Here is a 57065-nt window from a genome sequence, read left to right on the forward strand (position 1 = left end):
GACTCGAAATTAGTGTAATAATCATAGAATTCGGCTTCGCTCATTTTTAATTTTTTCATAAAAATGAACACTGAAGGAGGTTCGGCCCCGTTGGCGAGCACGTGGTCTCGGTAGGCCTGCTGTATTTTTTCTATCTTTTCCATAGGATACTTAAACGGGTGTTTATTCAAATAGTTTAGGGTACTTTCGGGAAAAAGTACCACCCAAAGGTACCTGGGCCAATTCCAGTCGAAATGACGCAATCGGAAGCCCGGCTGTGGGAATGGATACGTGGTGGTTGGCAAACTAACTGGAAAACATTACCAGCTCGTTTACAACTACTTAACTACTTTACCTTCATTTCACTCACCAAGTACTTTAACGAAGAACCAAGGCCCCTTCGGTGGTCGGGTCGTAGTAGCGATAGCCCTGTTGGGCCAGGATCTCTTTCCAGCGCTCTCGGGTACGTACGCCCATTTGTCCGCCCAAAATGTATAACGTTCTGGAGGGCTCTGACCATTCATTCGGCTGGGAAGATTGGACGGAGAATGGGTTCTCACGGGGATAGGTACGGGAAGTCAGCAAGACGTAGTCCACCGCCGCCGCCGAAGGTACCCCCTCGCCCGCGTACAAAGTACCTCCCGGCCAGGCCACCAAAGTACCCCCCGAAACCTGCCGCACTACTACCCGCGAGGAGGTACCTTGCCCGCCGGGCGCAAGAAAAACGGTGTCCTGGATCAGTTGCTGGATCTGGTAGTTTTCCAACCGGAAACGGTAGGCGTTGGTATCTTGACGGAAAGCTTCGTCCGCAAGAAGATACAAGGTACTTTGGTCCTTGATACTCAGTACGCTGTGGCGTGGCACGGCATGCACCACCAGCTGTTGCCGGTGGTAGGTACGTAGGCTATGGGTAGTGGCATACAAGAAAAAAACGAGCGCCACGCCCGCCAGGTACTTGAGCGTGGTCCACTCCCGACGGCGATAGGTGTAGTATGCTCCCAAAATGAGAACCAGCAGCAGGACGACCTCCACCCGGTCAAGATACAGGCCCTGAGCGCTATAGCCGGGAAGGCGGCTGGGAAAGGTAACCAGCCAGTTGGTAGCCAGCGCCGCCATATATACCACCACATGCACTACCGTAAAAAGGGCCTTGAACGGTAACAGACTCACGATCACCAGGGCCAGTGCCCCCGGCATGAGCACAAACGCCAGCGCCACCACCAGCGGATTCACGAGCCAGAAGTACACCGGAAATTGATGAAAATAGTAGACGCTCACCGGAAAGGTCAACAGCTGCGCCGACACCGACACGGCCGTAGCACGCCACAGGTACCTAAGCAGAAAATGCTCCGTACTGATAAGGCGCTCGATGGGCCGGTAAAAAAGCAATATGCCCAACACAGCCAGGTACGAGAGCTGGAAACCCACCGCGTAGAGCGCAAAAGGATCAAAGAGCAAAATCAGAAACGCCGAAAAGGCCAGGGTGTTGACGGGCTCCGCCCGGCGATTAAAGACCTCGGCCACTACCCACACCAGGCACATGCAGGTAGCCCGCAGTACCGAGGGCGACAGGCCGGTGAGGAGGGCGTAAAAAAGCAGCAAGGCCGTCAGAATCACCAAGTAAAGGTACTTACCCAAGGGGTACTTTTTGAGCCAACCGAGCCCCAGGCTCAGCAACAAAAAGAAAATGCCCACGTGCAGCCCCGACACCGACAGTACGTGTACGGCCCCGGACGTGGAGTAGCTCCCAATCAGGTCGTTACGGAGGTCGTCGCGGCGCCCGAGTAGCATGGCTTTCAGTAGCCCGTAGGCGTCGTCATGCTGTAAGGATTGGCGTAGGCTGCGGTCAGCCCAGTCGGACACGCGGCTGCTCCAGTAGCGCGGGCCCCGGGCGGGAAAAGGTACCACCCGGTACTTTTCCGGCGCGAGGTAGTCGGTCCAGGCAACTCCTTTGAAGCGCAAAAAGCGGCGGTAATCGAATTCTGCGGGATTGAGCGGCTCGGGCGGACGCTTCAGTTGCTGTTGTACCAGCAGGGCCTCTCCCGGCTTAGGGAGCAAGGCGGCCTCCTGGGGTAGCGACAAGTACGCCCGCGCCGGAGCAGGTACCCAGCCCGTTTCGGTTCGGATTTTGGTTACCTCTGCCTCCACCCGAAACGTAGACTGCCTTTTTTCGGGCAAAGATTTGACTACCGCCAGGTAGGCCGTGTAGGGAGTTTTTTCCAGGGCCGCTACCTGCTCAAGGTACTTGTCATGATGAAGACTGGCCGCCAGGTACCCCAGCAGGGGTATTGTTACGCCCAAAATAAGGCCTGAATAGATTATGCCTCTATTCCAAAAGCCAGCGATGACCAAATACACGAGGCCCGCCGAGAGCAGTGGTAGCGAAAGGGCATTCGGTATAAAGTACCCCCGATCGGCTAAGAAAGGATGAATAACAATGCCTGTTATCAATAACAGGGTTAATCGGAGAAAGGGTATACGATACCACATCGAAGGCTATTTAACCACCACAAACCGCTTGGTGACGGTTTCGAGCCGGGTGCGGGCCCGAACAAAGTACATGCCCGGAGGATAGGTACTTACATCCAGCGGAATCCGGCGACTATACAAGCTTTGAAAATCAAGAGTTTGTAACAAGACACCTCTGGCATCATACACCAGAAGCGTTAAATCCTGAAAATCAGCAAAACGCACGTCGAGTTTGAGTTCGGTAAGCTCGTTGGTGATGGGGTTAGGAAAAATTTCTACCGTCAGGTTGTCGGTAGGCTCTAGGCGCCCCTCTCGGGCAAACTCCACCAACCTCGCCCTGCGCGGACTCAGCGCCAGTACCGCCTGCATCCGTTCGGCCTGGCACTTGGTAAAAATATTCATGCAGGAATCGGGCGAGTAATCGAGGTAGTTTTCGATCATGTTTCGGGTTGTTGGTCCCAGGCAATTCGAAAATTTATCGGTACAGACCGTGGTACGGTTAGCATCCAAGGTAGGTGGGGTGTCGTCACAATAATCGGTACCGCAGTCAACATCGCCCCAGGTATGGATCAGCCCCAGCCAGTGCCCTACCTCGTGGGTAGTGGTGCGGCCCAGGTTGTAGATCCGGCTGGTGATGGCGCCCGTCTGGCGACCAAAGAACCGGAAATCGATGATGACGCCGTCGGTACGTTCAAAGGATTCGTTGGCGTTGTCCAGGCCTCCTACGCCCTCTACCGAAGGAAACTGCGCAATGCCCAGGTAGGTACCAGACAGCCTACATACCCAAATGTTTAGGTACTTATCCGACGGCCAGTAGGCAATGTTGGACAAAAGCTGATCGTCCGTAAAGGGATTAAAACTGGTCCGTTGGGTGTACTGCGTGCGGGTAATGCCGCTAGTCGAACGCCCTTCTGGGTCAAGGTCAGCCAGGTAAAATTCAATGCGGGTATCGGCCCCGACGGGGTTGGTATTGAAGCCACGGGTACCTGGCTCCCGGCGGTAATCTTCGTTAAGTACCTCAATCTGACTACTGATCTGCTCATCCGAAATATTCGGATTATTAATACCACCGATTGACCCAGGCTCCTGGTCGTGGATCACGTGCACCACTACCGGAATCCGGATGATCTCGTCGGTCTGGCGAAGCCGCGCCCGGTTGGTCTGCATGTATTCCTGAATGCGTTGCTCCGTGCGCTGCCGGTTGAGCCGCCATTGCGGCTCCCGAATCGACCGCTCGATGTCCCGCTCCACGCTTACGCAGCGAATCAGAGCCGAATCTGGTAGTTGTTGGGCCGAAGACGTCCCTACAACTACCAGATATAATCCTGCAAGTACCCCCAGCCAGTGGCCAACTCTATTTTTCGGATTTTTCATACGCGGCCAGTATATCTTTCACCAGTCGATGACGAACCACGTCGCTTCCGTCGAGTTCCACAAAACTTATTCCTTTAATTCCCTTCAAAACGGCAATCGAATCAATCAGGCCCGATTTTTGGTTTTTGGGCAAGTCAACCTGGGACATATCACCCGTGATGATGGCCTTGGAGCTGGGGCCCATGCGGGTAAGAAACATTTTCATCTGCATGGGGGTGGTATTCTGGGCCTCATCGAGCAGGATAAAAGCATTGTTCAGCGTTCTACCGCGCATGTAAGCCAGGGGCGCAATCTCCACGATGCGGTTTTCAAGGTAGTACTTTAGCTTTTCGGGCGCAATCATGTCGTCCAGGGCGTCGTAGATAGGGCGCAGGTACGGGTCGATCTTCTCTTTGAGATCCCCCGGCAGAAAACCCAGGTTTTCGCCCGCTTCTACCGCCGGACGGGTGATGATAATTTTCTTCACCTCCTTGTTTTTCAAGGCTTTGACGGCAATCGCCACGGCCGTATAAGTTTTACCGGTACCCGCCGGGCCCACCGCAAACACCAGGTCAAACTGGGCGGCGGCTTCCACGAGTCGCTTTTGGTTAGGTGTCTTGGCCTTGACAACGATCCCTTTATTTCCGTAAATAATGACGTCGGCATCTTCTACGGTACCCGCCTCCGCATCTTTAACGTACCCGCTCAGGTACCTTTTCACGTTATCGTTGGTCACTTTGCCGTACTTCTGATAGTGAATCAGCAACGACTCCATCACATCCGTGATACGAACGATCTCGGGGGCCGTGCCCTGAATCCGGATCTCGTTCCCGCGGGAAATAATTTTGCTTTCGGGAAAAGCGGCAGCTACTTCTCTGATATTATTGTTGTGTACTCCCAGAAAGTCCACCAGAGATACATCTTCGAGTGTGATTATTTTTTCTACCAAATGCTGAAAACAGGTTAGTGAGTATGGCTTAAATGTGAATAAAATTTAGTAATAATAGAAACGATTTTGCCGACGAGACGTTCTTTTTTTATTAAAATCTCGACAATTAACAACGATAGAATTTCTGCAATTGTTCAATCGTCTCAGTATCAAACCAGGAAAAATTTGAGGCCTTCGCATCTAAAAATTAGTTTACCGCCGTCCTTTGGTCTCTGCCGGGCAATGCGTAATATTGTGTTTACATATGGAAAACGAAAAGACATTCAACTTTCTGAAAAAATCAGGCTCCAACGCTCCCAATTCGGGCCGGGCCACGGGCAGCAACCGCTGGCTGGGCAACGACGGCAGTATGGGAAAGCTTCCGCCCCAGGCCGTGGATCTGGAGGAAGCGGTGCTGGGTGCCCTGATGATCGAAAAGGATGCTCTTTCTACGGTGGCGGACATTCTGAAGCCCGATAGCTTTTATAAAGAATCGCACCAGCGTATTTACGGTGCCATCATCAACTTATTTGCCAACTCCGAGCCCATTGACCTGCTGACGGTCACGGCCAAGCTGCGCAGCACGGGTGAGTTAGAGCTCGTGGGCGGGGCCCCCTACATTACTGAGCTCACTTCCAAGGTCAATTCGGCCGCGAACATCGAGTACCACGCCCGCATCATTTCGCAGGCCTCCATCAAGCGGGAGCTCATCAAAATATCGTCCGAGATCCAACGGGAGTCTTTTGAGGATACTACCGACGTGTTCCATTTGCTGGACAAAATGGAGCAGGCGCTCTTTACCATTTCCGAATCGAACATTCGCAAGAATTTCTCGGACATGGGCGCGCTCATGCGCCAGGCGCTGGACGAGCTCGACAAGAAAAAGAACAACACCGACGGCCTCACGGGGGTACCTTCGGGTTTTAGTGCGCTGGACCGCCTCACGTCGGGCTGGCAACGTACCGAGCTCATCATCCTGGCTGCTAGGCCCGGGATGGGGAAAACGGCTTTTGTTGTGTCTTCGCTGCGCAATGCCGCCGTGGAGTTCAACATGCCGGTAGCCATCTTCTCGCTGGAGATGTCCTCGGTACAGCTGGTGAATCGTTTGATCTCCGCGGAAGCCGAAATAGAAGGTGAAAAACTACGCAAGGGTAGTTTAGCCCCCCACGAATGGGCCCAAATGCACCACCGGATCAACCGCCTGACCAACGCGCCTATTTTCATTGACGACACCCCCGCCCTCTCCATTCTGGAACTACGGGCGAAGTGTCGCCGCTTGAAAGCCCAGCACGACATTCAGATGATCGTCATTGACTACCTGCAATTAATGACGGGCGATACCGGCGGGAAGTTTGGTGGTAACCGCGAACAGGAAATTGCCTCGATTTCCCGCGCCTTGAAAAACCTGGCCAAAGAGCTGGATGTACCCGTCATTGCCCTATCGCAGCTGAGCCGGGCCGTAGAAACGCGCGGGGGCGAAAAAAGACCCCAGCTTTCTGACCTTCGGGAATCGGGTTCCATTGAGCAGGATGCCGACATGGTTATCTTCCTGTACCGGCCCGAGTACTACGGCATCACGCAAGACGAAACCGGAAATTCCGTAGCGGGAATTGGGGAAGTCATTTTGGCCAAAAACCGCAGTGGTTCCCTGGATACGGTGCAGCTCCGGTTTGTGGGCAAGTACACCAAATTCAGCGACCTGGATTCCTACTACTCTCCTTCTACGGCACCGGTTGATCGCCCATTGCCGCCGGTCGCCAACCCTATTTCTTCGTTTGAAGGACAAAACCCGGCAGGTACTCCCGGAAACACCACCTTCCGCAGCAAAGCCAACGACCTGAGTAATTTTGATTATACGGGCCCGACGGAAGAACCGCCTTTTTAAGGTACTTGGTTAGGTACTTTTGTGAGCCCTTTTATAACTACCTTCTAAACTTCGCCTTTTTAAGGTACTTGGTTAGGTACTTGGGGTACTTCTTACTTCTTTACCAGCAGCGCCACATTCTCAACGTGGTGCGTGTGCGGAAACATATCAACCGGCTGTACTTTCGTCACCTCATACGCATCGGCCATCCAGGCCAGATCACGCGCCTGGGTGGCCGAATTGCAACTAACGTACACGATCCGATCGGGCGCGGCCTGGAGGATGGTGGCTACGACTTCGGGGTCCATGCCAGCTCGGGGCGGATCGGTAATCAGGACCTCAGGCCGACCGTGTCGGGCCACAAAGGCAGTATCCAGCAGCCTTTTCATATCCCCGGCGTAGAATTCCGTGTTGGTAATTCCGTTAAGTAACGAATTTTGTCGGGCGTCCTGCACGGCGGCCTCCACGTACTCCACGCCAATGACCTTACGAGCCTGGCGCGCCACGAAGTTAGCTATGGTACCCGTACCCGTATAAAGATCGTACACCAGCTCCTTTCCCGTGAGCCCGGCAAAGTCACGCGTTACTTTAAATAGCGTGTAGGCTTGCTCGGGGTTGGTCTGGTAAAAAGACTTGGGCCCTACTCTGAAGGTGAGATCCTCCATGGTTTCCCGAATGTAAGTCTCACCGGCAAAGTGCATGACCTCCTGATCCTGGTAGGAATCATTTCCTTTAGTATTAACGATGTATTGCAAGGAGGTGATTTCCGGGAAGGTACTTTGCAGGAACTGGAGGGTACTTTGGATCGCCTCCTCATCGTTTTCCGCAAATTGTACAATGACCATCAGGTCGCCCGTATTGGCCGTACGTATGATCAGGTTTCGGACAAGCCCTACATTTTGCCGGATATCATAGTAGTTTAGGCCTGCCGACTCGGTGTACTGGTTTAGCGCATTCCGAATGGCGTTGGAAGGGTCGGGTTGTAGGTGGCAAGTCTCTACGTTAAAGATTTTATCAAAGCGCTTCGGAACGTGAAAACCCAGGGCATTCCGACTGAAGGTACTTCCGGATTGGATTTCATCGGTAGTGAGCCAGCGGTTATTAGAAAAGGTAAATTCCAGCTTATTGCGGTAAAAATGGGTACTTGGAGCCGGAATAATGGCATTAATCAGCACGTTTTTGATGCGTCCGATGCGCTCGAAGTGATCAACGACTTGTTGGCGTTTAAATTGAAGCTGATGCTCGTAGCCAATGTGTTGCCAGCGGCAGCCACCGCACACCCCTTGGTGGCGGCAGTGGGGCTCGGCCCGCAGGGAGGAGTAGCTATGGATTTTTCTGACGACCGCCTCCTGCATTTTCTTTTTTCGGCGCACTACCTCCAAGTCCACGACGTCCCCCGGTGCTACGTTTCCTTCCACAAAAACGACCCCATCTTCCGACTTGTATATACACTTTCCTTCCGCTGCGAAATCCGTAATGGTTACCTTTTCGTATTTTTTCTGTACTGGCATACTGAATTTTTAACTTTCAAAAAAATATCTCCGGGGCCTTGAGAGCCCCGTTTCTAAAACCCAACTTATAGAAACGCGTTCTTTCAACCCACAAAATTAGGATGAAAAAATTTCTCCTTCCCTGCGGATGGAAAATATTCTGGCGGTAGGTCGTTGTGCAAAGCAAAGAAAAATGAGAAAGTACCTGAGGCGAACGAGGGAAAGTACCTAAGTCGGGTACTTGGCCAGATAGTGTGGGCAAAATAAACCGCAGGCGAAGTTTAGATACCCCACCTGCGGCTAAAAGCGATACATGATTTGACTACGTCAGTTTAATTTTCGGCGTCCAGCACGATTTGGCCCCGAATTTCACCGTAGATGTTCGCCGCTGAATAGATGTTGATGTACATCCGGCCAAACATCAGAGCATTCTCTTGGCGTTGGTTCAACGTAACAGAACCCGTAATGGGTGATGAGGCATAATTTGTAAAGGTAAACTCTACAGGGCCCGTTTCCCAGGCTGGCTCCGCCGAATGTATCCGGGCGGCGGTAGGCGTAATGCCTTGATATGAAATATTATAAGTAAGTACTCTGTTGCTTTTGTTGTATTCCAGCACGGCCGCCCCTTGAGCAGAGGAGGTGGTTCTAGGAATGGTGTACTGACTATTAATGGTCGATCTAAATCTCACTATTTCGTCGTTGTGTGGCCCTTCGTCTTTGCAGGCGCTCACGAAGCCTAACATGGCAACTCCCAGTAAGAGGAGCGAGTAGCGTATCAGTATTCTTTTCATAAGGTTATAGATATTGGTTTTGACCGGTTAAATATACGTATAATCATTTCTATAACGATTATTGGGGTATAAGTTGTTTTGAATGTATGGTTTCCCCAGGGTTTCGTTAAAGACTATTTTATGGGTATTTCGAAGTGTTTTTATTCTCCGTTTCAGGAAGTTACACCATCCATAAATCACTGTCTTTTACGTAAACAATTTCGTTGTTCCAGATGGCCATTCGCCAGTGGTCGCGGGAGCCAATGATGGTCAAACGGTGCCCTTTGCTTACTTGTTCGACGATAGGAGCCGCCGCCGATGGATAAGCTCTAAAAAAAGTGTGCTTGTTTTTAACAATTCCGGTGTGGTAGTTATCCGGTATGTTCAGTAGCCCCAGCATCGCTCCTAGATACAATACCAGCGCCCATTTGTGCCGCTTGGGTACATACTCGCAGTTGCGGAGCTTAATGACCATGACCACAAAAACGTACACGCCCAGACTTAGCAGCACGATCGGCACAAATTCACCGTAGCGGCGGTAAAAAATGATGAAGTAGCTATAGTCGTCAAATTCGTAACCTTGCAAGCCATGTTCGCTGGCCATGGTGCTCATTTTTTCCAGCAACAATATACTGGGCTCTTGAAGGGCCAATTGGCTCAATGAATGGAGTGATTGGGTATAGTCTCCGGACTTCTCGGCGAGGTAGGCAAGCTTTAAAAGCAGGTGAGGACTATTTTTTTTTTCGTATTGACTATTTTTTTGGTACAGCGTCCAGGCCTCGGAATAGCGGCCGATAGTGAACAGAGAATCAGCCCTTTTTAGGTCTTCACCCTGTGCCTGCACCGGGTTACTATTGGTCAGCCAAAGTACCCCAGTTAGCCAAATTATTACGTATTTGTTAAGGGAGGCTTGCATAATACTATCAAGTAGTCTAATTTTGCATCGCAATTACGGAAAAGGTCAGGCCTAATCCAAAAGCAAAAACACGATTCTGTAGCTCAGCTGGTAGAGCAATACACTTTTAATGTATGGGTCCTGGGTTCGAATCCCAGCGGAATCACTAAGGAATTTGATTGCCAAATATAGGGTTCCATAGCTCAGCTGGTAGAGCAATGCATTTTTAATGTATGAGTCCTGGGCGGCCGCCGCTGCGGTTCGAATCCCGACTAAATCACTGAGTCAATAAGAGCCTTTATCTTTTGACATATAGTTTTGAAGATCATTTTTTTGTTAAATTGCCAATAATAGGATTCTGTAGCTCAGCTGGTAGAGCAATACACTTTTAATGTATGGGTCCTGGGTTCGAATCCCAGCGGAATCACAAGGAACTTGATTGCCAAATATAGGATTCTGTAGCTCAGCTAGTATAGCAATGCATTTTTAATGTATGAGTCCTGGGCGGCCGCCGCTGCGGTTCGAATCCCAGCGGAATCACAAGGAATTTGATTGCCAAATAAAGGATTCTGTGACTCAGCTAGTATAGCAATGCATTTTTAATGTATGAGTCCTGGGCGGCCGCCGCTGCGGTTCGAATCCCAGCGGAATCACCTACTTGTCCAGGTGGTGGAATTGGTAGACACGCTACTTTGAGGGGGTAGTGCCCGTTCGGGTGTAGGAGTTCGACTCTCCTTCTGGACACTTTTGCTAAACCGCGTTTTTCATAAAAACGCGGTTTTTTTATGTCTTATTGTAAGGCTTGCAAGTATTTTTCAGCCAAATTCATGCCCTTGCTAAGCAATGAATAGCTCCTTGTTAAGCATTCCTACAATCGTATTAAAATCGTCGGGGTTATTGGCAAAATCCATGTCATTGACATCAATGACGATCATCCGCCCGTGGTCGTAGGTATCTGCAAATTGGTCATAGTACCGGTTGAGGTCTTTCAGGTACTCTTCCGAGATAGATGCTTCGAAGTCTCGCCCCCTTTTTTTGATTTGACGCACCAACTTAGGTATGTCCGCCTGTAGGTAGATCATGAGGTCGGGGGGCTGCACAGCCTTGATGATGGTATCAAACAGCATGAGGTAGCTTTGATAGTCACGTTCGGTCATCTTGCCGGAGTCGTAAAGATTGCGGGCGAAGATGAAGGCGTCCTCGTAGATGGTGCGGTCCTGGATGATGGTCTTGTAGGTTTGAGAGCGAATGCGCTGGACTTGGGCAAAGCGACTATTCAGAAAATAAATCTGCAAATTGAAAGACCAACGCTCCATATCTTGGTAAAAATCAGCCAGGTATGGGTTTCCTTCTACGGCTTCGAACAAGACATCCCAGCCGTAATGGGCGCCCAGCATTTGGGTGAGGGTCGTTTTTCCGGCCCCAATGTTTCCTGTAATGGCAATATGCATATTTTAGGTTTTAAGTAATTTCCGAAGGGGCAAAAATAGGAAGCTTATACGTCTGATGAAAATCAGAAGGGGCATCGTCTGGGCGAATAAGCCGTTCTTTGTATCTTTGCGGTATCAAAAAATGAATGATCTGTCATGAAGCCTTACCGCGTTCTGCTGTATTACAAATACGTTCCGATCGAAGACGTAGATTCCTACCGCGATGAACACCACCTTTTTTGCCTGGAGTACAACCTGCTGGGTCGGGTAATTGTCGCACCCGAAGGCCTTAATGGTACTGTTTCGGGCTTGGTGGCCGACTGTGAAGCTTACATAAAGTACCTCCAGGCCGACGAGCGGTTTGCCGATACCCAATTTAAAATTGAAGAACACGATCTCCCGGCTTTTCAAAAACTACACGTCCGCGTTAAAAAGGAAATTGTACATTCGGACCTACCCGTCGATCCGCTCAAAAAAACGGGCAAGCACCTGGAGCCGTCAGAGCTCAAGGAAATGCTCCATGATCCCGATGTAGTACTGGTGGATATGCGCTCGAACTACGAACATGCCGTGGGGAAATTCAAGGGAGCCATTACCTTCGACATGGAAAACCTCCGAGAGCTACCCCAGCATGTCCACGAGATTGAGTCGTTAAAAAATAAAAAAATAGTTACCTACTGCACGGGAGGCATCAAATGTGAGAAAGCGAGTGCTTATCTACTAGAGCAGGGCTTTACCGACGTATACCAGCTGCATGGGGGTATTATTCGCTACGGATTGGAAGAGGGAGGAGAAAATTTTGACGGTAAATGCTACGTATTCGATAACCGCGTGGTTGTGGACGTTAATACAGTCAACCCTACCGTCGTATCTACCTGCTACGTTTGTGGTACTTCCTGCGACCGCATGGTGAATTGTGCCAACTGCGAATGCAACCGGCACGTACCTATCTGCGAAAAGTGCGGAGAAGCGCTGGAAGGGGCTTGTTCACCTACCTGCCAGGCTCACCCCCAAAAGCGCCCCTACGACGGAACCGGCTATTACCCCAGTGCCAGCAACCATTACAATCCCAAACAGGGGTACATCAGTTTGCGTAAAGCCCCGAAAGGTACCCAAGAATCGAAATCCAGAACCGTTTGAGCACACAAAGCCCCAGAGAAGTTTTTTTAATCAAAGAATATTTAGGAAGTAGTTATAGCAACCAAACCCCTGAGGGAGTTATTCTTCTTTTCAGAACAAAGTACCCTTGAGCAGAGGGATCGCAACTCCTAAGCGGTAGTCGATGAGCGGCAGCCTCAGGCCAAAAAAGGATATAAACGACAAATGCCTTACCTTGCGGCCCCGTAACATTTACTCATACAACCCATGACAGTACAACCTTCGCCCACGGCCCACACCCAAAAACCCCTCATTCTGGTCACCAATGACGATGGTATAACATCGCTCGGAATCCGAACACTGGTAGAACTCATGCAAAATCTCGGAGATGTGGTGGTGGTAGCCCCCAATCGCCCCCAGTCGGGGATGGGCCATGCCATCACGATCGGAGAGCCGCTGCGCTTGTATTCGACCGAAATTTTCGAGAATGTCGATGAGTATGAATGCTCAGGTACCCCCGCCGACTGCGTGAAGTTAGCCAAGCATTACGTATTACAAAAGCGCGCCCCGGACCTGGTGGTGAGCGGGATCAACCACGGCAGCAATAGCTCCATCAGCGTATTGTACTCGGGTACGATGTCAGCGGCCATCGAGGCGGCTATCGAAGGAATTCCCGCCATTGGCTTTTCCTTATGTGACTACCGCGAAGAGGCCGATTTCAGTCATGTGCACGAATGGGTACTAGCGATCACCAGAATGGCCATGGAAAAGGGTATACCTAAAGGGGTCGCTTTGAACGTTAATATACCAGCCCGCAGTGAGGAGCCCATCCGGGGCATCAAGGTATGTAAGCAGGCGCACGCCAAATGGCAGGAAAAATTTGACTACCGGAAAGATCCTTACGGGCGCGGGTACTTCTGGATGGCGGGTGAATTCATCAACTATGACCACGACAAGGAAGATACCGACGAGTGGGCGCTTAAAAATAACTACGTGTCGGTAGTACCCTGCCAGTATGACCTTACCAGCTACGCAGAGCTGCAAAACATTGGCAGCTGGCCGCTATAGGGTAAAAAACCAGGTACTTAGACTTGTTTCTAAGCCCGTAAGCAAATTGCCTACGGGTAGTTTACATTATTAAGCACAAAAAGTATGGCAATCATAGGTAGTTTGCTGAAAAGGGGAATCCGGTTTGGCAGCCTGGTAGCTGACCGCAAAAAGATAAATCCTTTCAGGCAACAAAAGAAGACATTGTCCAAGCTGCTGGCCAAAGCCCGTTACACGGAGTTTGGGGAGACGTATAATTTTGAGGCCATCCTGAGCAGTTCTCTTTTTGGTCAACCCCGGGATTTCTACGAACGCTACCAACAGTCGGTACCCGTGCACGACTACAACAAAATGTATAAGCAATGGTGGGTACGTAACGTAGAAGGCGAAAAGAATATCTGCTGGCCGGGACGTATCAAGTACTTTGCCCTAAGCTCAGGTACCTCCGAAGCCGCCTCCAAGTACATTCCGGTGACGAAGGCCATGTCGAAAGCCATGCAAAAAACCAGCATTCGGCAGATCCTCTCCCTGGGTAAGTACAAGGAGCTTCCCGACAAGCTGTATGAAAAAGGCTTTCTGATGCTCGGCGGAAGTACCAACCTGAGTGCCCGTGACAACCACTTCGAGGGCGACCTGAGCGGCATCAACGCCAGCCAGATTCCGTTTTGGTTTAAACCCTACTACAAACCAGGTGAAAAAATAGCCGCCGAACGAGATTGGGCTCTCAAGCTGGAGGAAATTACCCTGCAGGCCAAGGATTGGGACATTGGCTTTGTGGTGGGCGTACCCGCCTGGATTCAGCTCCTGATGGAAAAGATCATCGCCCATTATAACCTGAAAACCATTCATGACATCTGGCCTAATTTGCTGGTATTTGGCCACGGCGGGGTATCCTTTGAGCCGTACAAAAAAGGCTTTGAAAAGCTGCTGGGTAAGCCGCTGATCTACATCGATACCTACCTGGCGTCGGAGGGTTTCATTGCTTACCAAACCCGGCCCGGCGCTCCTGGCATGCAGCTGGTACTCGACAACGGCATCTTTTTCGAATTTGTCCCTTTTAACGAAAAAAACTTCGATGCCGACGGCGGCATGGTCGATAATCCCGAAACGTATATGGTCGACGAAGTGGAGGAAGGCAAAGAATACGCGCTCCTGATTTCGACTTGCTCCGGGGCCTGGAGGTACCTGATCGGCGATACGGTGAAGTTTGTGGACAAAGCCAAGGCCGAAATTGTGATCACGGGCCGCACGAAGCACTACCTCAGCCTGTGCGGCGAACACCTCTCGGTCGATAACATGAACAAGGCCATCGACCTGGTTTCGGAAGAACTGGGTATTACGGTGAAGGAATTTACCGTAGCTGGTATAAGCCACGACTCGCTGTTTGCACACCATTGGTACGTAGGTACCGAAGACGCGGTGGAGGCCGAGGTACTTAAAGCCAAGCTCGACGAAAAGTTGATGCTCCTCAACGACGACTACGCCGTGGAGCGTCGCCACGCCCTCAAAGAGGTGTTTGTAACGGTACTTCCGAACAAAACCTTTTACGGCTGGATGGAATCCAAAGGCAAGCTGGGGGGGCAGCACAAATTTCCGAGGGTACTTAAGAAAAACCTGATCAACGATTGGCAAGAGTACCTTGAGCAGACGCAGAGCTAGCTTTTCAGGAAATGCGTGTACGCGATCTGGCAGGCGATGAGAATAAAGACGGCCCCCGTCACTTTATTGATCAGCGTAACGGTTCGTGGCGTAAAAAGCCGCTTAAGGCGGTGCGCAAACACCGCAATGGCCGACTCAGTAGCGAATACCGCCAGCAAACTGGCCGCAAAAAAGAGCAGTACCTGAGCAAAATCGTACTGAAGCGTAGAGCGCAGGTAGGTGGCGATGGTAACCCAGCTGATGAAGTTGACCGGATTGAGGCCGTTCAGTAGAAAACCCGTGCTAAAGTAATAGAGAAAATCGCCAAAGCGGGTTTTGGGGTAGGCCAGCTTGGGCTGCTCACGAAACAGGTTGGTAACGCCCAGAGCCAGCAGGAAAAGTACCCCCACGCCCGCCATCCACTTTTCAAAGCCCTGGATGCTCGGCAGCAAGGTAGTTCCGAAAATGGCAAAGAACACAAAGATGGCGTCGCACACCAGTACTCCGAACGCGATCTTGACGCCACTGCGGTAGCCATTGTCTACACTATTTTGGACCAGAGAAAAGAAGACGGTCCCAAACGTAAAGCACAAAAGTACCCCGGTAATGAGGCCGTAAAAAAGGGCTGCTAACATGCTTAGAGGCCTTTAAGTCGAGCTACCATCAGGATGCCGCACACCGAGAGCGCATCGGTTATTTCTGAACGCATCACCATGTCCACGGCTTCGCGCAGGGGTACTTTACGAACCTGAAGCTCTTCGGTATCTTCCGGCTCCTGCTCAAATTGCCGCAGCTCTTCGGCCAGGTACAGAAAGCCTTCCTCATCGGTAGCGGAGTTGGAGGTGTGGATGCGGGCAATGCGCGTCCAGCGCTGGGCCACCAGGCCGGTTTCTTCTTTCAGCTCACGCTGGGCCGCCCGGAGCGGGTCCTCACCCATGGGGCCACCACCTTCCGGAATCTCCCAGGAGTATTCCTCTAGCGTATAGCGGTATTGCCCTACCAGGTACAAGTACCCTTCTTCGTCGAGTGGAATGACACCGATGGCTTTATTCTTGAATCTGACGACGCCGTAGATCCCCGGATTTCCGGCCGGGTTGATTACCTCGTGGTGCTGGATTTCCATCCACGGATTTTCGTAGATGGTTTCAGTCGTCAACGTCTTCCAGTTGTTTTCAGTCGTCATTTCTCCGGTTATTCTTAGTAATTTTAGCGCCTCATTCACCCTTGCGAAATGCAAATAAACCAAAATAAGCGTAAACAACGGCTGATCCTGCTATCTTTTGTAGCCAGTTTTGTACTGACTGGCCTTAAATTCTTTGCCTATTTCCTGACCGACTCCAACGCCATTCTGAGTGATGCCATCGAATCCATCATTAACGTAATCGCCAGCGGCTTTGCTTTTTACAGCATCCGGCTCTCGGCCCTACCCAAAGACAAAAACCATCCCTACGGACACGGTAAGGTTGAATTTTTTTCGGCCGGTTTCGAGGGGGCGCTCATCATTATTGCTTCTTTTTTTATTGCTTTCGAAGCCATCCAGCGGCTGCTAAACCCTAGTCCGCTTCAGAACCTCTCCAGCGGAATGCTGATCATTCTCGTTACGCTGGTGATCAACGGGGTCATCGGCATGCTGCTGGTGCAGAAAGGCAAGAAGTATAACTCCCTGGCACTTACCGCCGACGGCCGCCATCTCTTGTCCGATAGCCTCAGCAGCGTATTGTTGTTGATTAGCGTGCTGCTGGTCATTTTTACCGGCCAGGTCTGGATCGATAGTGCCGCCTCGCTCCTCTTTGGGGGGATCATTGCGTACAGTGGCTTTAAGCTCGTCCGCAAGTCCGTCTCGGGCCTCATGGATGAAACCGACGACGAGCTGATGCAAAAAGTAGTCAATACCATTCGGTCTAATAAAAAATTGTACTGGGTGGACGTCCATAACCTGCGGGTACAACAGTACGGTTCAGACCTCCACATCGACTGCCACCTGACACTCCCCTACTACTGGACCCTCCAGGAAACCCACGAGGCCATCCACGAATTTGAAAACGTACTGAAAGCCAGCCACGAAGGCGAAACCGAAATCTTCGTCCATGCCGATCCGTGCGTGCCCGAGTGCTGCCATTTTTGTCGGGTAGCCCACTGCCCCGTCCGCAGCCACCCCTTCCAGCATGACCTGGACTGGGACGTGGTGAACCTGGCTAAAAATCAGAAATTATTCATGGAGGCCCAACTAAAAAGACCGGACTAACCTCACAATTTCCGTATCTCTGCTTACTTTTGGCGGTATCAACCTACATCAACCCTTTTATCTCAGAACCCATCATGACCCAATCAAGGCGCGATTTTTTCAAAACCATGGGCCTCACGGCGCTGGCCGCAACTTCCCTGACCGATCTGCTGGCCGAGTCGGCGGCCAAAAAACTATTCTTCGAGATTTCGCTGGCCGAATGGTCGCTGCACAAAGCACTTTTTGCCAAGAAAATTACCAACCTGGATTTCCCCGAACTAGCCAAGAAAGAATTTGGGATCAGTACCGTTGAGTACGTCAACCAGTTCTTTAAAGACAAAGCCAAAGACACGACTTACCTCAACGACCTGCTAAAGCGCTGCAAAGACAACGGCGTGAAGAACCACCTCATCATGATCGACGGCGAGGGTGGCCTGGGTGAGCTCGATGACGCCGTCCGGACCAAAGCCGTAGAGAACCACTACAAGTGGGTCGAAGCCGCCAAGTACCTGGGTTGCAAAACGATCCGGGTCAACGCCTACGGCAAAGGTACCTCCGAGGAAGTGGCCAAGGCCGCCGTGGACGGACTGAGTCGACTGGGCGAATTTGCTGATACCATGAAGATTAACGTTATCGTGGAAAATCACGGTGGGTACTCGTCTGACGGGCAGTGGCTCTCGGGCGTGATGAAGCAGGTGAACCGCAAAAATGTAGGTACCCTACCCGACCTGGGCAACTTCTGCCTCGAGCGCAAGCCCGGTAGCTACGAGTGCCTCAAAGAGTACGATCGCTACCAGGGTACCCGTGAGCTGATGCCTTTTGCCAAGGGCGTGAGTGCCAAGTCGTATGACTTCGACGAGCAGGGCAACGTGATCGAAACCGACTACTCCAAAATGATGAAAATCATCAAGGACAGCGGCTTCAAAGGCATCATCGGGATCGAGTACGAAGGAAGTAAGCTGGACGAGTACGCCGGTATTAAGGCTACCAAGGCCATTCTGGAGCGCACCGGCGCGCTGGTTTAGTTCCAAAGTACCTTTCACAAAAAAAGAGCCCGCTTCGTACGGGCTCTTTTTTTATAACAAGGGCGCGTGAAAGTACCCGCCTAACTAGTCAAACTCAGGTAGCTTAAAAATTCCTTTTTGGTCGCTTCCTGCTCAAATTTTCCGCCGTAGTAGGCCGTCACGGTAGAGCTGCCCGTATCCTCGATGCCCCGCGACTGCACGCACATGTGCTTGGCGTCGATCACGATGGCCACATCTTCCGTTTGCAGAGCCTCTTTCAGTTCGTTGGCGATCTGGACCGTAAGCCGCTCCTGTACCTGCGGCCGCTTGGAGTAGTACTGCACAATGCGGTTGAGCTTGGAAAGACCAATGACTTTACCACTCGAAATATAGGCTACGTGCGCCTTACCGTAGATGGGCACAAAGTGGTGCTCGCAGTTGGAAAAAACCGTGATGTCCTTTTCCACCAACATCTGGTTGTACTGGTACTTATTCTCGAAGAGCGTCACGCTGGGCTTATTCTCCGGATTCAGTCCGCTAAAAATCTCCTTCACGTACATCTTCGCCACGCGTCCGGGAGTACCTTTCAGGCTGTCGTCGGTCAGGTCCAGGCCCAGAATTTCCATGATATGCCGAAAATGCTTTTCAATCAACTCTACCTTCAGGTCGTCATCCATTTCAAAAGCATCTACCCGCACGGGCGTATCGTACGAAGTCATGATATGGTCGTGGCCCAGCTCTTCATCAGCAGGTACTTTATCCAACGGGATATTCAACAAAGTTTCGTTCTGTTTCATACAGGGTAATTTTCAAATCAAGTGTTGGGTCAATTTGGGTGCGCAGGATGTCATGAATCACGATGGCGATGTTTTCGGCGGATGGATTCAAATCCCGAAATTCATCCGTATCCTGGTTCAGGTTTCGGTGGTCGAACTTATCCAGCACGTGCTCCTTTATCACATCGCTCAGTACCTTCATATCCAGCACGTAGCCCGTTTCGGGATCTACCTCGCCCGCTACCCGCACAATGAGCTCGTAGTTGTGGCCGTGGTAGTTGGGGTTGTTGCATTTTCCGTAGACACGCTCGTTTTTTTCGTCCGACCAGTTCGGATTGTGCAAGCGGTGCGCGGCGTTAAAGTGTTCTTTTCGAAACACCGCAACTCGTTTTTTTGTCATTAGGTACTTGTTTGTATGACTAGCTAACCGCTTTAAATGTCGTTACAGAGTTTGTGTACAACACACTTAAAGCTTCGGAACGAAATTGGTTCGTCCTGGGGAAGTCAATTAAGGTAACAGTCTAACCCGGCCCGTTCAGATTTTGTTTAATATTATTTCAAAAATACTAAACAAAGAAAGCGAATGATCCGGGTACTTACATTAGTTGGTTTAAAGTACCCTGGATTTCCCAGAAAGCAAGGGCGCTGATAATTAATAAAAAAAATTAATATTCACGTAAAATGGCCTTAATTTGCGAGGTCAGCGTCTATTTCTCCGAACAAAGCACTTTTAAGAAATGTACTTTCCGACAATTCTTTTCCTGCCAGCGTACACTTTCCGGGCTATAAGGTACTTTCACCACCTCCCTAAAAACCCGACTGCCCGGTACAAAGTTCGTTATTCCGATTCAAATAATCGTTTGCCACTGAAGTACCTTACCAACCGCCCGACCGCACGGGTTGGGAGAAATACCTTTTCGGGTACCTGACAGGCCGATCATTACTAAAAAATACCCCTTATATTCGCTTTCCCAACCTTACTACCTCTATACCTACTTTTCCCTCGCAACCCTCATGAATAAACCGAACAACTACCTGGGGCCACTCAGCATCATTGCCGTTCTCTTTTTTATCCTGGGCTTCGTGACCTGGGTCAATGGTACCCTGATCACGTTCTTTCAAAAAGCCTTCAATCTAGACAATACCAGCTCGTACCTGGTTACGTTTGCATTTTTTATCTCCTACACCCTCATGGCCGTACCGGCTTCGGAGGTACTTAAGAAAGTCGGCTTTAAAAATGGCATGTCCTTAGGCCTGCTGGTTATGGCGGTAGGTACGGTGGCCTTCGTACCGGCGGCCAAAATGGGTTCCTATACCTTTTTTCTAGTGGGTTTGTTCGCCATCGGGATCGGGCTCACGATCCTGCAAACGGCCATCAATCCTTACGTGACCATCCTGGGGCCCCGCGAGAGCGCCGCCCAACGCATCAGTTTCATGGGCCTGGCCAACAAGGGTGCCGGGATTATCAGTCAGGTGGTTTTTGGCGGGCTGTTGCTCTCCGGCTCCACCGTCACTACCCAGGCCGAAGAATTGGATAAAGTAGTGGGGCCGTACCTGACGCTCACCGCAGTACTGGTAGGATTGGCCTTGCTGATCCGCCTTTCGAAAGGACTGCCCGAAGTAAACGAGGAAGACGATGCGCCCGTAAATCCCAGCGCCGTCGCCCCTACCAAAAAAACCAGCATATTTCAATTCCCTAACCTGATTCTCGGCGTGGTGGCGTTGTTTTGCTACGTAGGCGTGGAGGTCATTGCGGGTGACACCATCATCAGCTACGGGGTTTCGTTGGGCATTCCGGAAGAAGAAGCGCGGCTCTTTGGTACCTACACGCTGGGGGCCATGATGTTTGGGTACGTGCTGGGGATTGTCCTCATTCCCAAGTTCGTCACGCAGCAGCTGTGGCTGCGGGTGTCGGCCATTCTGGGGGTAGTGGTCACCATCCTGGCCGTATATACTACCGGTTTCACCTCGGTGGTTTGCATTGCCATTCTGGGCTTGGCGCACGCCATCATGTGGGGAGCCGTATGGCCGTTGGCTATCAATGGGTTGGGTAGTTTTATCAAAACGGGCGCGGCGCTGCTTATCATGGGTATTTCGGGCGGAGCCATACTGCCGCTGGTGTACGGTGCCATCGCCGACGCCATCGGAAGTACCCAGCAGGCCTACTGGATGCTGGTGCCCTTGTACCTGTATATTTTGTATTACGCCATGGCCGGTCATAAAAAAACCAGCTGGTAATTAGTTCGTATGAAGATTTCAACGCCCGGGCGCATTTGCCTGTTTGGGGAGCACCAGGACTACCTGGGGCTTCCCGTCATTGCCGCCGCCATTTCCCGGCGGATCGGCATCGAAGGTACCCACCGCGCCGACGACCAGATCCGGCTGCACCTGCCGGACCTCGACCAGGAGGTATCTTTTTCGCTGCAAAGTACCTTTCCCTACCAGGAAGCCCGCGACTATTTCCGAAGTACCCTCAACGTGCTGAAGCGGCGCGGGCTCCGCTTCAGCCGCGGCCTGGAAGGTACCATCCGGGGCAACATCCCCATCAACTCGGGTACCTCCAGTTCGTCGGCGCTCATTGTGAGCTGGGCGCATTTCCTGGACCAGATGAGCGACGCCCCCGCGCATTTTTCTCCGGCCCAGCTGGGCGAAATCGCCTACGAAGCCGAGGTACTTGAGTTTGGCGAGCCGGGCGGCATGATGGACCACTACTCCACGGCCCTCGGGCGGGTGATCTACCTGGAGTCGGTGCCGCAGGTACGCGTGGAGCCGCTCACGCCCACGCTGGGTACCTTTGTGCTGGGCGATTCGCTGGAGCCCAAAGACACGCTGGGCATCCTGGCCCGCTGCCGCTACGGCATGGAGGCGATCCTGGCCAAAGTACAGCAGCATGATCCTGCTTTCTCTATTCATCAAAGCCCGCCAGCGCAAGCGGACAAGTACCAGGCCTTCCTGACGGACGACGAACTGGCCCTGCTACGCGCCAACCTGGACGACCGGGATATTTTGCGGACGGGGAAACTCTTGTTGGAACAAGGTACTTTCGGGCCCGAATTCGACGCCCAGTTTGGCCAGCTACTTTACCGGCACTACCTCAATCTCCGCGACCACAAACGTACCTCCACGCCCAAGATCGACCGCATGATCGAGGCCGCGATGGACGCGGGCGCGCTGGGTGGAAAAATCAACGGCTCAGGCGGGGGCGGCTGCATGTTTGCGTACGCGCCCCAAAACACCGAGGCCGTGGCGGAGGCCATCGAGCGCGTGGGAGGCCGGAGCTACATCATCGAGGTAGGTGAAGGTACCCGGCGGGAAAGCTAGGCCTGCTTTTGATACCGGAAGTAAGGTACTTCGTGAACATTTAATTTGTACGCTCGGTTGTAGGGAAAGGAAGCGGAATGACGTATTTTTGTACGATTCATCCCCGCATTACTTTCTTTTCTTGACGATCCAATGACCAACCCAGCAGTTCATTCGGAGGTAGTTGCCCCCCTGTATTGCCCTTCCCTGACCGCGTACCAGCGCCGGAAAACCATCACCGTCGACATCGGCGGGGTACCTATGGGCTCCGACTACCCCATTCGGGTACAATCCATGACCACCGTTGATACCATGGACACCCAGGGCTCCATCGAGCAGGTGATCCGGATGGTGGAGGCGGGTTGTGAGTACGTCCGGATTACGGCCCCCAGCGTCAAAGAAGCCCAAAACCTGGAAAACATTCGCAACGGCCTGCGCCAGCTGGGTATCCAGGTACCTTTAGTGGCCGATATTCACTTCACGCCCAACGCCGCCGAGCTGGCCGCCCGGATCGTGGAGAAGGTCCGGATCAATCCCGGCAACTACGCCGACCGCAAGCGCTTCGAGACCATCGACTACACCGACGCCTCCTACGCCGCCGAGCTGGAGCGCATCCGGGAAAAATTTATTCCCCTGGTCAACATCTGTAAAGAATACGGTACCGCCATGCGGATCGGCACCAACCACGGCTCCCTCTCCGACCGCATCCTGAGCCGCTACGGCGACACGCCCCTGGGTATGGTAGAGTCGGCGCTGGAGTTTTTGCGTATTTGCGAAGAAATGAAGTACTTCAATATCGTACTTTCCATGAAGTCCAGCAATACGCAGGTGATGGTGCAGGCCTACCGTCTGCTGGTACAACGGCTCGATGAAGAAGGCCTGCAGCCCTACCCGCTGCACCTGGGTGTCACCGAAGCCGGCGAGGCCGAAGATGGCCGGATCAAGTCGGCGGTGGGCATAGGTACCTTGCTGGAAGACGGCCTGGGTGATACCGTGCGGGTGTCGCTCACCGAGGAGCCCGAAAAGGAAGCCCCCGTGGCGCGGGCGCTCATCGACCGCTACACGCAGCGAGTACCCCACGCGCCCATGGAGGAAGTTCGCAAAGTACCTATCAACCCGTTTCAGTACAGCCGCCGCGAGAGCCGCGAGGTAGGTACCTTGGGGGGCAGCAACGTACCGAGGGTCATTGCCGACTACTCCCGGCTCCGCGTCGAGCAGCACGAAGACCTGCGCAGTATCGGGCATTTCTTCCTGCCTGTGCCCGACAAGTGGGCCATGAACGACCAGGGCGCCGATTTTATTTATTCCGGCAAAAAGCCTATTCCGTTCATGCTACCCAACGGCCTGAAGGAAATCCTGGACTACGAAGCCTGGCTGCAGGTACCTGACCACCAGAACAAATTTCCGCTGCTAACCGTAGCCGAGTGGCAAAGTACCCCTCAGCGCCCGGAGGTACTTACCTTTATTCAAGGTGACATTCATACGCTGAGCGAGGAAGTACTCGTTTCGTTACGGGAAAAACCTCAGGTAGTATTGCTAATTAATACGCAAAATCAGCACGCGCTGCCCGAGCTGCGGCGGCTGCTTTTCCGCCTCCTCGACCTGAACGTCAAAGTACCCGTGGTGGTACAACGCACCTACCCCGCCGACCGCGACGACCGCCTGACGCTCTACGCCGCTACCGACCTGGGCGGGCTGCTCATCGACGGCCTGGGCGACGGTGTGCTGCTAACGCCCGACTGGTCCGGAGAGGTACCCAAAGCGCAGCAACTAGAGACGCTGGGTACTTTCAATGCCATCGCCTTTGGGATTTTGCAGGCGGCCCGTACCCGCATGACCAAAACGGAATATATTTCCTGCCCTTCCTGCGGACGTACCTTGTTCGACTTGCAGGAAACCACCGCTCTGATCCGGAAGCATACCGAGCACCTCAAGGGCGTCAAGATCGGGATCATGGGCTGCATCGTGAACGGCCCCGGCGAAATGGCCGACGCCGACTACGGCTACGTGGGCATGGGCAAGGACAAAATAGCGCTCTACCGGGGTCAGGAGGTGGTGAAGCGCTCGGTGAAGGCGGCCCAGGCCGTGGAGGAGCTCATCGAGCTCATCAAGGAAGACAACCGCTGGATCGAGCCGCAGGGCGTGGAGGAGCAAGTACCCGTTAGTATTTAAAAATCAATTAATTATACGCATGAGTAATGTAAAAGAATATTTTCAACTAGGGGATGTATTCAGGTACTTTATTCGGGTTTTCAAAAAGCCCGATCCCAACGCGCCGACCTCCTTCAACCTCCGGATGATGCACGGGATCAACCGCATCTCCATCATCATGTTTTTGTTTTGTGTTACTGTCATGATCGTCAGAGCCATTTTACGATGAACATCGAAACCCTCCGCGACTACTGCCTATCGCTTACGGCGGTGGAAGAGTACGTACCCTTTGGCAACGACACGTTGGCCTTCCGGGTAAAGGACAAAATTTTTCTGCTCACGACGCTGAACCTGGAGGTACTTCGGTTCAATGTGAAGTGCGAGCCCGAAAAGGCCGAGGAACTGCGCGAGCAGTACCCCAGCGTGAAGCCCGGCTACCACATGAACAAAAAACACTGGAACACCGTCATCGTGGATGGCTCCGTGCCCGATACGCTCCTGCACGAATGGATTCGTGATTCGTACGAGCTCATCGTGGCGGCGCTTCCCAAAAAAGACCGGGAAGCGCTCACCTCATAATTGTAATTATAGTAAGTAGCCAGGATTCTCAAAACCGGATTGCCCGTGGAAATCTCCCTGCTGGTTCTGCTCTTCATTCCGTACCTGATCATCAAGTACCTGGTCACCGATCACGACACGCCCGCCGAAAAAGACACCAAGCGTTTTCGGGAAGGGATCGAACTAGTTGCCCAGCAGCAGTACGAGGAGGCCTTTAGGTACTTTGACGAGCAAGTCAAAAAGTACCCCAAGTCGGCGGTGGCCTACGCCTGGCGGGGCAAGTGCAACCTCCGCGACGAAAACTACTTTTCGGCCCTGTATGACCTGGCCCAGGCCCTAAGCTACGACAACACCCTGGCCGCCGCCTACCTGGACAAGGGCCAGGCACACCTGGCGCTGCGGGAATACCAAGATGCCTTTCGGGAATTTGACAAAGCCGTGTGGTTTTACCGCGACAACAACGCCGACGCCCTGCGGCTCCGCGGGCTGGCACGGCTCCGTATGAAGCAGCTCAGCCAGTCGGAGCGGGACTTGCGCCGGGCGGTGGAGCTGGGAGACGAAAACGCCCGGCATGTACTCAGCCAGGCGCCTTTTTATATTCATGATTTAGCCAAAAAGTAAGGGTACTTCGTGGTTGATAAAAGTACCTACCCCCCAATGCTCTTCAGCAGCGCTTCCGCCTTGGCGCTATCCACCTTACCGGCCTTGGCCAGCGCCACCGCCTGCCGGGCCGTCTGGGCGGCTTCGGCTTTTTTACCCGCTTTCTGGTAGGCTACGGCCATTTCGTAATGCAGTTCGGCGCTTTCTTTGGGAGTTGGATTGGTTTTGAGCGCACTGGCAAACCACTTCTGAGCTGAGGGCACGTAGGCCGCGTCGGTACTTTTGCCGTTGAAGTACCTGAGCAGGTAATTATAATCCGGCGCTTTGAGGGGTACTTGGGTGCTGTGTGTATTCACCAGTGCCACGGCTTCTCCGGCTTTCTTCTCCCGAAAATAAGCATTCAGCAAAGGCAACAGTACGCGGTTGCGCGCCATCTGGGTACTTACGCCGGCTTTGATGAGGTACTCCCGCATCTTCACCACCTTAGCGCTGGAGTAGGCGTTGCCCCGGCTGCTGTAAAGCGAGTACATCACGATGTTTTCGGCCGTGGAGTTTACCAGCTTGGGATCGTACTTCTTGGCGTAGTCGGGCAGGTGGACCAGAAAGTACCCCGCCAGCGGGTTGTCCACGTCCATGATGAGCTTTTGCAGAGCCAGGAAGTTGGTCTCGCTGAGGTAGTTGGAGGGGCTCTGCTGCTTGGCGTAAGCGTCCATGGCCCGGATGTTCATAACGGTGTCGGACGTTACGCGGCTGTACATGCCGTAGTCGATCAGAAACTGCGCCGAGCGCTCCCCGGCCACAAACCGCTGCTTCATCGAAGCCGACCGCTGCTTGGGGTCCAGGGCCAGCTGCCCCTGCCGGATCACGTCCTGCGCCGTGGGGTTGGTAATGGCCAGGTGCTGGAGGTTCTGGTTGGCATCGTAGTACAAAAACAGCGGCAACGACGGCACGAACAGTTTCCGGCCCAGAATAAACTGCTGAAAATCCGGTGAGCTGACCTCGATGCGGTAGTTGATGAATTGCTGGTTGTAAAAATCACTGACCTGCTTGTCGTTAAAGACCGGAATGAAGCTCTGGCATACGTGGCAGGACGACGAATACACCTCCACAAACACCGGCTTGCGCTGCGCTCGGGCCTCGGTAAAGGCTTTCTGGAGATTATTTTCGGAAAACTGAATACCGTGCTGCGCCTCGGCAACCAAGGTACCTAGCAGTACCAGCAGCCCTACCAGACAGAAACGAGTGTGCATAGAGAAAGGATTTTTTAACCAAGTACCTTTATTGATTTTCCACAAAAACTACGCGCTCGCTACTGAGCCGCTTTCATTTCTTCATCCAGGTTTTTGCTCAGCGTTTGGCAAAGCGCCTCAATGTGGTCGGCCATTTTTTTGTCGTTGGTGGCCGTTAGCAGGGTATCCGCAATGCCGCTCATGATTTCGATGTAGAAGCGCTTCATCTCAAAAACCTCCATGTCCTTGGTCCAGAGGTCAATCTTCAAAGTACCCCGGTGGTAGTGGTCCCACACGGCAATGGCAATGGCCCGCGTATCGCTTATGCCTTCGTTAGGGTTTTCGGTGGCGTCCCAGTAAATTTTGTCGGGTACGTTTTGGTTATCGAGCTCGACGGTAAAGTTAATTTCAGATTTTTTCATGCGAAGAATTGGGTATTGTTTTGGCAAAAGTACGTACTGTGCGTGACTTTAGCATAAAGTACCCCGTGAAGGCCGCGCCCAAAAGGTACTTTTGCTTCGCTGCGGGGGCCAACCAAGTACCTTATAAAAAAAGGACTACCCCGAGGGCAGCCCTTGAATAAGCCGTGACTAGCGGGCAGGTACTTTACTTGGCCTGCCCGAAAACCTTTCGTAAAAGGTCATTGACCCGCGCGGCGGGGTTTTCCCGGATTTTCTTTTCTTCAATGGCAATGAGCGAATACAGTCCGTTAATGGCCTGCTGCGTGGCGTAGCCCTTCAGGTCAGGGTTGACCTTCTGCACCAGCGGAATTTTATTATAGGTGTTCACCAGGTCGGCGTAGTAGCGCGTGGCGTTGTTGAGGTTCAGGGTACTATCCACTACCGGAAAAAAGGTATTGTACAGCTCGTCGTTGGTAGTGCGGCGCAGGTAGGCCGTGGCCGACGTATCGGCTCCGCGCAAGATCCCCACGGCGTCGGTGATGGTCATGGACGTAATGGCCTTCACGAAGATCGGTTTGGATTTCTTGGCGGCGTCTTCGGCGGCCCGGTTGAGCGAGAGCACAAAACGATCCACCTCACTGCCCAGGCCCAGCTGCCGGAGCCGCTCCTCTACCCGGCGGGCCTCGGGCGGCATCAGGATCTTGATCAGCTCGTTTTTGAAGTACCCATCGGTGCGGGAGGCCTGGTCGGCTCCGTTGTTGATGCCCACGCGCAACGCCTCTTTAAGTCCTTCGGCAATTTCATTTTGGGAAAGTCCACCGCTGCCGCCCTGAATATTTTCGAGTGCCTTTCCCAATTTCGTTTTGTTAAACTGAGCCTGGGAAGTACAGCTGGAAAGCAGAAGGAACGAGGCGGCAAATAGTATTTTGTAGGCCATGTTGAAGTTCATTTTGGAATAAGTGGTATAGCACTCAAACGTAATCATTAATAACAAATATTGCGTATTTTTGGAAAATTAAAGCCTAATCATCTATTCTGATGACCCACCTAAGTTCTACGATCCGGGCCGAAGTACTGACCATTGGGGACGAAATTCTGTTTGGCCAGATTACGGACACCAACACCCAATGGATCGGCACCGAGCTCACCAACCTGGGGATTCGCCCCGTCCGGAAAACCTCCGTGGGCGATAACGCCGCCGACATTCTCAGTGCGCTACACGAAGCCTCCCTCCGGGCCGAGTTGATCATCATTACCGGCGGCCTGGGCCCCACCAAAGACGACATTACGAAGCAAACGCTTTGTCGCTTTTTTGATACCGTATTAGAACTTAACCAGGAAGCGCTGGAAATGGTTAGTTCTTTTTTTATAAAACGCGGCCGGGAAATGACCGAGCTCAACCGCCAGCAAGCCGCCCTACCCGCCAACTGCACCTACCTGGCCAACGACTGGGGTACCGCGCCCGGCATGTGGTTCGAGCGCGACGGCCGGGTATTTGTTTCGCTGCCGGGGGTACCTTTCGAGATGAAAAACCTCATGCAGCAGCGGGTACTTCCGCGGCTGCGCGCGTACTTCCAGACGCCCGTCATCACGCACCGGATCATCCGCACCATCGGGATCGGGGAGTCGTTTCTGGCCGAAAAGATTGAGGCCTGGGAAGATAGCCTGCCCGCGCACATCCGCCTGGCCTACCTGCCCAGCTTTGGGGGCGTGCGCCTGCGGCTCACCGGCACCGGCGCACTAGCCGAGCCGCTCCTGGCCGAGCTCAACGCGGAAGTGGCGCGGGTACTTCCGCTCATCAACGACTACGTGTACGGCTACGACGACGATGAAATAGAAACCGTGGTAGGACGGATGCTCGTGGAACAAAACGCCACCTTAAGTACGGCGGAGAGCTGCACGGGCGGCCTGGTAGCGCACCGAATCACCAGCGTGCCGGGCTCGTCGAGGTACTTTGAGGGCGCCGTGGTGAGTTACAGCAATGCCATCAAAACAGGTACTTTGGGCGTTTCGCCTTCGTCGCTGGAGCAGTTTGGCGCGGTAAGCGAGCAAGTAGTAAAAGAAATGGCCGAAGGCGCTCGCGCACTATTGGGCACTACCTACGCCCTGGCTACCAGTGGCATTGCCGGTCCTGACGGCGGTACCGAAGAGAAGCCCGTGGGGACGGTCTGGATTGCCTGCGCCACACCCCACGAAACCGTAACGCGCCTTTTGCGGTTAGGAAAGTACCGCGACCAAAACGTACAGCTCACCACGACCTACGTCTTGGATTTGCTACGAAAAACCCTACGGCAACCCGTATTCAATGCCTAACCCGTGGCCACCGTGCCTTTGTCCATCTTAACTTGACCTGAATGAAACTAGTAGAAATGGTAATGCCCCAAATGGGAGAAAGTATCATGGAATGCACCGTCCTGACCTGGCTCAAAAAGCCCGGCGAGGCCGTCCAGGCCGATGACTCCCTGCTGGAAGTAGCCACCGATAAAGTAGATACCGAAGTACCGGCTCCCCACACGGGTACCCTGGTGGAATGCCTGGTGCAGGAGGGAGACGTCGTGGCCATCGGAAGTACCATTGCCCTTCTGGAAGTAGCCGACCACGAACCCTTGAATGAAACGACTTCTCTTCCCACCGATGCGGCCGAAAAAGCCGCCGAGGAACTGGAGAATGAGCTAAGCCAGGCGATTCAGCGGCCCGGCACCACCGCGGCGGAACTACCGGCCCCTACGGCGCAGGAAGGCGAGACGAACGACCAAAACAACGGCTTTTATTCTCCCCTGGTATTGAGCATCGCCAAGGAAGAGGGCATCAGCCGCGAGGAGCTGGCTACGATTACGGGTACCGGCGCGGAGGGACGTGTGACGAAGAACGACATCATCCAATACACGCAGAGCCGTGAGCAACCCGGCCCAACTCCGGCGGCGGCTACACCCAAGGTACCTGCTCCCGCCAGCGCCGTGGCTAAAATATCCGCGGGTGCTCAGGAGATCGTTGCCATGGATCGCATGCGGAAGATGATTGCCCAGCGGATGCTGGACTCCAAGCGCATTTCGGCCCACGTGACGTCCTTCATCGAAACCGACATGACGACCATCGTGCAGTGGCGGGAGCGGGTGAAAAGTGATTTTCGGAAACAAAACGGCGACTCGATTACCTTCACGCCCCTGCTGGTGGAAGCCGTAGTAAAAGCCATCAAAGACTACCCTCGCATCAACGTATCGGTGGAAGGGGATAACATTATTCTGAAGCGAGACATCAACATCGGCATGGCCGTAGCCCTCGAAGACGGCAACCTCATCGTACCGGTGATCCACCAGGCCGACCAATACAACCTCGTAGGCCTGGCCAAAAAAGTGAACGACCTGGCCCGCCGCGCCCGCGAGCACAAGCTAACGGCCGACGATCTGACGGGAGGTACCTATACCATTTCTAACATCGGTACCTTCGGCAACCTCATGGGTACGCCCATCATCGTACAACCGCAGGTAGCCATCATGGCCTTCGGGGCCATTGAAAAAAAACCGGCCGTGATTGAAACGCCACAGGGAGACCTGCTGGGCATTCGCCACAAGATGTTCATTTCGCATTCCTACGACCACCGCGTGGTGGACGGCTCGCTGGGTGGCATGTTCCTGAAGCGGGTCTCTGACTACTTACAACAATTTGATCCGCAAAGACCTACCGCATAATGCTCCGACTGACGCTCGACATGGACGATGTAATGGCCAATACCCACGAAAAACTCGTGGATATTGTCCTGAATGAATTTGATACCATTTACAGCGAACCCGATTTTGCCACCCGCCCGCTTCGTGAGCTCCTGCACCCCAAGCAGCTCAACAAACTCAACAAGTACCTTCATAAGCCCGGCTTTTTCAAAGACATTGCCGTAAAAGAAGGAGCCATCGAAACCGTAAGCCAGCTGGCGCGCTACTACGAAATTTACGTAGCCACGGCCGCCATGGAGTTTCCCAATTCATTCCGCGAGAAATACGACTGGCTCCATCAACACTTCCCTTTCATTCCCTGGCACAACATTGTATTCTGCGGTGATAAGAGCATCATTGCCTCCGACTACCTCATCGACGACCACGTACGCAATATCCTGGCCTTTCGGGGGCAGGGCATTTTGTTCTCGGCCCCGCATAACTTGAACGAAACCGCCTACAAGCGGGTGTCCAACTGGAAAGAAATTTCCGAACTTTTCCTGCCCCTGGTATGAAGCTACTCCTCGTAGAAGATGAGCCCAAGACGGTCCAGTCGCTCAAACAGGGCCTGGAAGAAAACGGCTACGAAGTAGATGTAGCCTACGACGGGCTTATTGGCAAACAACTGGCCCGCCGCGGGTCCTATCAGCTTATCATTTCGGACATCATCATTCCTGGCATTAACGGCCTGGAGCTCTGCCGCGAGTTGCGGGCCAGCGGCGACCAAACCCCCATCCTGATGCTCACGGCCCTGGGTACCACCGACGACCTCGTGACGGGCTTTGACGCCGGGGCCGACGACTACCTGGCCAAACCTTTTGAGTTTAAGGAGCTGCTGGCGCGGGTACGGGCGCTGACCAAGCGCGGCCGCAGCGTGGCCCAAACCGCCCAGACCATCCGCTTCGCCGACCTGGAAATTAACCTGGACGCCAAAACGGTACATCGAGCAGGTACCAAGATCAACCTCACCGCCCGCGAATTTAACCTGCTGCTGTACCTGATCCGGAACCAGGGACGGGTTGTCTCCAAAGCCGAAATTGCCGAGCAGGTGTGGGAAATCGACTTTGATTCGGGTACCAACGTGATTGAAGTGTACGTGAACTACCTCCGGAAGAAGATCGACAAAGACTTTCCCGTCAAGCTCATCCATACGCAATTTGGGATGGGGTACGTCCTCAAAATCGAGTAGCCATGCAAATCCGCACCCGACTTACGGTTCAGTTTACCCTGTTGGTGAGCGGCATCTTGCTCGTTTCCTTTCTGGCCATTTACTACCTTTCTTTTATCAATATCAACGAAGACTTTTACGTTCGGTTACGGCAGAAAGCCATCTCCACGGCCGAGCTGCTGCTCCGGGTAAGGCAGGTAGATACCGAGCTGATGAAGATCCTGGACAAATCCAGCCGCGACCTTATTTATAATGAAAACATTCTGATTTTTGACGAAAAAAACCGTCTCATTTACGCAAATACCAATACTCCGGCCATCCTGGTCTCCAATTTCTGGCTCGATGAGGTTCGGAAAGCCGGACAAATCAGCTACACCGACGGCGATTATAAGGTAGTTGGGATCACGTATAAGTACTCCTTTAACCGGGTGGTGGTGTTGCTGGGCGCGCAGGATTTGTACGGACAGATTAATCTCGACAACCTCCGTGCGCTGCTGGCGTCTCTGTATGTGGTGGTCACGGCCATCGTAGCCTTGGCAGGATGGTTTTTCTCCAAACGCGCCCTCCTGCCCATTTCTAAAGTCATGAACGAAGTAGAGGGTATCTTGCCCCAGAAGCTGGATACACGCCTGGAGGTACCCAACCAAAAGGATGAGATCGGTCGGCTCACCACGACCTTTAACAACTTGCTCGACCGCATCGAGAATGCTTTCCGGATGCAGAAAACCTTCGTGGCCAACGTGTCGCACGAGTTGAAAAACCCCCTCACCAAAATGAGCTCGCAGCTGGAGGTAAGCCTCCTTAAGGAGCGGTCGGCCCAGGAATACCAAAGTACCCTGAGCTCGGTGCTGGAAGACATTAAGGAGCTGTCCCAGCTCTCCAACTCGCTGCTCGAGCTGGCCAAGGTGAGCGAAGACCGCCGCGACGCACTGACCGAAATCGTACGGGTAGACGAGCTGCTTTGGGACGCCCGTACGACGCTCGTCCAGGCCAACCAGCAGTACCGCATTCAGCTCAACCTCGACGACTTGCCCGAAGACGACACCTGGCTCGAAGTACTGGCCAACCCTACCCTACTCAAGACGGCTTTTCTGAACCTCATGGAAAACGCCTGCAAGTTTTCGGACGATGCTTCGGTGCAGGTCAATTTAAATGCGACGAAGGAAAAGGTGGAGCTTCGGTTTTCGGACAACGGCAAGGGAATACCCGAGCAAGACCAAACGCTCATTTTCCAACCCTTCTACCGCGGGGTCAATACCGCCAACGACAAAGGGTACGGCATTGGCCTGTCCCTGGTTGAGCGCATCGTGAAGCTACACCAAGGTACCGTGAAGATTGACCCGCGGTCTGGGATAGGAACTACCTTCGTGCTTACTTTTTTTCAAAACTAAGCAACTTTTAACGCTATTTTAACGCCATTCTAAGGACTAGGAAGGTACTTTGTACCTAGTAGAAGGTACTTCCGATAAAACCCAGTTTTACGCTGGGCACGAGCCATGCTACTTCCCGATCCGATTTTCAATTTTTGTGGTGTTAATAAGCAAACTTGGCAGATGTCATCCACATCTGCCAAAGTTTTTTGGTAGGTACCTAAGGTATTCACTCAGCCCAAAACCCTAAAATAAAGAACGCCCCCGGCAGATGTCGGGGGCGTTCTTTAAGGAAGGTACTTTATTAAAGGTACCTTTTATTCCTTTTTCCGAACCTCGATGATTTTCAGTTTGCTCAGGAGCTTAATCACGGGGTAGGTAGGATCAAACTCAAACCACTGGGAGCCGAAGTTCAGGGAGTTGGGCCGCTTGTGGTGGTTGTTCTGGAAAAGCTCGCCCATCATCAGGAAATCGACAATCAGGGAATTTTTGGACTTATCGTTGTTGTCAAAGTTCTGGTACCCGTACTTGTGGCCGCTCCAGTTCACGATGGCACCGTGGATGGGTCCCATCAGGAAATGAATGGGTAGCAGCAGGAAAAACACCCAGTGCATATCCAGGTAAACGTAAGCCAGGACGTAAAAAACGGCGTACAGGATGCCCCATCCTAACCTCGACACCCACGAATCACCCAGCTTTTCGATCAGACGCCACTCGGGGTAGTTGCGGTCAAACTGGGTTTCTACGGCCCGTTTCCGGTTCAGTACTGCATTATAAATATCTTTAGTTTCCCACATCATCGTAAACACATTTTTGGTGTGGTGCGGGGAATGGGGATCGCGCTCGGTGTCGCTAAAGGCGTGGTGCATCCGGTGAAGAATGGCGTAGGCGCGCGGGCTGAGATAGGAAGATCCCTGAGAGATGTAGGTCAACAGGTAGAAAAATCGCTCCCAGAACTTGTTCATCCTGAACATTTTGTGGGCTGAGTAACGATGCAAAAAGAATGTTTGGCAAAAAAGGGACAGGTACCAGTGACCTACAAAAGCGGCAATAACGGCGTACATGGGCGTTTCTTAAAATTAACTTAAACTATATAATATCCTACAAAAATAGCAGTAATGTATTACTAAACAAGCCTGGCCTACAAGGTAGTCATGGCGTAGTCCAATAAATTGGCTCCCATGCGCAGGGCCTGCTGGCGCAGCTCCTCGGGGTTATTATAAACACTCTGGTCTTCCCAGCCGTTGCCCAGATCGCACTCGTACGAATAGAAACATACCAACCTACCCTGCCAAATTAGCCCAAAGCCCTGGGGCGTTTGGCCCTCGTGCTCGTGCACTTTCGGTAGTCCGTTCGGAAACTTAAATTTCTGGTGGTAGATGGGATGGCTGTAGGGAAGCTCCACGAACGAGAGCTCCGGGAAAACCTTTTTCATTTCCCGACGAATAAAAGGGTCCAGGCCGTAGTTGTCATCGACGTGCAGAAATCCGCCGGATAGCAGGTAGTTGCGCAGGTTTTTGGCTTCCGCCTCGGTAAAGACTACATTGCCGTGCCCCGTCATGTGCACAAACGGGTAGGAAAACAATTCGGGGCTTCCTACTTCCACGATGTCCTCCACCGGGGAAATATTCATCCGGAGCTGTGCATTCGCAAACCGGATCAGGTTGGGCAGGGAGGTTTTGTTGGCGTACCAATCGCCGCCGCCGCCGTATTTCAGCTTGGCAATCTTAAACGAGGACTGCCCGTACGTCAGGCTGGTGACGCCCAAAAAAAGGAGCAGGTATAAATAGGATGTTCTTCTCATGCTAATAGGCATACAAGCCAGGCAGGGAAATTGTTTTAACTATATAAAGTATTAGGTCAAATTGGCCAAATGAACCGCGTGGCAAGCCAGTACGGCCGCCGTTTCGGTGCGGAGCCGACTCTCGCCCAAGGATACGGACTTAAAGCCGTTCCCCAGCGCCAGGGCTATTTCCTCCGGTGAGAAATCACCTTCGGGGCCAATCAATACCGCGGAAGTACCCCCGGCTTGTACCTGCCGGAGCAAATGGTCGGGTTTTTCCGTATCGGTAACGTACGCAATGAACTGATTATTTTCCGAGCCTCTCAGCGAGCCACTCTCCGAGAGGTTCCTCACAAAATCCGCGTAGCGTTGGTGCAACAAAATCCGCGGCTTAAAAACCTGCTGCGACTGTTTCATGGCCGACACCGCGATTCGCTCCAGGCGGCTGAGGTTCACTACCCGGTTGAAGCTCTCCAGGTGCGTGTGCTCCGACACAAAGAAGTGGATCTCGTCGACGCCCTGCTCCGTCATTTTCTCGACCATCCACTCGTTTCGTTCGAGCTTACGGGTTGGGGCAATGGCCATGACGATCCGGTAGGGCCTTGGCGTGGTGGCTAGCTGCTTCTCTACTACATATATCACTTTCTTGTCGGTGACGGTAGTTAGCCTACATTCGGCCTGCGCTCCTTTTCCGTCCGTAACCCGGATGGTAGTTCCGGGTGCCAACCGAAGTACCCTGGCGCAGTGGTGTGCTTCGTCGCCGGTTAGTACGGACTGAGCATTATCGGGTTGGTAAAAAAGATGCATACAAAAAAAATCAATCGGGGCTGCTCATCATGAAACGGAAGGTACCTTGAGAGCATGTTGCCAAGGTACCTTCCGTTAGCCGCCTCCAAATTACAAAAACAATCCATTCCTGCAAGTCCGGGCGCACCCGCTTCACACCCGTATGGTACGAATAGCATTTGAAACGTATTTTTTTGAATTTTTTACTTTTTTGGTCAAAGGATGGTAAAAAGTAACTATAATAATTATTAGTTAGTAGAATATTACTTCGAATACTCCAAAAAACGAAACCTGTTCCAGTTTGATAAAAATATCACAGATAAAACACAAAATAGTACTATAAGCCCAACTTTATAGAACTATTTTTTATTTTTTGTTCGATAATATTTTATAAAATTAACTAGATGCACTATTATTGTATTGCAATACGTAACAAGTCATTTAACACCTTCTTTTTTTAGTACCATTATGGCAAAAGCTAAACTTGAGTACATATGGCTGGATGGATATAAGCCAACTCAGAGCCTTCGGAGTAAAACTAAAATTGAAAATGATTTCAGTGGAAAACTGGAAGACTGCGGCATGTGGTCGTTCGATGGTTCTTCCACCGAGCAGGCTCCCGGCGGGTCGTCTGACTGTCTTCTGAAGCCTGTCTACATCTGTTCGGATCCCCAAAGAAAGAACGGGTACTTGGTGATGTGTGAAGTATTGAATGCGGATGGCACGCCCCACGAGTCAAACGGACGGGCTACCATCGAAGATGATGACAATGATTTTTGGTTTGGCTTTGAGCAGGAATATTTCCTGTGGGATCCCGAAACGAACCGCCCTATGGGCTTCCCGGCCAACGGCTACCCCGCTCCGCAAGGCCCGTACTATTGCTCGGTGGGTGCCAATAATGCCTTCGGACGCGAAATTGTAGAAGAGCACCTGGACGTTTGTCTGGACGCTGGCCTGAACGTGGAAGGGATCAACGCCGAAGTAGCCGCCGGACAGTGGGAATTCCAGATTTTTGCTAAAGGTGCCGCCGAAGCCGGCGACCAGATCTGGATTGCCCGTTACCTGCTCGAACGCATCGGTGAGAAGTACGGAGTTGCTATCAATTGGCACTGCAAGCCACTGGGCGCTACCGATTGGAACGGCTCGGGTATGCACGCTAACTTCTCGAATACCACCTTGAGAACAGCTGGTAACAAAGAAACCTACGACATCATTTGCCAGTCGTTTGCTCCTTACGTGGCCGAGCACATCGCCGTCTACGGTGCTGACAACCACCTGCGCCTCACGGGCAAGCACGAAACGCAGTCGATCGATCAGTTTAGCTACGGTATTTCGGACCGCGGTGCTTCCATCCGCATCCCCATCGCTACCGTAGACCGCGGCTGGAAAGGCTGGCTGGAAGATCGTCGTCCTAACTCGGCCGCCGACCCCTACAAAGTAGCTGCCCGGATTATCAAAACCGTAAAAACGGCCCAAGTTTAGGCTGAACGAACCAATCATACAATACCAAAAAGGCCTTCGGAAATTTCCGAAGGCCTTTTTGATGGGTATTTGGTACTTTTACAAAGTACCTGGCTAGGTACCTGTGAGCAACTAGTCGTCCTCCTCTTCGCTGGAAAAAGAATAGACGCCCGGATCCAGCTGCAGCCGATCGGCGTTGAAGAGCGCGATGAAATCATCAATGACTTTCTCCGTAATTTCGGTTTTATTCAAGCCAACCTCGAGCCCCACGCCGTATTCAAACGTTTTGTCAATCTCCACGTGCTCACTCACCTTCACTTCTTCATTTTCCTCAATCTCTTCGATGTACTCCGTCAGCAAGGTTTCTACCTCTTCGTCCATGTCCGGGTCTTCCACGTAGTCAATGGTTCGTTCGTCGGGCGATACGTATTTAGGGTAAAGCTTCTGAGCCCGCTCCAGGGCCAGGTCATACACCAGGGTGGCGTGGTGGAGCCGCAACGTATACAACAAGGCGTCGTAAATCACTTCCCTGGTCTGGAAGTACCCTACGAACTGAACATGCGCGTGCTCATTATTTCCCTCCTCGTCTTCAAACTCGTCTTCCACGTAAATAAAGTTTCGGCTTTCGGCCTTGCACTCCCGTTTTAGCTGGGCGATTTCTTCTGGATCAAATCCGGGATTCATAGTTGGACTAGTTTCTGAATGGATGTTAGATAATTTGTTCGTTACGGACACATTTCACAAAAGTAATAGCAATTTTTGGTCCTCCAATAGCTTCGGCGGCAAGGCTTCGTCTGAACGAAACACCACTTCGACTTGAAAATAAGTGTTCTGCCGGAATATACCTACATCTTTTGATTTAAATCACAACAAGGTACCTCCGTAAGTACCTCGGCGGTGCGCTGTAAACCTGGACTTCGCAGCTCGTAAAAGAGCAAAACCCACATCGAGGTGCGGGTTTTGGGGGGTACTTATTTGATAAATAGCATTTCCCGGTACTTCACCAAAGGCCAATCTTCGTCGTCGATCAGGAGCTCCAGCTTATCGACGTGGTACCTGATCTTGTCAAAGTAATCTTTGACTTCTTCCGTATACAGCCGGGCGCGCTCGGTGGAGTCAGGAATATTGTTGGCCCGCTTGCGGCTTTCTACCATTTCGTACACCAATCGCTTGATCACCACCACGTGATCCGAAATATCCTTGATGATTTCCTTGATCGGTGCGGCTTCGTCTACCATCTCCAGGTCGGTGAGCGAACGGGCCGTTTGGGCCAGCTTAAACTGGTACTTGACGCAGGTCGAAACCACGTGGTTGAGCGCCAGGTCACCAATCACCCGCGATTCGATCTGAATGCGCTTGATGTAATTTTCCAACTCAATCTCGTAGCGGGCGTGCAATTCGCGCCGGGTAAGTACCTCAATGCTCTCGAACGTCTCAATGGCCGCGGGGCTTACGTACTCGCGGAGTGCTTCGTAGGTGGTCGCGATGTTGGAAAGTCCGCGGCTGGCGGCTTCCTGCACCCACTCTTCCGAGTAGCCATTGCCTTCAAAAAGAATCTTTTTAGAATCGAGGTAGTACTGCTTCAAAATTTCTACCACCGCAATTTTCTTCTCTTCACCCCGGCTCAGGCGCTCATCCAGCTCCTTTTTGAAGGCCAGTAGTTGCTTGGCCACGATGGAGTTCAGCACGATCATGGGTGAGGCGCTGTTGGCGCTGCCGCCCACGGCCCGGTACTCAAACTTATTGCCCGTAAAGGCAAAAGGAGACGTCCGGTTGCGGTCGGTGTTGTCCCGAAGCAGGTTGGGTATACGATTGATTCCCAGTTTATAATAGAAATTCTCTCCTTTCTCGACGGTAATTTCACCCCGGCTTACCAGCTCTTCGAGCATCTTGGTGAGGTCGGCCCCCAGGAAAACCGATACTATGGCCGGTGGCGCTTCGTTGGCGCCCAGGCGGTGCTCGTTGCCGGCCGAGGCAATCGAAGCCCGCAGCAGATCCGCGTGGTCATGCACGGCCTTGATGACATTGACCAGGAACGTCAAAAAGCGCAGGTTTTCCTTTGGCTTGGTCGTGGGGGCCAGTAGGTTGATGCCCGTATCGGTCGACATCGACCAGTTGTTGTGCTTGCCGCTGCCGTTGATGCCCGCAAAGGGTTTCTCGTGAAAAAGTACCTTGAAATTATGCTTCTCGGCAATCTTTTGCATCAGGTCCATGAGCAGGGCGTTGTGATCCACGGCCAGGTTGATTTCCTCAAAGGTAGGGGCACACTCAAACTGTCCCGGTGCTACCTCGTTGTGCCGGGTCCGGACGGGAATGCCTAGTTTCAGGGCTTCAAACTCAAAATCAACCATGAAGGCGTTGACCCGCGGTGAGATAGAACCGAAGTAGTGGTCTTCCAGCTGCTGGCCGCGCGCGGGGCTGTGCCCAAAAACCGTCCGGCTGGACATCACCAGGTCAGGGCGGGCGTAGTACAGAGCTTTGTCTACCAGAAAATACTCCTGCTCCACCCCGAGCGTGGCCGTCACCTTAGACACATCCCGGTTGAAGTACTGGCACACCGCGGTGGCCGCTTTGTCGAGCATGTTGATGGCGCGCAGCAGCGGTGCTTTATAATCTAGCGCCTCGCCGGTGTAGGAAATAAAAACCGAAGGAATGCAGAGGGTTTTTCCACCCGCGCCGTTGTCCATCAAAAAGGCCGGTGAGCTCGGGTCCCAGCCGGTATAGCCACGGGCTTCGAAGGTAGCCCGCAGGCCACCGCTCGGAAAGGAAGAGGCGTCGGGCTCTTGCTGCACCAGAGCACTTCCTTTGAATTTTTCAAGCGCCTTGCCGTTGCTGCTGAGGTCAAAAAAAGCGTCGTGCTTCTCGGCGGTGGTACCCGTCAAAGGTTGAAACCAGTGCGTGTAGTGCGTGGCTCCTTTCGAAATGGCCCACGACTTCATGGCGGTGGCTACCTCTTCGGCTACCTCCCGGTCAATGTTCGAGCCGGAACGAATGGCATTGGAAATTTTTATGTAGGCTTCCGGCGACAGCAGCCCCCGCATGACCTCCTCGTTGAAGGTGTTGATGCCGTACAACTCAGTGATTTTTTCGGGAGGGGGGGCCAGGTGCAGGGCCAGGCGGCTCTGTGCTACTTCAATGGCTTTGGAACGAAACGTCATGGTTTAAATAAAATAAGATATAAATGAATCGGAGAAACGTAATTAGACCCAAAAGTGGGATTAACCCGCGGCCTACTTATAGTCAATACTAACTATCGCGCTGCAAGTACTGAAAAATATAGAATACTTATGAGCTACTCCTAAACGATTTTTCAGCAACCTCACTCTTTTGCAAGGTACATGATTATATCTATTCCCACCTCTGCGCACTACACCCAGCCAATCCGCCAGGGTACTTGGGCCTTTGGCGCGAACAGGCACGAAACCCGGAAAGGTACCTGCTACGGCTATTGTTACTGAAAACCCCCATAGAACCAAAGGCGGCATGTGTTGTAATCCTGACGTGATTATTCGTAAATTTGCGGGATATTTTTACTTGGAAATGAAGAAAGTAGCATTTTATACCCTAGGCTGTAAGCTGAATTATTCCGAAACTTCTTCGCTGTCCCGTCTCTTTGAAGAGAAAGGGTACCGAAAGGTAGAATTTCACGAGCAACCAGATATTTTTATTATTAATACCTGCTCCGTCACCGAAAACGCCGACAAAAAGTGCAGGAAGATTGTGCGGGAAGCGCAGCAGATCAACCCCGACGGCTACGTGGCCATCGTAGGCTGCTACGCCCAGTTGAAGCCCCGCGAGATTGCCGAAATACCGGGCGTAGACGCCGTACTGGGTGCCGCCGAGAAATTCAGGCTGGTGGAGCTGCTGGGTACTTTCGAGAAAGTACCTTCCGCGGCCAGGGCCCGCGTGCTGGCCTCGCCCATTGAGGAAGCACTCGAATACCACGTATCCTACTCCCTCAACGACCGCACGCGTACCTTCCTGAAAGTGCAAGACGGCTGCGATTATCCCTGCGTATACTGTACCATTCCGCTGGCGCGCGGCAAAAGCCGCTCGGGTACCATTGCCAGCGTGGTGCAGTCGGCGCGGGACATTGCGGAGCGGGGTGTGAAAGAGATTGTGCTCACGGGCGTTAACATCGGCGATTTTGGCATACAGGCGGGCGAACGAAAAGAGCATTTTCTGGACTTGATCAAAGCGCTGGACCAGGTGGAAGGCATCGCCCGCTTTCGGATTTCTTCCATCGAGCCTAATTTGCTCACCAACGAAATCATCGCCTTTGTGGCGCAGTCGCAGCGTTTTGTGCCGCATTTTCACATACCTCTGCAGTCGGGTTCCAACCGCATCCTGGGGCTGATGCGCCGCCGGTACCGCCGCGAACTCTACACCGACCGGGTGCAGCAGATCAAAGCCCTGATGCCGCACGCCTGCATTGGCGTGGACGTGATCGTGGGCCATCCCGGCGAAACGCCCGACGATTTTTTGGATACCTACCACTTCCTCAACGACCTGGACGTGTCGTACCTGCACGTATTTACCTACTCTGAGCGGGCCAATACCGCCGCGCTGGACATTCGTCCCGTGGTACCCAAAGCCGAACGGGCCGAGCGTTCGCGGATGCTTCACAGCCTCTCGGAAAAGAAGAAAAGGTACTTCTATGAGCAGCAGCAGGGTACCTCAGCCCTTGTGCTTTTTGAAGACTACGTACAGGATGGCCTCATGCAGGGCTTTACCGAAAACTACGTGCGGGTGGTGGCCAAGTACGATCCCCTGCTGGTCAATGAAACCAAGGCGTTATACCTAACCCACCTCAACGAGCACGGGCTCATGGAAGTATCCGAGCCGGAAGAAGTACTTGCGCATTGATTTAAAGGTACTTTCCAAGGGTACTTTCTTTCAGGAGAATTAAGACGCAAAAGTACCTCCAATAAAAAAACGCCCGTTTGCAACCCGCCAGCGGGCGTTTGGTGTTCTGAAAGGAACTACCTACTTACCGTCCATGAAATTATCCATTGTCGATTTATCCACCGTGCTACCCGGAGAAACCCGGCACGATGCCTTTTTGCACAGCATTGAAGTAGCGCAGCTGGCCGAGCAGCTGGGCTTCGAGCGCGTATGGGTGGCCGAGCACCACGGCAGTGCCTCCATTGCGGGCCGCGCACCGGAGGTACTGATCGCTACCCTGGCCGCCCACACCTCCACGATACGCCTTGGCTCCGGCTCGGTATTGCTCAATCATTACAGTCCTTTCAAAGTAGCCGAGGTGTTCTGCACGTTGAACGAACTCTATCCGGGCCGCATCGACCTGGGAGCCGGACGAGCCACCACGGGGCCGGTACTTGACTTCGCCCTCCAGCAAGACCGTGAAAAACAATTTCGGAGCGACTCGAACCAGCAGCTAGCCGAGCTGGTGGCCTGGCTCGAAAACAGCTTTCCCGAAGACCACCCCTTTGCCCGTAGCCCGTTGCATACCATGCGCCCCCTCCCCCAGCTTCACCTGCTGGGATCAAGTACCTGGAGCGCTTCGGCCGCGGCACAGCTGGGGCTGCGCTACGTATTCGCCGGTTTTATCAACCAGCAGGCTACGCCCGAAATCATACAGCAGTACCGGGATCATTTCCGACCCGCCGACGGTGAAGCGGGCATTCAACAACCCGAAGTACGACTGGCGGTACACGTGGTGTGCGCCGATTCGGAAGCGGAAGCGCGTCGGCAGATTGCCCCCGTGCACGTGATGTACCGCAACCTGTCGCGGGGAAATATCAATGCCCCCATCCTGGACCCGGATAGCGCCGTGGATGCTTTGGGGGGCCTGCCTCCCCTGGAAAGGTACCTGCCCGGTTCGGGTATTCCGCCCAAATTCCTGGCCGGTACTCCGGAGCAAGTGCATGATCAGCTGGAAGCGCTGACGCGCGATGTGGATGCCCGTGAGCTCATCATCCAGGATCTGATGACCGAGCACCCGGCTCGTCTGCACTCCTATCAATTATTGGCTCAAATGCTTTAAGCTTCTGGCCAGGGTGCTTACTTTATGAAAGTACCTGGCAAAAAAAGACGTTGCCCGCAAAAGCAGGCAACGTCTCGAAGTACAACAAAACCACAGATGTACTGTGGTTTTGCTGGCAAGCAGCAGAGGTTCGTACTAGGCCTCTACCATGAATTCGTCGTGTTGGCTGATATCCAGCCCTACTTTTTCGTCCTCCTCCGATACGCGCATCGGCAGGATCATATCGGTCACTTTGAGCAGAATCCAAGAACCCCCGAAGGCAAACACGGACACACCCACCAGGGCAATCATGTGGTTGAAGAACAGGGTCGTTTCGCCGTAGGCCAGGCCTTGGTCGGTCACGGCGGCGTTGATGCCACTGGTGGCGAAAACACCCGTCATGACCATCCCTACCATACCGCCTACACCGTGGCAAGGGAATACGTCCAGGGTATCGTCCAGGGTAGATTTTGTGCGCAGATGGGCAATGTAGTTGCTGGTAATGGACGCAATGGCTCCGATGAAGATAGACACGGGCACGGTCACGAAGCCAGCGGCGGGCGTAATGGCCACCAAGCCCACTACTGCTCCGATACAGAAGCCCAGCGCGGATACTTTTTTGCCTTTGGCTACGTCAAACAGAATCCAGGCCAAACCTGCGGCTCCAGCGGCGGTGTTGGTAGTGGCAAAAGCCGAAACGGCCAGGGCATTTGCTCCCAAGGCGGAACCGGCGTTGAATCCAAACCAGCCAAACCACAGCAAGCCGGTGCCAAGTAGTACAAAGGGAATGTTGGCCGGAGGCAGTACACTGGCCTCCACGTGCGACTTCCGGCGTTTCAGGTACAGGGCACCCGCCAGGGCCGCCCAACCCGCCGACATGTGTACCACGGTACCGCCCGCGAAGTCAAGTACCCCCATTTTGAACAGGATACCCTCGGGATGCCAGGTCCAGTGGGCCAGCGGCGAGTAGATGAATACGCTGAACAGGATCATGAAGAGCACGTACGAGCGGAAGTTGACGCGCTCGGCCATAGAACCCGTAACGAGGGCGGGCGTAATCACAGCAAATTTGAGTTGAAAGAAAGCAAACAAACCCAACGGAATCGTCCCCATCAAAGGGCCATCCAGGACGCCCCGGAACATAAAGTGAGTCATGGGATTTCCGAATACCCCTCCGATGTCATCGCCGAAGGCCAGGCTAAAACCTACTACTACCCAGGCTACGCTAATGACGCCCATGGCGATGAAACTCTGTAGCATGGTTGAAATAACGTTCTTCGTATTCACCATTCCGCCGTAAAAATACGCCAGACCGGGGGTCATCAACAATACGAAAGCAGAAGCGACTATCATCCAGGCGGTATCGCCCGTGTCAAGCCCTTCGGTGACGATCTGACTGGGGACCGAAGGAATGAACACCCCCAGAAGGCTCACTGCCAACAGAATCAGAAGAGGAATGTAGTTAGGTTTTTGCATAATTTCAGGATGGTTTTGGTTGTACTTACTTTGTATTACTTAATTAAATAGAGGGTGGTTAAGAAGATGGATGGGTGCTACACTGTAGCTTTAGAACTTGTAAATGAACGCCATGCCTAATGTGGTTTGGCTATTCTTGGTGAAGCGGCCGTCGGCGTCTTCGAATTGCTGGAATTCACCACCACCGCCAATTTTAGGATAGCTGTCGAGACGAATCTCCGGCTTCAACAGGATGTGTCCGTCGGCCAGGGTAAAATTGCCCGTCAGGGTGTAGGAGTTTACGTAAGTACCATCACCCCGGCCGTCTACTAAACCACGTACGCCGCTTGAGTTGTTAAAATGCTCGTAGCGAGCTCCGATTCCGAAAATATCCGTCAGGGCCAGGTTGGCGTAAACGGCAGCACCACCCCAGGTTTTGCTCGTAGAAGGACCGCCACCACCTTGGAAATCGCCTTTTTGCGCCCCGTAAGCGGCGTTCAAACCCAACAAGAATTTCTCAGTAATTTGGTAGCTGGTCGTCAAGTCAAGTACCCGGTAGAAAGCTTTGTCGGCGGGTACGGAAGGTACGGCTTCGCTGGCTTCGTTGCTATTGATAAAGTTCAGGTACACGCTCCAGTCTTCTACGGGAGCAAAGAAAAGCTGGCTGATAAACCCTTTTTGACGGTTGTTATCACCGAGGCCATCCACGTTGTTCACCACACCCAGCATCAACGAGGCGCGATCCGAGAAAGCGTAGGTGGCTTTCAGACCCGTGTGGTAGAAAGGACCGTTGTTGAAGAGGTTCGAAAGTGAGTAGTTAAAGTTGACGGGAGCGTCAATCACCTCGTAGCCAATGTGGGTACCAAACTGACCGGCCGTCATCGAGAACTTATCGGTGAAGTTGTAGGTAAAATAAGCTTGCTTGATGATTAGAGAGCTGCTGGAACCACCAAAGAGCTCGGCGTTTCCGTAGTTGCCCAAATCGGCGTTGGGTCCAAACGTCAGATCCACTACGGCCTCTGACTTGGCGTTGGTGTAGGCCACCCGCGCCTGGGCCAGTCCCAGCTGGAATTGTCCCGAAACCTGATCAAACACGCGGGCGTTGGCTACGCCCATGTTGGAGCGGGAAGCGGGCCGGTTAAAATTGCCGATGTAGTAGGAGTCCAGGTAACCCGAGAAAGAAAACGCGCCTTTTTGCTCGTCTTCCTCTTTAGTGTCCTCGGCTTTTTTTACTTCTTCTACACCTTCTTTCTTGTCGTTCTTCTTGTCTTCCTCCTTAGCAAAACCCAAAAAAGGCACAAGCATAGATAATACTGTAAAATAAATTTTCTTCATAATATTATTTTGTTAAGATGGATAGATGGGTTACTATATTTTCTTTGGCAAAGATTAACTATTTATGGTTATTATCAAATACTCTGCTACTTGAAATGGTTAGAATTCACTAATATTCATGGAAAATTTAAATTTTATGTTTTAAATTTAAAACGAAATGACAGATTTTAAATAAATTTACTAATAAATAATATTCTGCAATACGATAGAAAGTCAGAATATTTATTCAAAGATTTGATCTTCTACAACCGGAGGGTTTATCATTATAGTTATAGAGCCGCGCTACCAGATGCGGAGTATAGGGCACAAAAAAAGCCCGCTGTTTCAGCGGGCTGGCAAAGTCTAATAAGCTACAGATCCATTATTCGGCGTGCAGCCAGGATTTTTTCGCTAGTAAAGTTTCTTCCTCTTCTTCGTGATCCGGGTCCGGTACGCAGCAGTCCACCGGGCATACCGCCGCGCACTGTGGCTCTTCGTGAAAACCCATACACTCGGTACATTTATCGGAAACAATATAGTAGAATTCGTCGGATACAGGTACTTGTTTAGCTTTTCCACTCACGATAGTCCCGTCGCCGAAGTCCACTTCGTCGAGGCTCGTGCCATCTCCCCAGGTCCATTCTACCCCACCTTCGTAAATTGCGGTATTAGGGCATTCCGGCTCACAAGCACCACAATTGATGCATTCGTCGGTTATCATTATAGCCATGGTCGTCGGATTGTTTATATTTGTTCGACATTCACTAGTATTAATCAACAAATATAACTATTTATAGTTTCAAGGCAATCAGAAAATTGCTAAGAAGTTTTCTGTATAATTTTTCCATAAATTAGTAGTATGATACCCAGAACCCAACGATATAAAGCTTTTGCCCAGCTCGGAGAACTCCTTTTGTCGCCCGACTTTGAACCCGAACTCGACTATTTGGCCCAACGCACCCACCACACCAACACCTGGTTTACGACCGAAAACGTGCTGCATTCCCTGCGCGCCCTTGCCCGCGAGTACCTCGACGCCGACAAACTAGCCGCCTGGGCCGATACGTACCCCGAGCCCGCGCAAAACCGAAAGATTGGCGTGGTGATGGCGGGCAACGTACCGGCGGTGGGTTTTCACGATGCCCTGTCGGTGCTGATCAGCGGGCACGTGCTGCTGGCCAAGCTCAGCCAGGACGACCGGATACTTATACCAGCTCTGCTCGCGGAACTGGTCCGGATCGAGCCCGCCTTCCAGCCGTACGTGCAATTTGTGGAGCGGCTCAACGACGCCGACGCGTTCATTGCCACCGGCAGCGACAACAGCGCGAGGTACTTTGAGTACTATTTTTCCAAGAAGCCAAACATCATCCGTAAAAACCGGGTTTCCGTGGGGGTACTTACAGGGCACGAAAGCCAGGAAGAGCTCCTGGCGCTGGGACACGATGTTTTGCAGTACTACGGCCTGGGCTGCCGCAACATAGCCAAGCTGTACCTACCGGTTGGGTACGATTTTTCAACTTTTTACGAGGCCATCGAGCCCCTCCGCGACTACTGCTTGAACCACCACAAGTACTTTAATAACTACGAGTACAATAAGTCGATCCTGCTCGTGAACGGCACGCCCCACCTGGACAACGGCTTCCTGCTCCTGACCGAAAACCCCAGCCCGGTGTCGCCGCTGGCGGTACTTTACTACGAAACCTACAAATCCTTGGGGGACGTGCAGCAGCTACTGGAACAAAACGCCGAAAAAACGCAGTGCGTGGTAAGTACCTCGCCGGAGCTCTCCCAGGCGCTACCACCCGGCACCGCCCAGCAGCCCGGCCTTTTCAACTACGCCGACGGAGTGGACACGATGGCTTTTTTGAGTAGTTTGTAATAAAAAAGCCACAATGGAATTGCCACAATGGAATTGCCACAATGGAATTGCCTCTATCCCAGGCCCTTTCTCCGGCGCAGGAAAGGAATTTATAAGGTACTTTTGAAAAAGTACTCCAAAACCCTATGCCCTTAGCCCCTACCTACTACTCGAGCGCGTAGCGGATTTTTGGGCTTTTAAGTCTGGCTTGCAGGACTAAGGCCAGGTAGTTCAGGTAAGCAAAAGAACGGGCTGATCCCGTCAGTACCGAGTTGCAGGAAGTACCCAAAGAAGTACCTGCCTGATCAAATGAATTTCCGCGGAGGCTGACTTCTCCGTCCTTGAGCTGTACGCTTAATTGCATGTCGTAATTGGGCGTAAGCGTGAAGATTTCGGTAGTCAGGACGTAGCTGCTACTATCTGTTTTTGCCAGCGGTTTTCCTTCGGCAGCCAGAATTTGCTGTACCACGCGGTAGGTTTCGAGGTCCGACAAGGGCGTATCAACCAAAATAACGTTAGCCCCGGTAAACGCCTTTTCTGATTTCCGAGGGTGACCTTGTCCGTGGGAAAGGGTAGTCCAAAAACACATGAAAATCAAAAGCATTCGCATGAGCACGCTTGGCTACTTGTTGAAAAAAAATAAATGTGGGGGTACTTTTTTATAGATAAAGTAAATATATAATTAATTTATATATATTAATAAAACTGTAAGAAGAAAGTAATAGTCATCGGGGCAAAGCGGGGCTTGGAGGTACTTATCTAACAATAAAAGTAAACCGAACATCGTAAGAAAGCCTCGTTCTGCGGCGGAGAATGGGAGTTTCAAGGTACTTTTAGATAAAAGTACCTTGAAGCCCGATACCCTACGCGCCAGGCCCCTGGCCCGGAAACGCCCAGCGCAAAAAATCGGGAAGTACCCTACCCCAGGTTGCGGGATTGTGCTCGCCGCCGGGTACCTCCAGGTACTTGACGTCACGGCCCCAGCGGTACCCTTGGCGTTCCAGCTCGGCAATGCAGTCCAGCGTATCGGCGATGGAGTCGATGACGCCGTCCCCGTCGCGGTCGTCGGTTTCGTCCAGGGTACCTACCTGAAACCAGCACTTTAGCTCAGGCCGGGTACTTGCTTCCCGGATCTGGCGGTGCATGATCCGGTCCTGGTCGTCGTAGCCGTTATCCAGGGCGCGGGAGCGCCACCAGAGGGCGCCGGAAAATACGGCCACCCGCGAAAAGTACTGAGGGTTGTTCCAGGCCAAATCCAGGGCCATGAGCCCGCCCAGCGAGCAGCCCGCCACGGCGCGCTGCTCGCGCTGGGTACTTACGCAGAAGTGAGTTTCCAGAAAAGGGAGCAATTCTTCAAGCACAAACTGGGTATGGGCGGCGGCTCTATTACCGCGCTGGGCGTAGTCGGGCTGGTGGGCCGTGCCGTACTCATAAATACGGTCGTGGTTGGCGTGGGTACCTACCACGATCAGCGGCTCCACGGCCTGCTCTTGATAAAGTACCTGTAGCGTTTCGGCCAGGCCCAGCGCCGGAAAATCCTGCCCGTCGTGGACGAGGAGCAAGGGGTACTTACGCGCCGAGGCGTCGTACCCCGGCGGCAGCAGGACCGTCAGCGTGACTTCCCGTCCCAGGTGCCGGGAAGATACCTGGTGGGTAACTGACTGAACCGAAGGAAACGCGCCGAAGGAGGTAAAGGTAGAATTCAATAGAGGTTATGACGAACAGGTACCTCTTGCTAGGTACCTGACTTTCGCTTTTTTTGGTTGAAATAATAGCCAAGTAAAGAAAATAAGGTTGGCTTACCAACTGCTAAGGTACCTAAAGCGCAAAATTCACTAAGGTACCTGCGGGTCTGGCCGGTAATCAAAGGGCAGCGAGTAGCTTACTTTCTCCCAGCCCCAGTAGCCTTCCACAAAAACCCCGAGCGGTGGATTGAACTCCCCCAGCTCATCCAGCTGCACCCACTCGGTTTGGAGTGAAAGTACGGATGTTTGGAAAGTAGGACGGCGCGTCGGCCCAGGCCCGCTCGTGGAATGTATGTAGCTAAATTCCTCTTTTTCACCGGTATACACCACCTGAAAGTACCCCTCGAAGGCCATCCGAACGCCGCTGCTGTCGCGCTGGAGGTAGTTTTGGTAGGGTACTTTGGCGGTGTCGAGTCGCTCAAGTACCTCGGGCAGATTGGCTTTAGATAAGGTTACTTTAATGGGATCATCCTCAGGTACCTGGTCGTAGTCGCCCCGCGCGCGCAGCTGTGCGCGGGCTTGCTCAAAGGCTTCCGGGCTGGGCCGATCGGGGTTAGGCATTCGGATCAGGCGGCGGAGGTTGAAGCCCTCTTCTTCCAGTCGCTGCTGGCGCAGCGCCCGCACAAAATGCATGGTGGAGCCATGGTAGGCCGTAAGGCGATTACGCTCCCAGCGGCGTTGCTGGCGGGCGTTGCCTGTGATGAGCTCGTAGCGCGGGTACCCCAGGTAGGAGATGAAGCGCTCACGCGTAAGGTACTCAAATCCCACCAACAAGTAGCTGATCTTGTAGCCCAGGGCGAGGTTTTCGATCTGAATGGCGTCTTTCGCTTCTACTTTCAAAGTACCCGTTTCCGGATCAAACACAATGATAAGTACCTCCGGATTCAGGATTTTGCATTGGCGGGCCAGGTCGCCCCGCCCCAGGAAGTTTTCCTTAAAAACCTCCAGATTCCGGTACCATTCCTGATCGCGCTTGGCTTTCACCGTGATCCCCTTCAGGGCGTAATCTTTGGGAGCTAGTTTAAATAAGAACGAAGCCGGAAGTTCGTTGACATCCAGCGCATAGATGATCGGCTCGTAGCCCACCATCGACACCACCAGCTCGTACTTGCCCGCCACCCGGGCCGGGATCGAAAAGTCTCCCTTCTCGTTGGTGAGGGTACCTATAGTAGTGGTATTGAGGTACACCGACACAAACTCCAGCGGCTGATTGGTGGTGCCGTCGATGACTTTCCCCCGGATCGTAGCCTGCTGCGCCACCACCTGCGGGCTGGCGAAGTACCCCATCATGGCTACCGCAAGTACCCTCCGGAGCCAGCGTCCGTTATTTTTCGGGTACGTCAGCGTCAACCTCGGGCCAAAACCCGTTCGAGAAACCCGATTTGCTTCTTTGGTTTTGTTTTGTATCTTTCCCAACCTGTTTTTTAATAAATCCTGCTACGCTTTTGCAAGAACAATACGTTAAATACTACTCGCACCACCTCGACCGCGACGTCGAGATGCTGGTTTACGGTCATTGGGGGTACCCGATCCTGCTTTTCCCGACTACGCTGGGGCGTCATTACCAAGCCAAAGATATGGGTTTGATTGAATCCGTACGAGGGTTGATCGAAGCAGGTACCTTCAAGATTTACTGCGTCGACTCCATCGACGCCGACTCCTGGTACGCCAAGCACCTCCCTCCGCCCCTGCGCGTGCTCAACCACATGCAGTACGATAAGTTTTTAACTAATGAATTAGTTCCCAAAATTCAACAAGAATGCGCCGTAGCAAAAATTGGTGTGGCCGGCTGTAGCTTTGGCGGGTACCACGCTTTCAATTTTGCCTTCCGGCACCCGGAGCAGGTGGCGTACCTGCTCAGCCTGAGCGGTGCTTTTGATATGCGCAGCTTTCTGGAGGGCCATTACGACGACAACGTGTACTTCAACAACCCCGTGGACTACGTACCCAACGAGCAGGGCTGGCGCTACGGCCACATGAAAATTGTGCTTGGCACCGCCGAATGGGACATCTGCTACGACGCCAACCTGCGCATGTCGGGCATCTTGAGCGGTAAGGGCATCGACCACTGGCTCGACGTACGCGGCTGGCAAAAGCACGACTGGCCGCTCTGGCACCAGATGTTTCCCGACTACCTTGCCCGCGTTTTTTAAAATTCAATTTAAAAAATACTTTACCAACAACTCCCAAAATACCCCTTGTTTATGAAAAAGATTGGCATACTTCACGGCATGGAAAATACCTTCCCGCAGGCTTTTGTGGAGCGGGTGAACAGCAAAGGTGAAAAGGACATTGTGGCCGAGGCCGTGTCCATCGACCAGGTGGTGCAGGCCAAACCCACCGACTACGCCGTCATCATCGACCGGATCTCGCAGGATGTACCTTTCTATAGAGCCTACCTGAAAAATGCCGCCCTTTGCGGCACGGCCGTGATCAACAACCCCTTTTGGTGGAGCGCCGACGAAAAGTTTTTCAACAACTGCCTGGCCGAGCAAATTGGCGTACCGGTACCCAAAACGGTTCTTTTGCCCTCGCACGAGCGCCCCACCGACACCGGCGAAACCTCCTTCCGGAACCTGGCTTTCCCGCTGGCCTGGGAGGCGATGTTTGAGTATGTAGGCTTTCCGGCCTACATGAAACCCCACGCCGGGGGCGGCTGGAAGAGCGTGTACCAGGTCAACGACCCGCAGGACCTCTGGAACAAGCACGGCGAAACCGGCCAGCTGGTGATGATGCTGCAGGAAGAAATCAAGTTCGAAGACTACTTCCGCTGCTACTGCATTGGCCAGAAGGACGTGCGCATCATGCCCTACGAGCCCCGCAATCCGCACCACCTGCGCTACGCCGCCGAAATGAAAGCCACCGGTCCGGCCGCCGAAAAGCTGCTGGCCACCATCCACGACTACGTGCTGCGGCTCAACCTGGCGCTGGGCTACGACTTCAATACCGTGGAATTTGCCGTGCGCGACGGCATCCCCATCGCCATCGACTTCTGTAACCCCGCCCCGGACGCCGACGTGTACTCCGTGGGCCACGACAACTTTGAATGGGTGGTGGAAACGGCGGCCAACATGGCCATCGAGCGCGCTAAAAAGCAGCAACCCGGAAAAAACAACCTGACCTGGGGTACTTTTGTGCGCGATGCCGCCTTCGGCAACCCCAACGCGGAGCAGACACCCGAAGTACCCGCCCCGGCCCAAAAGCCCAAAGCCGCCAAGCCCACGGTGGTTGGCAAAGAACCTAAAGCTGCCCCGCCAGTGCCCGTCAGCAAAGTACCCAAGGCCGCCAAAGTACCTCAGGAACCCATTTCGGCCGTGGCCGGAACGCCCATTCCCGAAGTCCCCCCCGCTCCTAAAAAAGCACCGGCCAAAGCCCCTAAAAAGAAGTGATGGTTTTTACCCTAACGCTACCGCTATGAATACCTTCACCCTGGGAATTGAAGAAGAATTCCAGACCATCGACCCGGTTACCCGCAACCTCCGCTCGCACATGTCGAAGCTGGTGGAAGGCGGGAAAATTACCTTAAAAGAACGCGTAAAGGCCGAAATGCACCAGGCGGTGGTGGAGGTAGGTACCAACATTTGCCACAACATTCACGAAGCGCGCGAGGAAGTAACCTACCTGCGCAAGATGATCCTGGACCTGGCCCGCGACCAGGACCTGCAGGTGGCCGCGGCGGGTACCCATCCCTTTGCCGACTGGGTCGATCAGCTCATTACGGAAGATCCGCGCTACGACGAGCTCATCGACGAAATGCGCGACGTGGCGCGGGGCAACCTCATCTTTGGCCTGCACGTGCATGTGGGCATCGAAAACCGCAACGAGGCCATCCAGATCATGAACGCCGTACGGTACTTTCTGCCGCACGTCTACGCACTCTCGACCAACTCGCCCTTCTGGTGCGGGCGCAACACGGGCTTCAAATCCTACCGCTCCAAGGTATTCGACAAATTTCCGCGCACGGGCATTCCCGATTTTTTTGCTTCGGCCAACGAGTACGACGAGTACGTGAAGCTGCTCGTAAAAACCAAGTGCATCGACAACGGCAAGAAAATCTGGTGGGATATCCGGGTCCATCCGTTTTTTAACACCGTCGAGTTCCGGATCTGTGACGTACCCATGCGCGTCGAGGAAACCCTCTGCCTGGCGGCGGTGATGCAAGCGCTGGTGGCCAAGCTCTACAAGCTCCACAAGCAAAACCTCAACTTCCGCCCCTACCGCCGCATCTTGATCAACGAAAACAAGTGGCGGGCGGCTCGCTACGGCATCCACAGCAAGCTCATCGACTTCGGCAAGCAAGAGGAGGTGGAGTTTAAACTGCTGGCGCAGGAACTGCTGGAGTTCATCGACGACGTAGTGGACGAGCTCGGCAGCCGGAAGGAAGTAGAATACGTGCACCAAATCCTGGAGCACGGTACCGGGGCCGACCGCCAACTGGCGGTTTTTGAAGAAACCAACGACATGAACGCCGTGGTGGATTACATCGTGTCGGAAACTAAGCTGGGCATTTATTAGTTTTGTGAGGATGAAGTACTTTCAAACAAAAGCTATTTAACCCTCTAATAATGAATAAGGAAAAAGCAGCCTTTCGCGTCGCGATCCTGGACCTGTACAACGGCGTGGAGAACGAAGGGATGCGCTGTATCAAGAAAATCATCACTGATTTTGGGCAACAAGAAGCTTTGCCAATTACCTACGAAGTATTCGACGTGCGGCAGTACGAGCAGGTACCTGGCCTGGATTTCGACGCCTATATATCCACGGGCGGGCCCGGTAGCCCGTCGCTGACCGGCGCGCACTGGGAGCGGAAATTTTTCCATTTTCTGGATCACCTCTGGGCCTACAACGCCGACCGCCGCCAGCGCGTCAAGAAGCCGTTGTTTCTGATTTGTCATTCGTTTCAGATGGCCTGCCTGCACTGGAACATCGGCCACGTGGGCAAGCGCCGCTCCACCTCCTTTGGTACCTACCCCGTGCACCTCACGCAGGCCGGGCTTAAAGAGCCGCTCTTCAGCGGCCTCCAAGATCCCTTCTGGGTGGTCGACTCGCGCGACTACCAGGTGATTCAACCCAACTACCCCGCGCTGGAAAGCCTCGGGGCCAAGGTACTTTGCCTGGAAAAAATTCGTCCGCACGTGAAGTTGGAGCGCGCGCTGATGGCCATCCGTTTTTCCAAGGATATTTTCGGCACCCAGTTTCACCCCGAAGCCGACGCCGAGGGGATGCTGAGGTACTTTTTGAAGGAAGAAAAAAAGGAGCAGATCATTAAAAACCACGGCGAAGCCAAGTACAACGACATGATCGAGCACCTGAACGATCCCGAAAAGATTTTGCTGACGGAGTCGGTGGTACTGCCCAATTTCCTGAAACGGGCCGTCGCCCAGACTTTGTCCACCCAACCGGCCTAACCACGACCCTACCCCATGATCCCGGCAGCCCGAAGTACCTACAACCAGGCTTTTACCCAAGCGCGCTACGAAGCACTGGCCCGTAGCATCGAGCACGATTTCCCCGGCCAGCTCGACTTCCGCCTGGCCGAAAGTCCGGTGTTTGTACCGGCGGACCTCAAGGAAAAACTGATCGAAGCCTGCGAGGGGATCATCGAGGTACTTGTGGCCCCCGACTTTAAAAGCCGGACCGACCGCGCCATTCCCTCCCACCAGCAGGTACCAAACGAAAATGCTCACACGTCTTTCCTGGCCATCGACTTCGCCGTTTGTCGCGACGAGACCGGTGCCCTCACGCCCCAGCTCATCGAGTTGCAGGGCTTTCCGTCCATCTTTGCCTACCAGGGGTACTTGTCGGAAGCCTACCGGAGGTACTTTCCCGTGCCCGAGGATTTCAGCTATGCCTTTGGCGTAAGTACCTACGACGAATACGTACAAAAGCTGCGCGAGCTCATCGTGGCGGACGAAGATCCGGAGCAGGTGATTTTATTGGAGATTTTTCCGGAAAAACAAAAAACCCGCATCGACTTCGCCGTCACGGAAGCCACGTTAGGCGTGAAGGCCGTGTGCTACACCAAGTTAATCCGGGAAGGCAGGTACCTGTACTACGAAAAAGACGGGCGGCGCATCCACGTCAAGCGCATCTACAACCGGCTGATCTTCGACGACCTGCAAAATTTTCCGGACCTGGAAACCAGCTACCGCTTCACCGACGACGTGGACGTAACCTGGGTGGGGCACCCCAACTGGTTTTTCCGGATCAGTAAATTCACGCTGCCGCTGCTGGAAAGTCCGTACGTACCGCCCACCAGGTACCTCAGTGATTACCAGGGAAAGTACCCCACCGACCTGGATCAGTACGTACTCAAGCCGCTTTTTTCCTTTGCGGGTACGGGCGTGCAGCTCCACCCCAGCCAGGCCGAGCTGGAGCGCATCCCCGACCCTGAAAACTACATTTTGCAGCAGAAGGTAAGCTACGAGCCGGTGATCCAGGCCCCCGACGGCCTCGTGAAGTGCGAAATCCGGATGCTCTACATTTGGCCCGACGAGACCCCGCGCCCCCAGCTGCTGACCAGCCTCAGCCGCCTCAGCCGCGGCGAAATGATCGGCGTCCGCTTCAACAAGGACTTCACCTGGGTAGGCGGCAGCGCGTGCTTTTTTGCGTAGGGCTTTTTGGCAGAGGGCAGAGGGGGAAGGGCGTGGGGTAGTTTAAAGTTCAGAAGAGTTTGGAGTTGAACGTTCGAAGTTCTCTGCGCCGGAGGCGCTCCGTCCAAGCTCCCTTTCTCCGCGGGAGAAAGGGCTGGGGATAGAGGCTTTTAGGCAAAGGGTGTTTTTAGCATTCAAACAAAAGTACCCTATGCCCCGCACCCTATGCCCCATGCAATGTACCCCACGCCCTCTGCAAAGTACCCCCTGCCCTCTGCCCACTGTCAGCAATAGGTACTTTTTCCCTACCTTTGCGGCTACAATTACCAAGTACCTTCATCATGCACGTCACGCCGCGCCAACTTTTTTTTAGCCACCTGGCCCAAACCTCCGACTTCCCCCTGGCCCTCGAAATCGACCGCGCCGAGGGGGTATTTTTGTACGGCAAAAACGGCCAGAGGTACTTTGATCTCATCTCGGGCATTGCGGTCAGCAACGTGGGCCACCGGCATCCGGAGGTACTTTCGGCCATCCAGCAGCAGCTCGACAAGTACCTGCACCTGATGGTGTACGGCGAGTACGTGCAGAGCCCACAGGTACTTTTGGCCGAGGCCCTCAGCGATACGCTCCGACTC

53 protein-coding genes and 5 tRNA genes (2 of these 58 running past the window's edge) are annotated in these 57065 nt (G+C 53.1%); 32 read left to right on the forward strand and 26 right to left on the reverse strand.

The window, feature by feature from the left end; genetic code table 11:
* From HNQ92_RS06445 to HNQ92_RS06460, 4 genes are all read right to left on the reverse strand, one after another.
* Positions 1-143, reverse strand: partial view of a TetR family transcriptional regulator C-terminal domain-containing protein gene (locus tag HNQ92_RS06445; protein ID WP_184172363.1) — the 5' end (the start) only. 511 nt of this gene lie to the left of the window's left edge; the window shows 143 of its 654 coding nt (coding positions 1-143); its start codon is at positions 141-143; the stop codon falls past the left edge of the window.
* Positions 144-357: 214 nt separating this feature from the next.
* Positions 358-2469 (reverse strand): ComEC/Rec2 family competence protein, encoded by a 2112-nt coding sequence (locus HNQ92_RS06450; protein ID WP_246439726.1) that lies wholly within the window; start codon positions 2467-2469, stop codon positions 358-360.
* A 6-nt stretch (positions 2470-2475) separates the two neighbouring features.
* Positions 2476-3822 carry a M43 family zinc metalloprotease gene (locus HNQ92_RS06455; protein ID WP_184172368.1) on the reverse strand — a complete coding sequence of 449 codons (1347 nt, stop codon included), beginning with the start codon at positions 3820-3822 and terminating at the stop codon, positions 2476-2478.
* Entirely contained in the window at positions 3803-4750 is a 948-nt protein-coding gene (locus HNQ92_RS06460) for a PhoH family protein (RefSeq protein WP_184172370.1), read from the reverse strand. Before HNQ92_RS06460 ends, HNQ92_RS06455 begins: the two co-directional genes overlap by 20 nt.
* A 244-nt stretch (positions 4751-4994) precedes the next feature.
* Between HNQ92_RS06460 and dnaB the strand changes: the two genes are divergently transcribed.
* Positions 4995-6614, forward strand: coding sequence for a replicative DNA helicase (dnaB, locus tag HNQ92_RS06465; protein ID WP_184172372.1), 1620 nt, complete (start codon positions 4995-4997; stop codon positions 6612-6614).
* Positions 6615-6706: 92 nt separating this feature from the next.
* Here dnaB and rlmD read toward each other — a convergent pair whose 3' ends face one another.
* The 3 genes from rlmD to HNQ92_RS06480 form a co-directional block, all read right to left on the reverse strand.
* Positions 6707-8104 carry a 23S rRNA (uracil(1939)-C(5))-methyltransferase RlmD gene (gene rlmD / locus HNQ92_RS06470; RefSeq protein ID WP_184172374.1) on the reverse strand — a complete coding sequence of 466 codons (1398 nt, stop codon included), beginning with the start codon at positions 8102-8104 and terminating at the stop codon, positions 6707-6709.
* A gap of 311 nt (positions 8105-8415) precedes the next feature.
* Positions 8416-8874 carry a CHRD domain-containing protein gene (locus HNQ92_RS06475; protein ID WP_184172376.1) on the reverse strand — a complete coding sequence of 153 codons (459 nt, stop codon included), beginning with the start codon at positions 8872-8874 and terminating at the stop codon, positions 8416-8418.
* Positions 8875-9034: 160 nt separating this feature from the next.
* Positions 9035-9457, reverse strand: a complete 423-nt coding sequence (locus tag HNQ92_RS06480; RefSeq protein ID WP_184172378.1) for an SH3 domain-containing protein — start codon at positions 9455-9457, stop codon at positions 9035-9037.
* 384 nt (positions 9458-9841) lie between these two features.
* Here HNQ92_RS06480 and HNQ92_RS06485 point away from each other — a divergent pair.
* The 5 genes from HNQ92_RS06485 (at position 9842) to HNQ92_RS06505 (ending at position 10492) form a co-directional block, all read left to right on the forward strand.
* A tRNA-Lys gene (locus HNQ92_RS06485) sits at positions 9842-9914 on the forward strand.
* Between the two features lie 188 nt (positions 9915-10102).
* Positions 10103-10175, forward strand: a tRNA-Lys gene (locus HNQ92_RS06490).
* Positions 10176-10200: 25 nt separating this feature from the next.
* Positions 10201-10288 (forward strand) — tRNA-Lys (locus HNQ92_RS06495).
* 25 nt (positions 10289-10313) lie between these two features.
* Positions 10314-10401, forward strand: a tRNA-Lys gene (locus HNQ92_RS06500).
* A gap of 7 nt (positions 10402-10408) precedes the next feature.
* Positions 10409-10492 (forward strand) — tRNA-Leu (locus HNQ92_RS06505).
* A gap of 92 nt (positions 10493-10584) precedes the next feature.
* Here the strand turns inward: HNQ92_RS06505 and HNQ92_RS06510 are convergent.
* The gene (locus HNQ92_RS06510; RefSeq protein ID WP_184172380.1) at positions 10585-11199 is read right to left on the reverse strand and encodes a deoxynucleoside kinase; all 615 of its coding nucleotides are present in this window, start codon (positions 11197-11199) and stop codon (positions 10585-10587) included.
* A 135-nt stretch (positions 11200-11334) separates the two neighbouring features.
* On the opposite strand from HNQ92_RS06510, the gene trhO reads away from it, so the two are divergent.
* The 3 genes from trhO (at position 11335) to HNQ92_RS06525 (ending at position 14982) form a co-directional block, all read left to right on the forward strand.
* On the forward strand, positions 11335-12318 hold the full coding sequence (trhO, locus tag HNQ92_RS06515; RefSeq protein ID WP_184172382.1) for an oxygen-dependent tRNA uridine(34) hydroxylase TrhO: 984 nt from the start codon (positions 11335-11337) through the stop codon (positions 12316-12318).
* 225 nt (positions 12319-12543) lie between these two features.
* Positions 12544-13344: a 5'/3'-nucleotidase SurE gene (surE, locus tag HNQ92_RS06520; protein ID WP_184172384.1), complete on the forward strand. Its 801-nt coding sequence runs from the start codon at positions 12544-12546 to the stop codon at positions 13342-13344.
* 84 nt (positions 13345-13428) lie between these two features.
* Entirely contained in the window at positions 13429-14982 is a 1554-nt protein-coding gene (locus HNQ92_RS06525) for a GH3 family acyl-acid amido synthetase (protein WP_184172386.1), read from the forward strand.
* Here the strand turns inward: HNQ92_RS06525 and HNQ92_RS06530 are convergent.
* Together HNQ92_RS06530 and HNQ92_RS06535 are read right to left on the reverse strand one after the other, a co-directional pair.
* Positions 14979-15596 (reverse strand): LysE family translocator, encoded by a 618-nt coding sequence (locus HNQ92_RS06530; RefSeq protein ID WP_184172388.1) that lies wholly within the window; start codon positions 15594-15596, stop codon positions 14979-14981. The two genes, HNQ92_RS06525 and HNQ92_RS06530, sit on opposite strands and share 4 nt — an antisense overlap.
* A 2-nt stretch (positions 15597-15598) precedes the next feature.
* The gene (locus HNQ92_RS06535; protein WP_184172390.1) at positions 15599-16144 is read right to left on the reverse strand and encodes an NUDIX domain-containing protein; all 546 of its coding nucleotides are present in this window, start codon (positions 16142-16144) and stop codon (positions 15599-15601) included.
* 48 nt (positions 16145-16192) lie between these two features.
* Here HNQ92_RS06535 and HNQ92_RS06540 point away from each other — a divergent pair, with 48 nt between their 5' ends.
* Positions 16193-17206 (forward strand): cation diffusion facilitator family transporter, encoded by a 1014-nt coding sequence (locus tag HNQ92_RS06540; protein WP_184172392.1) that lies wholly within the window; start codon positions 16193-16195, stop codon positions 17204-17206.
* Between the two features lie 74 nt (positions 17207-17280).
* Complete coding sequence (locus HNQ92_RS06545; RefSeq protein WP_184172394.1) at positions 17281-18210, forward strand: sugar phosphate isomerase/epimerase family protein; 930 nt, start codon at positions 17281-17283, stop codon at positions 18208-18210.
* A gap of 80 nt (positions 18211-18290) precedes the next feature.
* On the opposite strand, the gene folE is transcribed toward HNQ92_RS06545, so the two are convergent.
* The gene (gene folE / locus HNQ92_RS06550) at positions 18291-18986 is read right to left on the reverse strand and encodes a GTP cyclohydrolase I FolE (RefSeq protein ID WP_184172396.1); all 696 of its coding nucleotides are present in this window, start codon (positions 18984-18986) and stop codon (positions 18291-18293) included.
* Complete coding sequence (locus tag HNQ92_RS06555; RefSeq protein ID WP_184172398.1) at positions 18946-19365, reverse strand: 6-pyruvoyl trahydropterin synthase family protein; 420 nt, start codon at positions 19363-19365, stop codon at positions 18946-18948. The genes folE and HNQ92_RS06555 overlap by 41 nt, the downstream gene beginning before the upstream one ends.
* Positions 19366-19979: 614 nt before the next feature.
* Here HNQ92_RS06555 and HNQ92_RS06560 point away from each other — a divergent pair.
* The 6 genes from HNQ92_RS06560 to HNQ92_RS06585 all read left to right on the forward strand — a co-directional run bounded on the left by HNQ92_RS06560 (position 19980) and on the right by HNQ92_RS06585 (position 25595).
* Positions 19980-21203, forward strand: coding sequence for a sugar MFS transporter (locus HNQ92_RS06560; protein WP_184172400.1), 1224 nt, complete (start codon positions 19980-19982; stop codon positions 21201-21203).
* 9 nt (positions 21204-21212) lie between these two features.
* Positions 21213-22286, forward strand: coding sequence for a GHMP family kinase ATP-binding protein (locus HNQ92_RS06565; protein ID WP_184172402.1), 1074 nt, complete (start codon positions 21213-21215; stop codon positions 22284-22286).
* 132 nt (positions 22287-22418) lie between these two features.
* On the forward strand, positions 22419-24437 hold the full coding sequence (gene ispG / locus HNQ92_RS06570; protein WP_184172404.1) for a (E)-4-hydroxy-3-methylbut-2-enyl-diphosphate synthase: 2019 nt from the start codon (positions 22419-22421) through the stop codon (positions 24435-24437).
* A 19-nt stretch (positions 24438-24456) separates the two neighbouring features.
* Positions 24457-24645 carry a DUF6728 family protein gene (locus HNQ92_RS06575; protein WP_184172406.1) on the forward strand — a complete coding sequence of 63 codons (189 nt, stop codon included), beginning with the start codon at positions 24457-24459 and terminating at the stop codon, positions 24643-24645.
* Entirely contained in the window at positions 24642-24995 is a 354-nt protein-coding gene (locus tag HNQ92_RS06580; RefSeq protein WP_184172408.1) for an MmcQ/YjbR family DNA-binding protein, read from the forward strand. The genes HNQ92_RS06575 and HNQ92_RS06580 overlap by 4 nt, the downstream gene beginning before the upstream one ends.
* 45 nt (positions 24996-25040) lie before the next feature.
* A complete protein-coding gene (locus HNQ92_RS06585; RefSeq protein ID WP_184172411.1) occupies positions 25041-25595 on the forward strand; it encodes a tetratricopeptide repeat protein in 555 nt (184 codons plus the stop codon).
* 26 nt (positions 25596-25621) lie between these two features.
* On the opposite strand, the gene HNQ92_RS06590 is transcribed toward HNQ92_RS06585, so the two are convergent.
* From HNQ92_RS06590 to HNQ92_RS06600, 3 genes are all read right to left on the reverse strand, one after another.
* A complete protein-coding gene (locus HNQ92_RS06590; RefSeq protein WP_184172413.1) occupies positions 25622-26824 on the reverse strand; it encodes a thioredoxin family protein in 1203 nt (400 codons plus the stop codon).
* Between the two features lie 59 nt (positions 26825-26883).
* A complete protein-coding gene (gene gldC, locus HNQ92_RS06595; protein ID WP_184172415.1) occupies positions 26884-27225 on the reverse strand; it encodes a gliding motility protein GldC in 342 nt (113 codons plus the stop codon).
* Between the two features lie 184 nt (positions 27226-27409).
* The gene (locus tag HNQ92_RS06600) at positions 27410-28153 is read right to left on the reverse strand and encodes a DUF4197 domain-containing protein (protein ID WP_246439727.1); all 744 of its coding nucleotides are present in this window, start codon (positions 28151-28153) and stop codon (positions 27410-27412) included.
* An 89-nt stretch (positions 28154-28242) separates the two neighbouring features.
* Here HNQ92_RS06600 and HNQ92_RS06605 point away from each other — a divergent pair, with 89 nt between their 5' ends.
* Genes HNQ92_RS06605 through HNQ92_RS06625 form a run of 5 tightly spaced genes read left to right on the forward strand, consistent with a single transcriptional unit; the run spans position 28243 to position 33470 of the window.
* Complete coding sequence (locus HNQ92_RS06605; protein WP_184172417.1) at positions 28243-29517, forward strand: competence/damage-inducible protein A; 1275 nt, start codon at positions 28243-28245, stop codon at positions 29515-29517.
* Positions 29518-29558: 41 nt separating this feature from the next.
* Positions 29559-30893: a dihydrolipoamide acetyltransferase family protein gene (locus HNQ92_RS06610; RefSeq protein ID WP_184172419.1), complete on the forward strand. Its 1335-nt coding sequence runs from the start codon at positions 29559-29561 to the stop codon at positions 30891-30893.
* A complete protein-coding gene (locus HNQ92_RS06615; RefSeq protein ID WP_246439729.1) occupies positions 30893-31426 on the forward strand; it encodes a 5' nucleotidase, NT5C type in 534 nt (177 codons plus the stop codon). Before HNQ92_RS06610 ends, HNQ92_RS06615 begins: the two co-directional genes overlap by 1 nt.
* The gene (locus tag HNQ92_RS06620) at positions 31423-32100 is read left to right on the forward strand and encodes a response regulator (protein WP_184172421.1); all 678 of its coding nucleotides are present in this window, start codon (positions 31423-31425) and stop codon (positions 32098-32100) included. Before HNQ92_RS06615 ends, HNQ92_RS06620 begins: the two co-directional genes overlap by 4 nt.
* A 2-nt stretch (positions 32101-32102) precedes the next feature.
* Positions 32103-33470, forward strand: a complete 1368-nt coding sequence (locus HNQ92_RS06625; protein WP_184172423.1) for a sensor histidine kinase — start codon at positions 32103-32105, stop codon at positions 33468-33470.
* Between the two features lie 296 nt (positions 33471-33766).
* Here the strand turns inward: HNQ92_RS06625 and HNQ92_RS06630 are convergent, their stop codons facing one another.
* From HNQ92_RS06630 to HNQ92_RS06640, 3 genes are all read right to left on the reverse strand, one after another.
* On the reverse strand, positions 33767-34513 hold the full coding sequence (locus tag HNQ92_RS06630) for an acyl-CoA desaturase (protein ID WP_184172425.1): 747 nt from the start codon (positions 34511-34513) through the stop codon (positions 33767-33769).
* A 77-nt stretch (positions 34514-34590) separates the two neighbouring features.
* A complete protein-coding gene (locus HNQ92_RS06635) occupies positions 34591-35253 on the reverse strand; it encodes a DUF4159 domain-containing protein (protein ID WP_184172427.1) in 663 nt (220 codons plus the stop codon).
* Positions 35254-35304: 51 nt separating this feature from the next.
* Entirely contained in the window at positions 35305-36039 is a 735-nt protein-coding gene (locus HNQ92_RS06640; RefSeq protein WP_184172429.1) for an RsmE family RNA methyltransferase, read from the reverse strand.
* A gap of 447 nt (positions 36040-36486) precedes the next feature.
* On the opposite strand from HNQ92_RS06640, the gene HNQ92_RS06645 reads away from it, so the two are divergent.
* Positions 36487-37500, forward strand: a complete 1014-nt coding sequence (locus tag HNQ92_RS06645; protein ID WP_184172431.1) for a glutamine synthetase beta-grasp domain-containing protein — start codon at positions 36487-36489, stop codon at positions 37498-37500.
* A 111-nt stretch (positions 37501-37611) separates the two neighbouring features.
* Here HNQ92_RS06645 and HNQ92_RS06650 read toward each other — a convergent pair whose 3' ends face one another.
* Positions 37612-38163, reverse strand: a complete 552-nt coding sequence (locus tag HNQ92_RS06650; RefSeq protein ID WP_184172433.1) for a hypothetical protein — start codon at positions 38161-38163, stop codon at positions 37612-37614.
* A 287-nt stretch (positions 38164-38450) separates the two neighbouring features.
* Complete coding sequence (locus HNQ92_RS06655; protein ID WP_184172435.1) at positions 38451-40637, reverse strand: glutamine synthetase III family protein; 2187 nt, start codon at positions 40635-40637, stop codon at positions 38451-38453.
* A 382-nt stretch (positions 40638-41019) separates the two neighbouring features.
* Between HNQ92_RS06655 and mtaB the strand changes: the two genes are divergently transcribed.
* Positions 41020-42345 (forward strand): tRNA (N(6)-L-threonylcarbamoyladenosine(37)-C(2))-methylthiotransferase MtaB, encoded by a 1326-nt coding sequence (gene mtaB, locus HNQ92_RS06660; RefSeq protein ID WP_184172437.1) that lies wholly within the window; start codon positions 41020-41022, stop codon positions 42343-42345.
* Positions 42346-42478: 133 nt separating this feature from the next.
* Entirely contained in the window at positions 42479-43486 is a 1008-nt protein-coding gene (locus HNQ92_RS06665; protein ID WP_184172439.1) for an MsnO8 family LLM class oxidoreductase, read from the forward strand.
* Between the two features lie 135 nt (positions 43487-43621).
* Here the strand turns inward: HNQ92_RS06665 and HNQ92_RS06670 are convergent, their stop codons facing one another.
* The 3 genes from HNQ92_RS06670 to HNQ92_RS06680 all read right to left on the reverse strand — a co-directional run bounded on the left by HNQ92_RS06670 (position 43622) and on the right by HNQ92_RS06680 (position 46964).
* Complete coding sequence (locus HNQ92_RS06670) at positions 43622-44941, reverse strand: ammonium transporter (RefSeq protein WP_184172441.1); 1320 nt, start codon at positions 44939-44941, stop codon at positions 43622-43624.
* A gap of 90 nt (positions 44942-45031) precedes the next feature.
* A complete protein-coding gene (locus tag HNQ92_RS06675) occupies positions 45032-46225 on the reverse strand; it encodes a porin (protein WP_184172443.1) in 1194 nt (397 codons plus the stop codon).
* A gap of 391 nt (positions 46226-46616) precedes the next feature.
* Entirely contained in the window at positions 46617-46964 is a 348-nt protein-coding gene (locus HNQ92_RS06680) for a 4Fe-4S dicluster domain-containing protein (RefSeq protein WP_184172445.1), read from the reverse strand.
* A 129-nt stretch (positions 46965-47093) separates the two neighbouring features.
* Between HNQ92_RS06680 and HNQ92_RS06685 the strand changes: the two genes are divergently transcribed.
* Entirely contained in the window at positions 47094-48113 is a 1020-nt protein-coding gene (locus HNQ92_RS06685; RefSeq protein WP_184172447.1) for an acyl-CoA reductase, read from the forward strand.
* A gap of 145 nt (positions 48114-48258) precedes the next feature.
* Here HNQ92_RS06685 and HNQ92_RS06690 read toward each other — a convergent pair whose 3' ends face one another.
* The 3 genes from HNQ92_RS06690 to HNQ92_RS06700 all read right to left on the reverse strand — a co-directional run bounded on the left by HNQ92_RS06690 (position 48259) and on the right by HNQ92_RS06700 (position 51253).
* Positions 48259-48600, reverse strand: coding sequence for a hypothetical protein (locus HNQ92_RS06690; RefSeq protein ID WP_221307399.1), 342 nt, complete (start codon positions 48598-48600; stop codon positions 48259-48261).
* A gap of 355 nt (positions 48601-48955) precedes the next feature.
* Positions 48956-49798, reverse strand: a complete 843-nt coding sequence (locus HNQ92_RS06695) for an alpha/beta hydrolase (RefSeq protein ID WP_184172451.1) — start codon at positions 49796-49798, stop codon at positions 48956-48958.
* Between the two features lie 129 nt (positions 49799-49927).
* The gene (locus HNQ92_RS06700) at positions 49928-51253 is read right to left on the reverse strand and encodes a carboxypeptidase-like regulatory domain-containing protein (protein WP_184172453.1); all 1326 of its coding nucleotides are present in this window, start codon (positions 51251-51253) and stop codon (positions 49928-49930) included.
* Positions 51254-51282: 29 nt separating this feature from the next.
* Between HNQ92_RS06700 and HNQ92_RS06705 the strand changes: the two genes are divergently transcribed.
* The 6 genes from HNQ92_RS06705 to HNQ92_RS06730 all read left to right on the forward strand — a co-directional run.
* The gene (locus HNQ92_RS06705) at positions 51283-51990 is read left to right on the forward strand and encodes an esterase family protein (RefSeq protein ID WP_184172455.1); all 708 of its coding nucleotides are present in this window, start codon (positions 51283-51285) and stop codon (positions 51988-51990) included.
* Positions 51991-52041: 51 nt separating this feature from the next.
* The gene (locus HNQ92_RS06710) at positions 52042-53226 is read left to right on the forward strand and encodes an ATP-grasp domain-containing protein (RefSeq protein ID WP_184172457.1); all 1185 of its coding nucleotides are present in this window, start codon (positions 52042-52044) and stop codon (positions 53224-53226) included.
* A 25-nt stretch (positions 53227-53251) separates the two neighbouring features.
* Positions 53252-54352, forward strand: coding sequence for a carboxylate-amine ligase (locus tag HNQ92_RS06715; protein ID WP_184172459.1), 1101 nt, complete (start codon positions 53252-53254; stop codon positions 54350-54352).
* 50 nt (positions 54353-54402) lie between these two features.
* On the forward strand, positions 54403-55245 hold the full coding sequence (locus HNQ92_RS06720) for a type 1 glutamine amidotransferase (RefSeq protein WP_184172461.1): 843 nt from the start codon (positions 54403-54405) through the stop codon (positions 55243-55245).
* 15 nt (positions 55246-55260) lie between these two features.
* Positions 55261-56451, forward strand: coding sequence for a hypothetical protein (locus HNQ92_RS06725; RefSeq protein ID WP_184172463.1), 1191 nt, complete (start codon positions 55261-55263; stop codon positions 56449-56451).
* A 320-nt stretch (positions 56452-56771) separates the two neighbouring features.
* Positions 56772-57065 carry the beginning of an aspartate aminotransferase family protein gene (locus tag HNQ92_RS06730; RefSeq protein ID WP_184173741.1) on the forward strand. The gene runs 918 nt beyond the window's last position, so the window shows 294 of its 1212 coding nt (coding positions 1-294); its start codon is at positions 56772-56774; its stop codon lies beyond the right edge, outside the window.

This window comes from Rhabdobacter roseus (assembly GCF_014202275.1).
Taxonomy (GTDB): domain Bacteria; phylum Bacteroidota; class Bacteroidia; order Cytophagales; family Spirosomataceae; genus Rhabdobacter; species Rhabdobacter roseus.

Coding starts and splice junctions, on each gene's coding strand:
- HNQ92_RS06450 (WP_246439726.1), bottom strand. CDS start 2,469: ATGTGGTATCGTATACCCTTTCTCCGATTAACCCTGTTATTGATAACA.
- HNQ92_RS06455 (WP_184172368.1), bottom strand. CDS start 3,822: ATGAAAAATCCGAAAAATAGAGTTGGCCACTGGCTGGGGGTACTTGCA.
- dnaB (WP_184172372.1), top strand. CDS start 4,995: ATGGAAAACGAAAAGACATTCAACTTTCTGAAAAAATCAGGCTCCAAC.
- rlmD (WP_184172374.1), bottom strand. CDS start 8,104: ATGCCAGTACAGAAAAAATACGAAAAGGTAACCATTACGGATTTCGCA.
- HNQ92_RS06475 (WP_184172376.1), bottom strand. CDS start 8,874: ATGAAAAGAATACTGATACGCTACTCGCTCCTCTTACTGGGAGTTGCC.
- HNQ92_RS06480 (WP_184172378.1), bottom strand. CDS start 9,457: ATGGCCAGCGAACATGGCTTGCAAGGTTACGAATTTGACGACTATAGC.
- HNQ92_RS06510 (WP_184172380.1), bottom strand. CDS start 11,199: ATGCATATTGCCATTACAGGAAACATTGGGGCCGGAAAAACGACCCTC.
- trhO (WP_184172382.1), top strand. CDS start 11,335: ATGAAGCCTTACCGCGTTCTGCTGTATTACAAATACGTTCCGATCGAA.
- surE (WP_184172384.1), top strand. CDS start 12,544: ATGACAGTACAACCTTCGCCCACGGCCCACACCCAAAAACCCCTCATT.
- HNQ92_RS06525 (WP_184172386.1), top strand. CDS start 13,429: ATGGCAATCATAGGTAGTTTGCTGAAAAGGGGAATCCGGTTTGGCAGC.
- HNQ92_RS06530 (WP_184172388.1), bottom strand. CDS start 15,596: ATGTTAGCAGCCCTTTTTTACGGCCTCATTACCGGGGTACTTTTGTGC.
- HNQ92_RS06535 (WP_184172390.1), bottom strand. CDS start 16,144: ATGACGACTGAAAACAACTGGAAGACGTTGACGACTGAAACCATCTAC.
- HNQ92_RS06540 (WP_184172392.1), top strand. CDS start 16,193: ATGCAAATAAACCAAAATAAGCGTAAACAACGGCTGATCCTGCTATCT.
- HNQ92_RS06545 (WP_184172394.1), top strand. CDS start 17,281: ATGACCCAATCAAGGCGCGATTTTTTCAAAACCATGGGCCTCACGGCG.
- folE (WP_184172396.1), bottom strand. CDS start 18,986: ATGAAACAGAACGAAACTTTGTTGAATATCCCGTTGGATAAAGTACCT.
- HNQ92_RS06555 (WP_184172398.1), bottom strand. CDS start 19,365: ATGACAAAAAAACGAGTTGCGGTGTTTCGAAAAGAACACTTTAACGCC.
- HNQ92_RS06560 (WP_184172400.1), top strand. CDS start 19,980: ATGAATAAACCGAACAACTACCTGGGGCCACTCAGCATCATTGCCGTT.
- HNQ92_RS06565 (WP_184172402.1), top strand. CDS start 21,213: ATGAAGATTTCAACGCCCGGGCGCATTTGCCTGTTTGGGGAGCACCAG.
- ispG (WP_184172404.1), top strand. CDS start 22,419: ATGACCAACCCAGCAGTTCATTCGGAGGTAGTTGCCCCCCTGTATTGC.
- HNQ92_RS06575 (WP_184172406.1), top strand. CDS start 24,457: ATGAGTAATGTAAAAGAATATTTTCAACTAGGGGATGTATTCAGGTAC.
- HNQ92_RS06580 (WP_184172408.1), top strand. CDS start 24,642: ATGAACATCGAAACCCTCCGCGACTACTGCCTATCGCTTACGGCGGTG.
- HNQ92_RS06590 (WP_184172413.1), bottom strand. CDS start 26,824: ATGCACACTCGTTTCTGTCTGGTAGGGCTGCTGGTACTGCTAGGTACC.
- gldC (WP_184172415.1), bottom strand. CDS start 27,225: ATGAAAAAATCTGAAATTAACTTTACCGTCGAGCTCGATAACCAAAAC.
- HNQ92_RS06600 (WP_246439727.1), bottom strand. CDS start 28,153: ATGAACTTCAACATGGCCTACAAAATACTATTTGCCGCCTCGTTCCTT.
- HNQ92_RS06605 (WP_184172417.1), top strand. CDS start 28,243: ATGACCCACCTAAGTTCTACGATCCGGGCCGAAGTACTGACCATTGGG.
- HNQ92_RS06610 (WP_184172419.1), top strand. CDS start 29,559: ATGAAACTAGTAGAAATGGTAATGCCCCAAATGGGAGAAAGTATCATG.
- HNQ92_RS06615 (WP_246439729.1), top strand. CDS start 30,893: ATGCTCCGACTGACGCTCGACATGGACGATGTAATGGCCAATACCCAC.
- HNQ92_RS06620 (WP_184172421.1), top strand. CDS start 31,423: ATGAAGCTACTCCTCGTAGAAGATGAGCCCAAGACGGTCCAGTCGCTC.
- HNQ92_RS06625 (WP_184172423.1), top strand. CDS start 32,103: ATGCAAATCCGCACCCGACTTACGGTTCAGTTTACCCTGTTGGTGAGC.
- HNQ92_RS06630 (WP_184172425.1), bottom strand. CDS start 34,513: ATGTACGCCGTTATTGCCGCTTTTGTAGGTCACTGGTACCTGTCCCTT.
- HNQ92_RS06635 (WP_184172427.1), bottom strand. CDS start 35,253: ATGAGAAGAACATCCTATTTATACCTGCTCCTTTTTTTGGGCGTCACC.
- HNQ92_RS06640 (WP_184172429.1), bottom strand. CDS start 36,039: ATGCATCTTTTTTACCAACCCGATAATGCTCAGTCCGTACTAACCGGC.
- HNQ92_RS06645 (WP_184172431.1), top strand. CDS start 36,487: ATGGCAAAAGCTAAACTTGAGTACATATGGCTGGATGGATATAAGCCA.
- HNQ92_RS06650 (WP_184172433.1), bottom strand. CDS start 38,163: ATGAATCCCGGATTTGATCCAGAAGAAATCGCCCAGCTAAAACGGGAG.
- HNQ92_RS06655 (WP_184172435.1), bottom strand. CDS start 40,637: ATGACGTTTCGTTCCAAAGCCATTGAAGTAGCACAGAGCCGCCTGGCC.
- mtaB (WP_184172437.1), top strand. CDS start 41,020: ATGAAGAAAGTAGCATTTTATACCCTAGGCTGTAAGCTGAATTATTCC.
- HNQ92_RS06665 (WP_184172439.1), top strand. CDS start 42,479: ATGAAATTATCCATTGTCGATTTATCCACCGTGCTACCCGGAGAAACC.
- HNQ92_RS06670 (WP_184172441.1), bottom strand. CDS start 44,941: ATGCAAAAACCTAACTACATTCCTCTTCTGATTCTGTTGGCAGTGAGC.
- HNQ92_RS06675 (WP_184172443.1), bottom strand. CDS start 46,225: ATGCTTGTGCCTTTTTTGGGTTTTGCTAAGGAGGAAGACAAGAAGAAC.
- HNQ92_RS06680 (WP_184172445.1), bottom strand. CDS start 46,964: ATGGCTATAATGATAACCGACGAATGCATCAATTGTGGTGCTTGTGAG.
- HNQ92_RS06685 (WP_184172447.1), top strand. CDS start 47,094: ATGATACCCAGAACCCAACGATATAAAGCTTTTGCCCAGCTCGGAGAA.
- HNQ92_RS06710 (WP_184172457.1), top strand. CDS start 52,042: ATGAAAAAGATTGGCATACTTCACGGCATGGAAAATACCTTCCCGCAG.
- HNQ92_RS06715 (WP_184172459.1), top strand. CDS start 53,252: ATGAATACCTTCACCCTGGGAATTGAAGAAGAATTCCAGACCATCGAC.
- HNQ92_RS06720 (WP_184172461.1), top strand. CDS start 54,403: ATGAATAAGGAAAAAGCAGCCTTTCGCGTCGCGATCCTGGACCTGTAC.
- HNQ92_RS06725 (WP_184172463.1), top strand. CDS start 55,261: ATGATCCCGGCAGCCCGAAGTACCTACAACCAGGCTTTTACCCAAGCG.